Origin of the sequence: Flavobacterium soyae (assembly GCF_021245985.1) — a bacterium.
GTDB lineage: Bacteria > Bacteroidota > Bacteroidia > Flavobacteriales > Flavobacteriaceae > Flavobacterium > Flavobacterium soyae.
In genome coordinates, this window is sequence record NZ_JAJQXA010000008.1 from 1 (window position 1) to 57,671 (window position 57,671).

A 57,671-nucleotide genomic window follows, 5' to 3' on the forward strand; every position below is an offset into this window, starting at 1 on the left:
ATCTAAAATCTAAAATCTAAAATCTAAAATCTAAAATCTAAAATCTAAAATCTAAAATCTAAAATCTAAAATCTAAAATCTAAAATCTAAAATCTAAAATCTAAAATCTAAAATCTAAAATCTAAAACCCTCTTTGTCTTTTCGCTTCAAAAATTAAAATAGCGGCAGCGACCGAAACATTCATGCTGTCGATTTCGCCCTGCATTGGGATAATGATGTTTTGTGTTGCGGCTTCACGCCATTTTTGCGTTAGGCCTGTAGCTTCTGTACCCACAACCAAAGCGGTTGGAGTGGTGAAGTTTTGGGTATGATAGGAAGTTGAATTTTGTAAAGTAGCCGAATAAAAATTGATCTTTTTTTCTTTCAAAAATGCAATAATTTCTTCGGTTGTTCCAGTGGCGATTTGGTTGGTAAATAAACAGCCAACGCTGGAGCGCACAATATTCGGGTTGTATAAATCGCTTTTTGGGTCAGCAATTAAAACGGCATCAAGATTTGCGGCATCTGCGGTACGTAAAACGGCACCAACATTTCCGGGTTTTTCAAGAGATTCAGCCACTAAAATTAATGGATTATCAGATAATTTTAAATCAGATAATTTTAAGGATTTGGTTTTGGCTACAGCCAAAATACCTTCGGTTGTATCGCGATAAGCTAGTTTTTGGTAAACTTCTTTGTTGATTTCGATTAACTGAACTGATTGAGCAACTAGTTTGTTAATTTGACTTTCTGTAACTAAATCGGGTAAAAATAAAATGGTTTCAATTTCGTAACCGCCTTTTATGGCTAATGAAATTTCGCGTTGTCCTTCAATTAAAAATGTTCCGGTTTGTTTTCTGGCTTTTGCTTTTTCCTGTAATAAAGCAAGCGATTTTATAAACGGATTTTGAACTGAAGTTATTTGTTTCATTTTTTTGAGTCTCAAAGTTGCAAAGGCTCAAAGGTACAGAGTTTTTTTCTTCCTGCAAGGTTTTTAAAACCTTGTAGGTTTTGAATTGTTATGGTTTTTGCCACGAATTACACGAATTTTCACTAATTATAATTGAACATAATCAAAATAAATTCGTGAAAATTCGTGTAATTTGTGGCAAACAAGAACTCAGTTATTTCTCAAAGACTTCTTTAACTTCAGTTTCAATAGGATGATCTGTTGTGAAATTGTATCCCATGATTTTTGCAAAAGTCTGGGCGAATTGTTTTTGGTAGAATTGCGAATCTGTTTTGATTTCGCCTTTTGGGGCAATTTCTGGTCCCATTGCGGCGAACCAAATTTGCGATGCGCCAACAATATCAGCTCCGTGATCTGTCCATTGTGATTTTATTTTGTCACCGCGGCCGTGATCTACGGTAATAAAAATAGTCGTTTTGTTTTTGTACTGTGGATCATTTTGTACAAAATCCCAGATTTCTTTAATCCATTTATCAACCTGATTAACGGCGTCAAGATACGATCTGTAATGACCATGATGCGCCCATTCGTCGGTTTCGCCGTAAGAGATATACAGCACTTTTGGTTTCTTGGTCTTAAGTTCGTCCATTGCCTCATAATGTGTAAAAACATCAAGGCATTCATCTTCGTGAAAAGGCTTAAACGAATTATTTCGCATTTCGTTTAATAATTTTTGAGAGGCTGTAGGCTTGTTTCCGCCCACATTATCAAAAGCAGAAATTACAGGGAAACCACTTCTTTCTTCATTTAAAATTCGGTCAAAAGCGTCCCACGCACCAAAAGCAGCAACTTTTCCTTTTAGTTTAGATTGTTTATTCAGAAATTCCAGAACATTTACGTTTGGATTGGGTTTGTAACCATTAGAATTTATCTGAACGTCAACATTTCCAGTCATAATCTCGCTATAACCAGGATAACTAAACCAATACGGATTTGAAACATCGACTTTACTTCCAAGATCACGATTTCCGTAAATTTGCCCTTTCGTAGCAATTTCTGTCCAGAAAAAAGGCATGATTTTTTGACGTGATGCTGCAAAATCTGAAGCAGCGTATTTTTTATAAATATAAGTACTGTCTCCCTGATTGAATTTTTTATCATTGGCAATCGCCGGATCTAATCCTTTAAAAACTTCCTGCCATCTAAAACCGTCAGTAGTTATGATGATAATGTTTTCTGTTTTTTGTGCAGAAGATAAAAAGCTGATTAAAATGAATAGAATTTGGACTACTTTTTTCATGTTGGATTGAGTTGCAAGATTTAGAATAAATAAGTTCAAATTTAATTCGTTTTATGAAGAAGATAACTGATTGACATTTTCTTAACTGATTCTTAAAACTGAATGGGTAAGAGTTGTCTTTTATTGCTCAAATAGATGTTTGAATGAATTTTTTAATATTTCTAATAATTTAGAAGGTCTAAATTCTGTTAATTTTATTGTAGATAATACTCTGTCAAATGCGACAAATGTTACAAAGGACTGTAAAACAGCTTTGTCAATGTTTGGATTTTCATAAAAACTTGTGTTTTGAAGAGTCATCACATTTACAATTATTAAATAAATTAGATATAGAAAGAATATGATGAATTTAATATTACTTAAAGATATTATATAATCATTTAACTCTATAAGTTTGAAATGTTGAATTCTTTTTGATCCATTATGGAAGTATACTACCGTTTTGTCAACTACAAATTTTATTTGATTATGTAATAAAAAAGCAAAGATTACTCCAACTGTTAAAACTAGATAGATCCACGTTTCTAAATTAATAACAGTAATTTGATAATATTGGTCTAATCGATAAGCAATCATTGGAATTAAAAATGATAGTGCCAAATAAAGATACAAACTAATTTGTATACTTAGGACAGGAATTGCAATAGCCGTAAATAATGCTAAAATTGTAATAGGTAAATAAATTATTTGGGCAATTATATTAAGAATCCGAGATTGGAACCTTTTATTTATTTGAAAAATAATTATGCAAATTATTATGTACAGAGCTATTTTTAAAAATAAATTATCAATTTTAGAAGAATAATTGATAAGAAGAAGAAATAAGTATCCGAACCCAACAATTAAGACGTTTATTAAGATAATTATTAATGTTGAAAAAAAATCTTTTCCACTACCTTTCATAATATGATTGTCATTAGTTTAGAAATTTATTTTATTTCTACAAAATCCCTCTCGCTTTAATCTCCAAATACTTATTAATAGCATCTAAAGTTAAATTCTCAGGCTGCGTTAAAACCGAGTGGATTCCGTATTTCTTTAATTCGTTTGCGATAAGACGTTTTTCAAACATGAATTTTTCGGCAATTACTTTATCGTAAACTTCCTGAATGGTATCTGTTTTTTTATTGATGATAGCGTTTAGTTCCGTATTCTGAAAAAAGACAACAACCAATAAATGACTTTTTGCAATTCCTTTTAAATAGGGAAGCTGACGGTGTAAACCGTCCATTGTTTCAAAGTTTGTGTACAGAATAATCAAACTTCTTTGGTTGATGTTTTTCTTGATATCAACATATAATCGGCTGTAATCGCTTTCGAAAAAGTCGGTTTTGATGTTGTATAAAGTTTCAAGGATTTTTTGCATTTGCGAACCTCTTCTTTCTGCAAAAACTCTGTTCTCTACTTTTTTCGAAAAAGCAAAAATTCCTGCTTTATCCTGTTTTTTCAAAATTACATTTGATAAAACTAGCGTTGAATTTATCGCATAATCCAATAAACTTAAACCATCAAAAGGCATTTGCATAACGCGCCCTTTGTCAATTGCCAAATAAACAGACTGCGATTTTTCGTCCTGAAACTGATTCACCATCAGTGCATTTTTCTTTGCTGTGGCTTTCCAGTTTATAGTTCTAAGATCATCACCCTGAACATATTCTTTAATTTGTTCAAATTCCATGGTATGACCAATTCGGCGGATTTTTTTAATTCCGTATTGATATAAATTATTTGAAAATGCTATTAAATCGTATTTTCTTAATTGAATATAAGACGGATAAGTTGGCACCATTTGATCTTTTGCAAAAGAAAATCTTCTTGAAATTAATCGTAAAGGCGAAGAAACATAAATATTTAAATAACCAAAATGATATTCGCCGCGTTCGGTTGGACGAAGATCGTATCCGATTTCTTTTTCTTCTGATGCTTTTACTTTTTTTGCAATTTTAAAATTACGAACCTGAAATTGAAACGGAATTTCATCAATTACCCTAACCAAAATTGGAAACGTATAATGATTTTTGATTTGAATGTTTATTGGATTTAAATCTCCGTTTGAAAGCTTTTCGGGTGTAATTCTCTCGGCTTCAATTCCTGTTTTGGCCAGATATAATATTAAAATATCCAAGCCTAAAAAAGTGATCAAAACCAAAACAATAAACCAAACCGCGTTGTATAAATTCGGAAAAATAAAAGCGCAGACAAATAATGCTATAATGCCCAAAAGCACATAGAAGAAGAAATTATTGAGATATAGACTTTTTATGAATTTCACTTTTTTTATAGTTTCAGGTTTCAAGTTTCAAGTTTTCCTGCAAGGTTTTTAAAACCTTGTAGGTATTTTTGACTTAGAATAAATTATACAATTAATACCTACGAGGTTTTGAAAACCTCGTAGGAACAGAGAATTATCTGGGAATCTCTACGGTTTCAATAATTTGTTTGATAATTTCAGAACTTGTAATTCCTTCCATTTCACGTTCCGGAGCAACGATAACACGGTGCTGTAATACAGGAATTGCAGCTTCTTTAATATCTTCAGGAGTAACAAAATCGCGTCCGCGAATTGCAGCGAAACCTTTTGATGCGTTCAAAATTGCAATCGATGCACGAGGCGAAGCTCCTAAATATAAAAAGGCATTTTCGCGTGTGTTTACTACGATTCTTGCGATATATTCTAATAGATTTTGCTCTACTCTAATTTGTTTAACTAAAGCTTGATATTGATTTATTTCTGCAGAAGAAAGAAGCGTTTGAATAGCTTCTAATTTTCCGTGATCCTGCAATAAATGCTCTCTCTGAATAATCAGGATTTCTTCATTTAATTTTGGATAATCGATTGTGATTTTGAATAAGAAACGGTCTAATTGCGCTTCTGGTAAACGGTAAGTTCCTTCCTGCTCAATTGGGTTTTGCGTTGCAATTACCAAAAACGGAGTTTCTAATTTATATCCAGAACCGTCAATTGTAATCTGGCGTTCTTCCATAACTTCAAAAAGAGCGGCTTGTGTTTTTGCCGGCGCACGGTTGATCTCATCAATTAAAATTAAATTAGAGAAGATTGGCCCTTTTTTGAATTCAAATTCTGAACTTTTTAAATTGAAAATAGAAGTTCCTAAAATGTCTGATGGCATTAAATCTGGCGTAAACTGAATTCGGCTAAAACCAATATTTAATGTTTTTGCCAATAATTTTGCTGTAATTGTTTTTGCAACTCCGGGAACACCTTCCAGTAAAACGTGTCCGTTTGATAAAATAGCAACCAAAAGCTGGTCAACCATTTTATGCTGTCCCACAATTACGGTTTCGATTTCTTTTTTAATGGCGTTTACATGCTCTAAAAGCGGTGCTAAATTTATTCGGGTTTCAAAATTCACATTTTCATTTGTAATTTCTGTTTCTGGTGTATTAATATCGTCCATGTTTGGTGTGTTTTTTAATTCGTTTTATTTTATTTTTTTGCCACAGATTATTAGGATTAAAAAAGATTTTTTCTAACTCTTTAAATTTTAAATCTTGACAAATATTTTTAATGTATAATTTTTTCGATTGCATTATTAATTCGGATTAAATCCTGTTCAATGCTGTCATGATAACTATTTCGGTGTTCGTTAATTAAAAATACGAGTTCCTGAATATCTTTTTCATCTTTACCTGTTTTATGATGCAGTTTTTTAACAAACTCGTCATCCAGTTTTGTGGTATCGATTAAATATTCGGTTCTGATTCTTTCTAAGAAATAAATGATTTTTTTATCGATGATATTTTTGTGATCGCCTTCCTGATAATACAAATTACCAATTGTTTTGGTAAAATCAATTGTCAAATTAGACAGGGGCTGCAAAATAGGAACAATTCGCTGTTTTCTTTTGGCATTAAATATCATAAAAATCAACATGCCAATCAGGAATAAATACCACGCCCATGCTAAGGCGGGCTGACTTAAAATATATCGAAGCGGTGACCCGGAAATATTTTCATCTGTCTGCAATTTTGTGTACCAAAAAACATCTCCTTTTGGGATATACGAAAGCACATTTTCAGCATATTGATAGCGATCCTTTTTGAGCATATTATAATTTGTAAAAGCAACAGGATGCATGTGCAGAAAGAAATTTCCGTTTTTATAAGGGATTTTTATAAAATTGATATTTTTCTTCTTTTTCGGATTTCCCTGATAACCTAAAACAATTGTGTTTAGCGTATCAATCTTAGAGAAATAATCAGCAATATCACCAGTTGATTTGTATGCTTTTCGACTCAGTTTTTTATTAGCCATCCAAACAAAAGCACTATCTGTTGGACGGAAATTTGAAGTATACTCAAACTTTAAACTGTCTAATAAAGGTTTGGGAAAATTTGCCATACTTAAAAAGGCATTATTTCCGTGTGAAACGAAATACATAATCTCCTTCATTGACTGATCGTCAATATTGTTTTGTACAGAAATATTAACAAAAGTCCCTTTTACAGAATAAGTTTCTACTAGTGAATCTTCATCGTATTTTGAATCTAAAAATTCATAAGGTGTTACAGCCGAAATTCTTTGGATTTTTTGTTTCTTAAAAATCCCGCCAATTTCTTTATCAAAAACATATAGCCCAAAAGGGATTTTGTCATTGACAGAATAAGTTGGACGCCAGTCAATAGGCTTTGGTTTGTCGTAATCTGAAACTAGAATTAAGATAAAAATAAAAACCAGAACAGAAATGTATATTTTGATACTTTTATTCATTAACTAAAGGTTTTTATTGCATTCTTAAATCTACTTTGTGCTTTGTTGAAAGTGTTTTCATCAATTTCAAATTCGCCATACCAAATATAATTGTAGAGGTATGACAAGTATGTAAACTCTTCTCTATGAGCAGGTCTTTGAAGCTCGTATAAATAATCTGAATTTGTTTTTTCGATATCCCATTCGATATAATTATTCTGGGCCATTATTTTTAAAAGCCAAAGATAATAGTATCGAATTGCAGCACGTTTTTCACCAGACTCGAGACTTTCTTTAATCAATTTTTCGAAATCTAAAAGATGAATATTTTTCTCGATATCAGAATAATAAACGGTTCTTTTATTAGAATTTTTGCCAAAAATCCATTGACCTTCTTTATTAATAATTGCTTTAACGATTAAGTAAATCATCAAAATAACTCCTAACGTCAAAATAATTCTAATCAATATACCCACAAAGCTCAAAGAAGCTTCGGTTGTACTAAACGAAAACAGACTTCTAAAAATACTGGCAAGCCAGTCTTTAAAACGATCCCAAAGACTTTTTTCGGGAGTTTTATATTCGTAAACAAAATCTGGATTGGTATATTTTTTCTGGTAATTTTTTGAAAAAGTCTTGGCTTCAATTGAGTCTGAATCAATTTGAATATCTTTTTCAGTGTATTTTATCGAAGCAATTTTTGGAGGATCTTCCGTCATCAAAGAATCCTGCGCATTCGAAATACTGCAGAAAAGGAAAAAAGATAAAATAAATAAAATTTTATTCATTACTGGTTTAATTAATTCGGTTTGGCTGATAATTTATGTACTTTTTTGTAAACAATAGCAGGATAAACCAAGTAATAAAATGAAATTATTCCTAAAGTAAATAATATAATAAAACAGCTTAACCAATTAGGCATATCGATAGAATATCTCGTAATAAATCCTTCAAGAAAACCTGCACCAATGGTAAAAGGAAAAGTACTTAAAAATATTTTAAAACTGTTTTTAAAACCAATTTTAAAAGAATTAATTCTTGAATAGGTTTTAGGAAACAGGATGGAAGCACCTAAAATAAACCCGGCGGCAGATTCAATTACAATGGCAAAAATTTCCATAGAACCATGAATCCAGATTCCGCGGACACTTTTCCAGAATACATTTTGCTCGTAAAAGAAATATTGAAAAGAACCCAGCATTAATGAATTTTGAAGAAAAACATAAAACGTTCCAATTCCTGCAAAAATTCCATACATATAGCATCTTGCGCCAACATAAAGATTGTTCATCGTAATGCCAATGAAACTTCCCCAGTTCGACCCAGATTCGTAAACAGCTACAGGATTTCCTTTCTTGATATTTTCTAAAGTCATATTGACATAATCGTCGCCTAATATCAATCGAACAAAATTTGGATCGTAGCGTGCAGAAACTACCCCCATTGCAACGGTGGCAAAAAAGAGGATAAAAGCGTATAAAAGATATCTTTTGTATTCAAAAAGCAAAAGCGGCACTTCTATTTTAAAAAATTCTACAATCCTGTTTTTTTCCGTTCGCTTCGTTTTATAAATCTTTTGATAAATCTGTGAAGCTAAATGATTTAAATAGATAACTGTCTTACTTTTAGGGTAATAAGTTTGCGCATAGGAAAGATCATTCATTAATTGAATGTACAAATTAGCTAATTCGTCAGGATTTTTCTTAGCTTTACCGAAAATAGCTAGCTCAAATTCCAGCCATTTTTCTTTATTTTGTTTTATAAAGGCAACTTCTCTCATTGAGGGCTAAAATATAAAATATGTCAGAATTATCTATTAACACAACACAAAATGTTAAAATAAATTTTGTCGCCGCCTCTGTAGGTGAGCGATTAGGTGCTTATTTCATTGATGCAGGCATTAAACTTTCGTATATATTTTTGATTATTTGGGTGTTTTTTTACTGGATGGACATCGATAGCTTAATGACAAATTTAGATACCTGGTCAAGAGGGGCCATATTTCTGGTGTTATTTTTCCCGCTGATTATTTACTCTATAACTTTAGAAAGTATTTTTGAAGGACAGTCCTTTGGGAAAAAACTAGTTAAAATTAAAGTTGTAAAAATAGACGGTTATCAAGCAAGTTTTGGCGATTACCTTATTCGCTGGTTTTTTAGAATTATTGATTTTAGTTTATTCAACGGAATCATTGGTTTAATTGCAGTGGCTTCGAGTAAAAAATCACAGCGATTAGGGGATATGGCAGCCGGAACAGCTGTAATTACTTTAAAAAACAAAATTAATATCAGCCATACAATCCTTGAAGATATTGGCGAAGCTTATGTGCCGACTTATCCTTTGGTAATTAAATTATCTGATAATGATATGAGAATTATTAAGGAAACGTACCAAAGTGCGCTGGCTAAAAATGATCACGAAATTATCTACAAACTGGTTACAAAAATCGAAAGTGTTACCGGAATCAAAAATCAATCAGGAAATAACAGTGATTTTATTAGGGTAATTTTAAAAGATTACAATTTTTATACACAGCATATGTAATGAATTGCTTAGAGTTAATTCATTGTATTTCTTAGTATTAATTATCCATAAATTTTATAAATTTATCAGACTTGTAAAATCAGGATTATAAATTAAATTCTAAATGATATGATGATTAAAAAATTAACTGCAGTATTATTACTGTTTTTTGTATCTTTTTTTGGTTTTGCTCAAGGCGGAAAAAAATTAGATAAAATTATTAAAAGAGATTATCAGATTATTGAAGGTACAATTAGTAAAATATCTGATAAAACGATTGAATATTCTTTACCCGGAGAAACGCTGGTCATTTCTCTCGATGTTTCGCAAATAGCCAGAATCGATTTTGCAAGCGGGCGTTCGCAGACTTTTGATGTAAGTCAGGGAAATAATGCATCTTCAAATCCTCCGGTTATTGCAGCTGCAGAAACAAAACCTAATACTATTGCTGTACTTCCGGTTCCGTATTTAAATTCAGATACACAGGAAAGCTCAGAAGATATGGCAAAATTTGCCCAGAATGATCTTTATAATAAATTGATCGATAAATCGTCGAATATTTTTCCGCTTACAGTTCAGGATTTAAGAACAACGAATAGTTTACTGCACAAAGCAGGAATTGATCACAACAATATTGATGAAACACCAATTGAAGATCTTGAAAAAATTCTTGGTGTCGATAATGTTGTAGCGGCAAAAGTTTCTTATACCATGAATTCAGGAACAACTGCCACAACTTACAGCAGCGGAGGCGCAAAAGTAAGCGACAATAATAAGAAGGTAAAAACTAATGATGTTTCGACAACAACTGCAAACACACAGGTTTATTACTATTACACGGTTTATTTTGACATGTATAAAAACAACACAAAAATATATTCGCAGACTCGTAAACCGTTTTTGGCGGTAAAAGACAGCTGGGTCGATTCAATTACTTATTTATTGAAAAGAAGCCCTATTTACACAAAAAAATAACAAATTGAGGAGCTGCAATTAATTTAATCTTTGTATCTCTGCACCTTTAATTTTTTGCACCTTAAAAAATGTTTCATTTATTAGATATTATTGGCACGATGGCATTTGCAATGTCCGGAGCATTAACAGCAATGCATAAAAGACTCGATCCGTTTGGGGTTTTTATCATTGCTTTTGTTACGGCTGTTGGCGGCGGAACGCTTCGTGATGTTTTAATTGGAAGAACTCCAGTGGGCTGGATGATGAATCTTCAGTACGTTTATGTTATTATTTTAGGTTTTTTTCTGGCTATTATTTTCAGAAAAAAGTTTGATAAACTAAGAACTTCCCTGTTTTTGTTTGATACCATTGGTTTAGGGGTTTTTACCTTAATTGGCCTTGAAAGAGGAATTGTAACGGGTCTTCATCCTGTAATTTGTGTGGCTTTAGGAACCATGACAGCTTGTTTTGGCGGAGTAATTCGGGATATTTTATGTACCGAAATCCCAACGATTTTTAGAAGAGAAATCTACGCAACAATCTGTATTTTTGGAGGAATCGTATTCTTTGGCCTTAAGAAATTAAATTTAGAAGATGATGTTTTGTACCTTGTAACCTCTGTTGTAATAATTTCAGTTCGTTTACTGGCGGTAAAATACAAATGGTATCTTCCGGCTTTTGAACATAAATAAAGATTTTTAAATTTAGCCACAGATTAAATTGATTAAAAAGATTTTCTTTGCTAATTAAAAATCATTCTAATCTTTTTTCCCGATAGCTATCGGGAGTAGCATAAAAATGAAATACACCGTAAAAAAATACGATCAAAACGATTACAAATTATGGAATGACTTTATTGTTCAGGCCAAAAATGCAACGTTTTTATTTCATCGTGATTTTATGGAATATCATCAGGATCGGTTTGAAGATTTTTCACTTTTAATTTTTGAAGAAGAAAAACTAAAAGCTATTCTGCCAGCCAATAAAAAAGAAAACTCCATTTATTCGCATCAGGGTCTTACTTATGGAGGATTGGTTTTTTCGTCTAAATTAAATGCCGAAAAAACAGAGTCAATTCTAAACTCGGTTTTATTGTTTTTGAAAGAAAACGCAATTAAAACTTTTTATTACAAGCCTATTCCGATTTTTTACTTTCCGGAAGGAAATCAGGAACTTGACTTTTTTTTATTTAAAAGAGGAGCGGTTTTAGAACGGAAAGAAATGAATTTGGCAGCCAATTTAAATTCTCCACTAAAAATCTCAAAAAGTAAATTAAAACATTTTAGAAGAATTGAAAATCTTGATTTGGATATTATTGAAGAAGAAGATTTTAAACCGTTTTGGAATGAAGTTTTAGAACCGAGATTATTAGAGAAATTTAATGAAAAACCCGTTCATTCAAAAGAAGAAATAGCACTTTTAAAAGAGCGATTCCCCAAAAACATCAAACAATTTTCAGTTTATCAAAATGATGAAATTATTGCGGGAATAACCATTTTTGAAACCCAAAATGTTGTAAAATCACAATATGGGGCCACTTCTAAAAAAGGAGAAGAAACGCGGGCATTAGATTTTTTATTCATTAATTTGATCCACCGATACAAACGAAAAGGAAAACATTTTTTTGATATGGGAATTGTAAATGAACAAAACGAATCCGGCTATCATTCTGGTCTTCTAAAACAAAAAGAAGAATTAGGCTGTAAAGTTTACAATCAGGATTTTTATAAATTGGATATAAAATGATACTGTTTCTAGATCTAAAAAAAATTAATGAACCGTATGAAGCTGCTTTTCAGAAGAAACTGAAACTGGTTTTAGAGAATGGCTGGTATATTTTAGGAAAAGAAACAGAAACCTTCGAAAAAGCTTTTGCCAAATATTGCCAAAACAAATACTGCATTGGAGTAGGGAATGGCTTTGATGCTTTGGTTTTGATTTTTAAAGGTTATATCGAACTCGGAAAACTCAAAAAAGGCGATGAAGTTATTGTTCCTGCAAATACTTATATTGCCAGTGTTTTAGCCATTTTACAAGCAGATTTAGTTCCCGTTTTGGTTGAACCGAAATTAGAAACCTACAACATCAATCCGGATTTAATTCCCGAAAAAATCACATCAAAAACAAAAGCCATTTTAGCCGTCCATCTTTACGGACAATTAGCCGAAATGGATAAAATAAATGAAATTGCATTGCAAAATGATTTGATAATTGTTGAAGATGCAGCACAATCGCATGGAGCAGAAAGAAATCTAAAATCTAAAATCTACAATCTAAAATCTGCAATCGCTTATAGTTTTTATCCCGGAAAAAACCTGGGCTGTCTTGGCGATGGCGGAGCAATTACAACCAACGATCCAGAATTAGTAAAAGTGTTGTTTTCGCTTCGAAATTATGGTTCAGAGCAAAAATATTATAACGAATATATTGGCGTAAATTCAAGATTAGATGAATTACAAGCCGCATTTTTAAACGTAAAACTGTCCAATTTAGATGCCGATAATGAGAAACGAAGAGCAATTGCAAAACGTTATTTAGCTGCAATTAAAAATGATAAAATAGAATTGCCGTTTTGGGATTTTTCAAACAATCATGTTTTTCATTTATTTGTTATAAGAACTAAAAACAGAGATCATTTACAGCAGTATTTGACCAAAAATAATATCCAAACCGTAATTCATTATCCGGTTCCACCGCATAAACAAAACGCATTTCCAGACTGGAATAATTTATCATTTCCTATTACGGAAAAGATTCACAATGAAGTTTTAAGTTTACCAATGAGTCCTGTTTTGACAGAAACGGAAGTAGATTACATTATCGAAATTCTAAATCAGTATTAATTCGTGACTGATAGCAAAAAATCATATCAGCAGATTTTAAAAACAACTTCACTTTTTGGAGGCGTTCAGTTTTTTTCTATTTTAATTTCAATAATCCGCACCAAATTAATTGCCGTTTTTATAGGTCCGGCCGGAATGGGAATTATAGCTTTATTAAATTCTACTTTAAGTGTTTTAAGCAGTGTTTCGGGTCTTGGAATTGAAACCAGCGCAGTCAAAAGTATTTCAGAAAATTTCAATAAAGACGATATTCGAATGGTTTCGATAACGATTCGAATTGTAAAAAGAATTGTTTTTTTTACTGGAATATTAGGAATGCTATTGACTATAATTTTCTCAAAAGCTTTAAGTATTCTCACTTTTGGAGATTCGAGCCAAACGTATTCGTTTATATTTCTTTCCCTTACTATTTTATTCAAACAATTATCTTCTGGACAATTGGCTGTTTTGCAAGGTTTAAGACATTTGAGGTTTTTGGCTAAAGCCAATTTTTATGGAAATTTATTCGGATTATTGTTTTCAATTCCACTCTATATCTATTTTAAGATTGAAGCCATAATTCCAACCATTTTGCTTGCATCCGTAACTTCATTGATTTTTTCGTTTTATTATTCAAATAAAGTTAGAGTAGAAAGCAAGAAAGGAGAAATTACAAACGATGTCTTTGTAACCGAAGGAAAATCGATTATAAAATTAGGCTTTATGCTTACCATAAGCAGTGTTTTAACGCTTTTGACAGCTTATCTAATTCAAATTTATATTGGCAAAACCGGAGGCTTGGAACAAGTAGGATTTTATAACGCCGGATTTACATTGCTAAACTCCTATGTGGGAATTATTTTTACGGTTATGAGCACCGATTATTTCCCGAAATTGGCTTCTATAAACTCTGATAATGATAAAGTTAGAGTTAGCGTACAGCAGCAGGCTTTTATTTCGGTTTTAATTATAACGCCCATTATTGTTTTGTTTCTTGCTTTCAGCCAAGTTATTGTTAAGATGCTTTATACCTTAAAATTTGAGGCTATTTTACCCATGATTTGCATTGGAATTTTAGGAATGCTTTTTCGCGCTGTTTCCTGGGCAATGGGATTTATTTTAATTGCAAAAGGTGATTCTAAAATGTTTATAAAAACTGCCGTTGGTTTTAATGTTTTATCTTTAGTAATGAATATTTTAGGCTATTATTTTTACGGATTAGAAGGTTTGGGTTTTAGTTTCTGTCTTTATTTTTTATGTCATTTTATCGGCTTAAAAATCATCACTAAAAAAAGATATAATTTTTATTTTGAAACAGAGTTTTTCCAAATCTATTTGGTTTGTTTGGTAATTTGTATTGCTTCATTTTTACTCCGATTTATCGAAACTTCGGTTTTAAAATATGGGTTATTATCGGTTATGATTTTGATATCTTTCGGTTTTAGTTTGTATCATATTGATAAAAAGATGAATTTAAGCGAAATATTTACGTCATTTGTTCAGCGAAAAAAAGAGAATAATGATTCAGAATAGTTATAGAAAATGCAGGTCATTTTATCATAAATTAAAGTTTTACTGGAAAGTAAACTGGATCAAAACGCTGTATTTTAACTTTAAGAAATTTCCTTTTGCAATCGCTAAAAAAATGCCTGTTTTCTTTTATGGGAAAGTAAAATTCACCTCAATTAATGGTGAAATTCAACTGGATGGAAAAATCCAAAAAGGAATGATTGGTTTTGGTCAGCCTTATGAATTAAACACGGTTCACAAAGGAATCGCTGAAATTAATATTTTAGGGAAATTAATTTTTAAAGGAAAATTCCAGTTTGGCAAAGATTATTTTGTTTTCGTTGGAGAAAATGCGGTTTGCGAACTCGGAAATATGGCTTCTCTCGCTTCAAGCGGAAAAATAATCTGCACTGAAAAAATTGTTTTGGGTGAATATGCCCGTTTTGGTTCTGAATCGCAGATTATTGATACCAATTTTCATGATTTAATTGATACTCAAACTGGAGAAAAACTAAAAAAATCGACTCCAATCACTATTGGGAATTATAATTTTATGAGCAACAGGGTTTCTGTTTTAAAAGGAACTCAAACACCAAATTTCTGCACCGTTGCATCAAATAGTTTATGTACCAAAGATTATACTTCGCTTGGCGAAAATATCTTAATAGGAGGTGTTCCGGCTAAATTAATCCGAAGTAATATTTCACGCGATTGGAGCGGAGAAAAACAGCAGCTTGATGATTTTTTGACAATTTAAAAATGCGTTTATGGTACGCGGATTTTACGGATTTACTTCGTAAAGACGCGGATTGACACGGATTTTATTTTTTAAATAGATAATAAAAAAATCCGTTTTAATCCGCGTTTTATTAATCATTTAAATAATATACGAAACCGATGCTTTATTTCAAGAAGAATATATTTTGACAGCAGCTTATAATTAGAGGTTTTAAAGTTTAAAAACATTTCAAAATGGATTCGTTTTAAAATAGCTTTATCCTCTTGTTTTGTTCTGTTTAATTGAATAGCTTTCTTGATAATCAAATAAGTAGAATAATTGATTTTTCTGGATCTTGAATCATTTTTGATATGAAAATGAGTCCCTAAAGATGTTGTTGTAATTCGTTTTTTGATTAAAATTTCATCGATATAATCAAAATCATATTTACGTGAAGCACGAATCCATAAATCTAAATCCTCATAAGCCAGATTTTCATCATAACCCTGTAAATCATCAAAAACCGATTTTTTAACCATTGATGAAACAGAGCAAATACTATTTCCACCCGAAAGTACACTCAAATAAATGTCTCCGGTTTCTCTTTTTTCGATTGTTTTTTTGGATTCATCAACCGGAAAAAAATAAAAATAAGAATCGCCTTTTTCATTAATTAGTTCAGCATTTCCGTAAACAATCCCAAGATTTTCAAACCTGTTTTTTTCGAAAGCTTTTAATTGTAATGAAACACAATCGGGTAATAAAATATCATCACAAGCCAAATCAATAATATATTCGCCGTTGGCAAGTTTTAGTGCTTTATTAAAAGATTTTGTACTTCCTAAATTAGTTTCATTTTCAATAAATTGAATTTCCGGATAAGCTGCAATCCAGTTTTTTATAACTTCTCGCGAATTATCAGTACTAAAATCATCTACAATTATCAATTCAATAAAAGGATAATCCTGATTTAGAGCAGATAATAAACTCTGCAAAACAAATTTTTCATGGTTATAGCACAGGCATATAATGCTCACTATTGATTTATCCTGCATATTGTTTATAAAGATTTGTTTAATTTAAAATGGATAAAAATCTATTAAACACATAGAAACATAGATCATTAGCTGTTGTTTTTTAGATCATTAAAAAAGCAAGCTTTCACACATAGACACGCTATGTCACTTGATGCGAAAGTGAAACGCTTTTTTAGAAGGTTTAAACTATGTTTCTATGTGTTAAAAAGATATATTTGATACGAAAATAAGAAATCAAGAATGATATCATCTCACAAAAAAAAGAAAATTGCTCTTATTGGTTATCGCTTAAGCGGAGGCGGAAGCGATAAAGTAATGGCAAATTTGTCTGTTTTTTTTGAAAAACATGGTTTTGATGTTGATATAATTATTGTTCTGGATGAAGTTAATTTTCCCTATTCAGGAAAATTGGTAAACTTAGGATTGCTGAAAAACAAAAGCAACGGATTGTATAATAAAGTCAAAAGATTAAAGGTTTTAAGAGCATATTTAAACCAGAATCAGTTTGATTTTATTATTGATTTTCGTTTTCGTACAAAAATCCTGCAGGAACTTATTTTAGCCCGATTTATATATAATACCAAAACTATTTTTACCGTTCACAGTTTTTTAATCGATCATTATATGCCCAAAAAACCGTGGCTGACACGATTGATGTACAATCATTGTTATGCCAATGTGGCGATTACAGATGAAATGAAAATGTTGATTGAAAGTACACATAAACTGCAAAATGTAATTACAATTCATAATCCGGTAAATCTTGAAGAAATTAAGGAAAAACAAGATGAAAAAATAGAATTGGAATTTGATTTCATAATCGCAATTGGTCAATATGAAAACGAAATTAAACAATTTGACAAACTGATTTTAAGTTACAGCAAATCTAATCTGCCTCAAAAACAGATTCATTTGATAATTATAGGAAATGGTGATGAAACAAAGCTCAAAAAAGTAATTTTAGAAAATAATGTTTCCCAGTTTGTTCATCTTTTAGGCTATCAAAATAATCCGTTTAAATATGTACAGAAAGCCAAATTTTTGGTTTTATGCAGTAAAAACGAAGGTTTTCCAAATGTGATTTTAGAAGCTTTAGCCTGCGAAACTCCAGTTGTATCTTTTGATTGTGATTTTGGGCCAAGAGATATGATTACTTCTTTTGAAAATGGTATTTTAGTCGAGAATCAAAATTGGGACAAACTAACAGAAGCAATGAATTTATTTACGGTTAATGAAAGTTTATATCAGCATTGTAAAAAAAATGCATTAAAAAGTATTGAGTACTTTTTATTAGAAAAAATTGGACAGCAATGGTTAAATTTGCTTGAGGAACATTCATAATATGACAACAATTCAAGATATTTCATTACTTAAAATTCCGGTGGTAGAAGACTTGAGCGGGAATTTGGCTTTTATTCAAAACGGAGTCCTGCCTTTTGAATTTAAGCGTGTTTATTATCTTTTTGATGTTCCAAGCAGTGCTTTTCGCGGAGGGCATTCGCATATAGTACAGCATGAAGTTTTGATCGCTTTAAGCGGAAGTTTTGAAGTAACGGTAAATGACGGAAAAGAGAAAAAAAGCTATTTACTCAACAAACCCAATGTTGGATTGTATCTCCCGAAAGGAATTTGGAGAGAGTTAGAAAACTTTTCTTCGGGCGCGGTTTGTCTGGTTTTGGCTTCAGATGTTTTTGAAGAGACTGATTATATTCGGGATTATGAAACTTTCTTGAATTCTAAAAAATGAAACTGCTTTACATTGTTCCCAACATAAAAAATGCGGGAGGAGTTGCCAGAGTTTTGTCCATTAAAGCTAATTATTTTATTGAACACTTTGGTTACGAAGTTCATATTCTGTCACAAAATGAAAAAGATAATTTACCTTTTTACGATTTCAGTTCTAACATTATCTTTCATAATATGATTTTGGAGGGAAATGTTTTTCATTTTCTAAACTCCTATAAAAAGCAGTTAAATCAAAAAATTGCAGCAATAAAACCAGATGTAATTCTTGTTGCTGATAATGGTTTGAAAGCTTTTATTTTACCAATGATTGTTAAAGCGAAAATTCCAATTGTTTTGGAGATTCATTCTTCTAAATTTATTGAAGGACAATCATTAAAACCAAATATCTTTTCAAAATTAAAATATCGATTCAAAGATTTTGGTGCCATAAAATATACTAAAGTAGTCGCTTTATCTCCCGAAAATCTAAAAAATTGGCATATTAATAACGCCGTAATAATTCCGAATCCGACCTGGATTAAAATCGAAAATGCTGCAGCTTTAAAAAACAAACGGGTTATTGCTGTTGCAAGAAATTCGTATGAAAAAGGTTTAGACAGAATGCTGTTAATCTGGGAAAAAGTAACCCAAAAACATCCAGAATGGACTTTAGATATTTATACAGATGAAATTGATTCTTTAAACAATATTGTCATTGATTTAGGATTAACTTCCACAATAAATATTTTTAGTTTTGTAAAAAATATAGAAGAGAAATACCTTGAATCTTCTATTTTAGTTATGACTTCGCGATTTGAAGCATTTCCAATGGTTTTGATAGAAGCAATGTATTTAGGTTTACCAAGTGTTTCTTATGATTGTCCTTCGGGGCCGAGATCTATCATTACAGATAATGAAAATGGCTTTTTAATCCCGGATGGAGATTTAGAATTGTTTGCTGAAAAACTTTCTTTTTTAATTGAAAACGAAGAATTGAGAATAAAATTTGGCACGGCATCAAAAGAAAAAATGAAAGAATATCAGCTTGAACCTGTTATGAAACAATGGAAAGTTTTATTAGAGAATTTCTAATTTGTTTTTATACTGCACAAATAGGTTAATTTGTAAATATTAAGCAGCAGTAAAGAAGGATTTTTGGAGTTTAGCTGTTTTAAAATTAGGGCATTAAATGTCTTGAAGAATAACCCTGCCGGATAACGTAGTTTAAAACGTTTCAGTAAATGGTATACCTTCAGTATTTTTAAAAAATCAGAATCAATTTGTTTTTTGCGATCAAGAATAAGCAGGTTTTCTAAGCTGTTTTTTACTTTAGATATATAAATAAGGTTTTCGTCAATATCGCCATGCTGAATCGCATTTTCAATATGTTTTACCTTAAAATCAGACTGACTTACCTGATAAGCAAAAAGTGTATCTTCATGTCCGTATTTAATTAAACTAGAATCAAATTTTATCTTTATAAAACAATTTTTTTTAATTAATGTATTATTGAACATCAAGGTTTTATACAAAGCAGTATTTCTTTGAGAAACCGTTTTGTCTTCAACCAAACGTCCGTATTTCCAACGTAATTTTTGTTTATCAGAAGAAACATTTTCAGGATGAATTCGGCCGCCATAAACAATATCAAAATCCTGTAAATTATCTAAATAGTTTTGTATATAATTGGGATTGATTACGATAGAATCGCCATCAATAAAAAGAAGATCTTGGTATTGTGCTTTTGATGCTAAAAGATTTCTGTTAGAACTTAACCCAATGTTTTTTTCTAAAGAAACAAAAGAACAGTTCTGTAGAGTATTTATTTTTTCATTTTCTTTATTCAGTGCAGAATTTGAAGCATCATCCTGACACAGAATTTCAAAGTTAATTCCAATAAAACGGCATTGTTCAGCAAGTTCTTCTACAAGCGAAAATACATTGTAATTATAAACCGGAATTAAAATAGAAAGCATTTATTCTCTTTTTTAAAATATATTTGTAAAGGAAATGTTTTTTATTAAAATAATAAATCAAAAATGAATTTAAGGTCTCTTTATTATGCTATTTCTCCAAAGTCAAGATTTCTGGTTCGTAAGATTTATTATTTTCCTGCTGATTTTTGGAATTCTTTAAATAGAAACAAAAACAAATATGAACCTAAAAAAGGAGATATCTTTATAGGTTCCGGCGATTTCTTGTCGCAAGGAAAACATCATTTAGAACTCTTAAAAGAATATACTTCGCTACAGCCTGATTATTCTGTATTAGATGTTGGCTGCGGAATTGGCCGCGCTGCAGTGCCCTTAACGCAGTATTTATCAACAAAAGGAAAATACGAAGGTTTTGATGTGGTGAAAAAAGGAATTGATTGGTGCAGAAAAAACATCAGCAAAGATTTCTCTAATTTTAATTTTCAGCACATTTCGCTCAATAATGATTTATACAATCTAACCAATCAAAAGGCAGAGAACTTTAAATTTCCTTATGAAGATAATTCTTTTGATACCGTTTTTCTGTTCTCGGTTTTTACCCATATGCAGCCAAAGGAAGTTCAGAATTATTTAAATGAAATTTACAGAGTTTTAAAACCTGATGGAAAATGTCTTTCGACTTTCTTTCTTTATGACGATCAAAATGAAGAATACATTTCAAAAGAAAATAAAGGATTCTGTTTTCCTTACCAAAAGGAAAACTACAGATTAATGAATGAAAAAGTTCCTTCGGCAAATATAGCTTTTAAAGAAGAATTACTTTTTGAAATGATTCAAACAAGCCAATTAAAATTAGAAAATAAGATATACGGAACCTGGTCAAACAGAGCGGTTAATGACTTGTTTGATTATCAGGATATTTTAATTCTAAAAAAAGTTTAAGATTTATACGCTTCTTTGAACCACTTCGAAGATTCTTTCGTCTTCACATTTTAATGTTTTAGAAGGGAATTTCATCAACAAAGCATAATCATGAGTTGCCATGATAACAGTTTTACCAAGTGCGTTGATGTTTTTTAATACTTCTAAAACCTCAGAACTTGTCTGCGGATCAAGGTTTCCTGTAGGTTCATCTGCAAGGATAAATTCAGGATCGTTAAGTAAAGCTCTTGCAATTGCAACACGCTGCTGTTCACCGCCAGAAAGCTGGTGAGGCATTTTGTTAAGGAAATCTTTCATTCCAACTTTATCTAAAACTTCGTCGATTTTGTATTCCATCGCCTCTTTTTCAGTCCATCCGGTTGCTTTAAGAACAAAAAGCATATTGTCCTGAACAGAACGGTCTGGAAGTAGTTTAAAGTCTTGGAAAACAATCCCGATTTTACGTCTTAAATACGGAATATCTTTCTCTTTTAAAGTTGCCAAATCAAAGTCAACAATATGAGCTTCACCTTCTGTTAAAGGTAAATCTGCGTACAAAGTTTTTAAAAAGCTGCTTTTTCCTGAACCTGTTTTCCCAATGATATAGATGAACTCTCCATGCTGAACATCTAAGTTAATATGAGATAAAATTTTTCTTCCTTCTTGGTATATAGTGACTTCTTTAAGAGATAGTACGGTTTCTGACATAATAAAATTGATTTGAATGGTAAAAGTAATAAGATAACGTTTGTATTCAAAATAAATTTCAATCATTTCTGTGAGAAATTTCAAAAAATAGCCACAGATTAAAGGATTATAATGATTTTATTCCTTTTGCGAAAGCTAATTTTTAATCTGTAAGAATCTGTGAAATCTGTGGCGAACATAACAGGATTATTATTGTAATTGTAAAACAGAAAAATATTTGTAGAAAGTTTGAGAACCAATCTTTTGGCATTTAAGATGCTGTTTAATAATTGCGATTAAAACATTTATTCATAATAAATTCAAGAAACGTTTCGTTATAAACGGTATAAAATGATAAATTTGAATACTAAATATAACTAAAATGCGTAGACTTTCCTGGTTCTTTTTATTCCAAATTATCCTTACTTCGACCATAGTTTCGGCACAAAAATCAGCTATTTATACTTACGATTTAAAGGATTTTGACAAAGCACAGGCTTTATATAACGATAAACAATACGCTTCGGCACAACATATTTTTGAGTATGTAAAAAATAATACAGCGCAAACAGAAGAAGTAAAGTCAGACTGTGCTTATTACATAGCCAATTGTGCTATTAGAACCAATCAGCCAAATGCCGATGCTTTGATGGAAAAATTTGTTGATGATTATCCAACAAGCACCAAACAAAATCAGGCTTATATTGAAGTGGCACAGTATTTCTTCGAGCAGGGAAATTATCCAAAAGCTTTGCAATGGTTTGACAAAGTTGACGAAGGTTACATGAGTAAAAAAGATTCGGATAAATTTAATTTCCAAAAAGGCTATAGTTATTTTAATGCTAAAAATAAAAAAGAAGCCACAACGTATTTTAATAAAGTAGTAAACTCTCCTGAATTTGGTTCACAAGCTAAATATTACTTAGGATTTATGGCATATGAGGGCGACGATTATAAAGAAGCAACGAAATATTTTGATGAAGTTTCAGGCGAAGAAAAATACAAAGAAAAGCTTTCGTATTATCAGGCTGATATGAATTTCAAACTTGGAAATTTTCAAAAAGCAATCGATTTGGGCCAAAAAGCAATGGCGAAATCAAATGAAATGGAAAAATCTGAACTGAATAAAATTATTGGTGAAAGTTATTTCAACTTAAAACAATATGATAAAGCCATTCCGTATTTAGAGCAATACGCAGGAAAAAAAGGAAAATGGAATAATACTGATTTCTACCAATTAGGTTATGCGTATTATGAGCAGAAAAATTACGAAAAAGCCATTTCTCAGTTCAATAAAATTATTGAAGGAAAAGATTTTGTAGCTCAAAACGCCTATTATCATTTAGGATTAAGTTATTTAAATACAGGTAAAAAGCAAGAAGCTTTGAATGCGTTTAAAAATGCTTCAGAAATGGATTTCAATGCACAGATTCAGGAAGATGCAGCGCTGAATTATGCCAAAGTAAGTTATGATATCGGTAACGCTTACCAAACTGTTCCGGGAATTTTACTTGATTTCTTAAAAAAATATCCAAACAATTCAAACAGGGCAGAAGTAGAAAAACTTTTAGTTGACTCTTATATTTCGACTAAAAACTACAAAGAAGCTTTGGTTTTATTAGAAAAAAACAGAAGTGCCGAAAATAAAGCGGCGTATCAAAAAGTACTTTTTTACAGAGGAGTTGAATTGTTTAATGAATCGAATTATACGGAAGCCGGAAAAATGTTTAAAAGCGCGATAAGCGAGCAAAAAACGCCTGAATTTACAGCTCGTGCCACTTTCTGGAAAGCAGAAACAGAATATGTTTCAGATGATTTCCAAAATGCATTATTGACGTACAAACAATTTGCCGGACTTGCTGCAGCAAAATCTACAGACGAATATAAAAACATCAATTATAACATTGGTTATACGTATTTTAAATTGAAAGAATACGATCAGGCGGCGAACTCGTTTCAGGCGCAGATTGATAATTCTCCTTCAGATAAAGCACGTTTAAACGATTCGTATTTACGTTTAGGAGATTCACGTTTTGTGAATTCTAAATATGCTCAGGCAAATGAAGCTTACGGAAAAGCAATGGACGCAAAAAGTGTAGATGCCGATTATGCTCAGTTTCAAAAAGCACTTTCGTATGGTTTTATGTCTAAAAATGATCAAAAAATCAACGAGTTGAATAACTTCCTAAAAATGTATAAAAAATCAGAATATCGTGATGATGCTTTATTCGAATTAGGAAATACATATGTGGCGGATAAAAAGAATGATTTAGCGATTAAAACATACGATCAGTTAATTTCTGAATACAAAAACGGATCTTTTACTTCAAAATCTATTTTGAAACAAGGTTTGATTTATTACAATTCAGATCGTGATGAACAAGCGCTGGCAAAATTCAAGAAAGTGGCGGCCGAGTTCCCAAAAACTCCGGAAGCTCTTGAAGCCGTTTCGACAGCAAGATTAATTTATGTTGATTCAGGAAAAGTAGATGAATATGCAGCCTGGGTTAGAACTTTAGATTTCGTTTCGGTTACAGATGCTGAATTGGATAATGATACTTACGATGCGGCTAACAAACAATACAGTCAAAATAACAGCAAAGCAGCGATTACAGGGTTTGCAGGTTATGTGAGCAAATTTCCTGCCGGATTACATGCTTTAGAAGCTAATTTCAATTTAGCACAATTATATTATGCGGAAGGTTCTGAAACCAAATCAACTCAGAATTATCAGTATGTAATTGACCAGCCAAGAAATGAATTTACAGAACAAGCCTTAAACAGACTGGCTCAGATTTACTTAAAAGCTAAAGATTGTGATAAAGCGATTCTGGTTTTAGTTCGTTTAGAAAACGAAGCCGATTATCCGCAAAATAAAAACTTTGCTCAGGCCAACCTGATGAAATGTTATTATGACAAAAATGATTATGATAATTCGGTTATTGCTGCTGATAAAGTTTTAGCGAATCCAAAAGCCGATGCAAACGTAAAAGCCGATGCACAGATTATTGTTGCACGCGCTGCCATACAAACAGGAAATGAAGATAAGGCAAAAGCGGCGTATGCAAAATTGTCTACAACTTCAAAAGGAGAATTAGCAGCAGAAGCATTGTATTATGATGCTTACTTTAAAACCAAAGAAGGAAAATTTGAAGCTTCAAATACTGCAGTTCAAAAACTGGCAAAAAGCTATTCTGCCTACAAATATTACGGAGCAAAAGGATTGGTTTTAATGGCAAAAAACTTCTACGGATTAAAAGACAGCTATCAGGCAACTTATATTTTAGATAACGTAATCAACAATTTTACAGATTATCAGGATGTTGTTGAAGAAGCGAAAAAAGAATTAAGTGCGATTAAGTTAGAAGAGTCTAAAACGAATTCGTCGATCAATAAATAAGAAAAGAGAGTAGAAAAGAAGAAAGATGCAAGAAACAAGATTGAAAAGTCTTTTCTCTTTATTCTTTCCTCTATTTTCTCAACAAAAAATAAGAACAATGAGTTTACCTTTTTATATAGTTGATGTTTTTGCTGATAAAAAATATGCCGGAAATCAATTGGCGGTTTTTTTAGAAGCTGAGAATTTAAGTTCAGAAGAAATGCAGCAAATGGCACGTGAGATTAATTTTGCAGAAAGCACATTTATAACCAAACTGGACAGAGAAAATAATAAAGCAGAAATAAGAATATTTACACCAGCTCATGAAATGCAGTTTGCAGGACATCCGATAATTGGAACTTCGTGGGTTTTGATCAATAAAATATTTGATAATTCGCCTGAAAATATAACGTTGAATGTTCCTATTGGACCCATTCAAATTCAGCAATCAGAAGATTTGATTTGGTTGAAAGCAGCGCAGCCAAAATTTTGGGATATTTTCTCCAAAGAAGATTTTACATTATTCAGTAACCTGAAAAAAGAAGATTTTGAAAATCAATTCCCAATTCAGGAAGTTACAACCGGAAGCGCCTTTGTAATGGTTGGATTAAGCAGTAAAAGAGCATTGGAAAACCTGACTTTAGATAAAGATAAAGCAGATCAATGGATGAAAAATCATTGTAAAACCGATCATAGAGGTTTGTATTTTTATTATTTAGAAGGTTCAAAATTGTTTAGCAGACTTTTATACATTGAACACAATCAGTTATTAGAAGATGCAGCGACAGGAAGTGCGAGTACATGTTTACAGGCTTTTCTGTTAAAATACCATATACCTAAATTTGAATTAATCAATTATCAGGGAGATTATATAGGGCGTCCGTCTCAAATTTATTTTAAAGGGAAATTAATTGAGAACCAGTTTGATATTAATATTGGAGGAAAAGCTCAGTTTGTTGCTAAAGGAGAGTGGGAAGCGTAGAAATTAGAAAATTGAGAGAATTAGAAAATTGAGAGAATTAGAAAATTAGAAAATTAGATAATTGTAAAATGTAAAATTGTGAAAAGTGAAATGTAAAAAATAAGGTGTAAAAACATTTAACATTTTACAACTCACATCTTACACTATACATTTTTACAAAATAAAAGAAATATGAAAATTAAGTGCCGAAATAAAATTATCGTTTTACTAGTGTTATTGGTCTGCCAGCTTTCGTTTTCGCAGGTTAAGAAGAATGAAAGCATTGGAACTGAAACGGTAAACGTAGTAAAACCTTATTCGCCAACAATATCTGACGCTTTTAAAGTGAAAGAAACACCTTCGCTGGACGATGCGGGAAATCAGCCAAAAGAAACTATTAAATATAGTATTTTGTCTGTTCCGGTGGCTTCGACTTTTACGCCGTCAAAAGGAAATGCACAAGCTGTGGATAAGTCTAAAAAGGAAAGATTATTCAATAATTATGCGACTCTTGGAGTTGGAAATTACGGAACGCTTAATGCAGAATTATTTGTAACTCAGGATTTAGGAAATAATGATTATTTAGCCGGAATGCTGCGTCATCATTCTTCTCAGGGGGGAATTAAAGATGTGAATTTAAACGATGAATTTTACGATACAGGTTTAAATATAGGTTACGGTGTAAACAATCGCGATATGTCTTGGGGTGTTGATGTAGGCTATCAAAATCAAATATACAACTGGTACGGTTTACCTGCAGATTTTGGAATGACGCTGCCGCCGGGAACACAGGAAGATTTAATTAGAGGCATTAATCCGAATCATTCTTATAACACAATTTCTTTAGGCGGAAATGCTGAATTTACGGAAGGTATTTTCAGCAAAATCTCAACTAGATTTACGCATTTTTCAGATAGTTTTTCTTCCTCAGAAAATCGTTTTTATCTAAAACCAACTTTTAAAGTTGATGTTATGGATCAGGCAATCAATACTAATATTATTGTAGATCACGTTAGCGGTTCTTTTGAACATAATTATGCATGGGATAATGTTGAACCTTTAAAATATAGTTTGACAAACTTTGGGATTGAACCAAGTTTTGTGGTTCATGAAAACGACTGGACTTTAGAATTAGGTGCTGGTTTATTTTATGCTTTAGATTCTGAAAACAGCGGAAACAAATTTTATATTTATCCAAAAGTAAACGCTTCATACAAATTAGTTGGCGATTTAATGATTTTCTATACAGGAGTTAACGGAAGTTTAAATCAAAACTCATATGCTGATTTTGTAACTGAAAATCCTTTTTTGTCTCCAACTTTAAATATGAGACCAACCAGTAATCAATATACAGTTTTTGCAGGTTTAAAAGGAAAACTGGCTAATAATGTGAGTTATAATTTGACAGGTTCTTATTTGAATGAAAAAGACAAAGCATTATTTAAAAGCAACGATTATACAGAAGATTTTTCGAACCAAAATTATGCCTTCGGAAATTCACTTAGTGTAGTTTATGATGATGTTAGAACTTTCCGTTTTTACGGAGAATTAAAAGCAGATTTTTCTCAGAGTGTTTCTTTTGGAATAAACGGAACTTTTAACAGTTACAAAACGGATGGATTAGAAGCGTGGAATTTACCTTCAATGAAATTGAGTTCCAATCTTGATGTAAATATTACAGAACAATGGTATGCCGGTTTAAATGTATTTTATGTTGGAGAACGTAAAGACATGCAGTCAAATCTGACTCTGGTAACAGATCCTGTAATTACCACTTTAAAAAGTTATTTTGATGCCAATGCACATTTAGGATATAAATATAATGAGCGTTTAACTTTCTTCTTAAAATTAAATAATATAGGAAACCAAGCTTATGAAAGATGGCTGAATTATCCTGTTCAGGGCTTTCAGGTTTTAGTGGGAGGAAATTATAAATTCGATTTTTAAGCAGGTTTAGCCATAAAATACTAAGGCACAAAAATTATATAAAATATAAAAAGCGCCTTTTTTTTAGCCATGAGTTCGTGAATTTTTTGGAGTAAATTCGTGAATTCGTGGCTATTTTTTTTAAAATGATATAATATGGAAATTAAATTAAGACAAGAAAGAAAAGAGGATTATAAAAACGTTTTTCAATTAATTGAAAAGGCTTTTGAAAATATAGAATACAGTGACCATAAAGAACAATTTCTGGTAGAAAGATTAAGAAAGTCTGAAGCTTTTATCCCGGAATTATCTATAGTTGCTGAAGCTGAAGGTAAAATTGTTGGACATATTTTATTTACAAAATTGGAAATTAAAAATGAATCTCAATCTTTTCAGTCCCTGGCATTGGCTCCGGTTTCCGTTTTACCGGAATTTCAAGGAAAAGGAGTTGGTTCAAAATTGATTTTGAATGGACATGAAACAGCAAAAAGCTTAGGATATAAATCGGTTATTTTATTGGGTCATCAGGATTATTATCCAAGATTTGGATATGAACTTTGTGAAAAATACAATATCAAAATGCCATTTGATGTGCCTGCTGAAAACTGTATGGTTATTGCACTGACAGAAAACGGATTAAGGGGTATTAGCGGAGAAGTGGTTTATCCAAGTGTTTTTTTCGAATAAAAATTTAGACAAAGAAAAAAACCTTTGCACCTTTGCAACTCAGAACCCCAGTATCTTTAAAAATGACTTTCAAACAAAAAATACATTCTCATTATTTACAAATGGTTCAAGACCGAATTGATGTTTTTAAAGACATGATTTCGGGATTGACAGAAGATTCTAAAAACGATGCCAAAGGTTCTGCGGGCGATAAACACGAAACGGCTTTGTCGATGATGCATATCGAACAGGAAAAGCTAACTAATAAACTTAAAGAATCTATTGCGCAAAAAGCAGTTTTAGATAAAATTGATTCGGCTAAAACAACCGAAAATATCATTTCAGGAAGTTTGGTAAAAGCAAACGGAATTTATTTATACGTAAGTGTGGCGCTCCCAAAAATCGCAATTGATGGAATTAATGTTATTGCGCTTTCTCCACAGTCGCCTTTAGGAAATCATTTAATGGGGAATAAAGCCGGATTTAAATTTGAGATTAATAAGACGCATTATATTATTGAAAGTGTTTTGTGATTAATTGTTTTAGGTGTAGTCCCTACGGGCAATGTCATTAAGTTAAGCTTTTAGAAAATAAAATTATTGCAAATCAAATCCGTGTTTATCCGCGTTTTTACGAAGTAAATCTGTTTTATCCGCGTCACAATTAGACGCTGATTTTACTGATTCGCTAAAGCGAAAACGCTGATAAAAACTGATTTTTCTAATGACTTTCTTAATTAAACTGTTAAGTAATTTTATAAATTTCCTCTTAACTTAATGACATTGCCCTACGGGACAATTTTATTTTTTGTGTATTTTTTTCTACCGATATTTAATCTCTACGAGATAAACTTACGTGTTATGCTCCTTTAGGAGCTAAATATCGGTAGAAAGCAGAATAATTAAATGATAAAATTGTCCCGTAGGGACTGCACTTAAATATTAAATATCTCGTAGAGATTAAATATCGGTAGTTCCGCAAAGTATGTCATTCCGAGGAACGAGGAATCCCACTAGAAACTCGACAAAGTTTGGAGATTTTATTTTCAAACATTTCCTGCGGTTCAACCGCAGGAAATAATAGGGACGTGCTAATATTGCGTTCCAATGGTTGAAACCATTGGCTATGTTTTTTTTCGATTCCGAGTAACTCTATAAAGTAATTACCAATCTTTGTAGAATTTCTAGTGCGATTCCTCGTTCCTCGGAATGACAAACAGTATGTTAATATCTAATGCAAGATTGAACATAGAATAACTTTTGAACAGCTTTTTCTATTCTGTTTGTGAATCTTTCATGGATATTTAAATATCTCAAAATTTAATTCAAAAATTTCTTCAAAATCGTATATTTTACTTGCGTTTTACCTTCAAAATTGAAAATTATAAGTTTCGGGCTTTTTTTTATGCTAAAATTTTACATTTTATATGTAAATTCTTTTTTATGGTTTTAAATTGTAACTTAAATTGATATTTGTGTTTTTCAATTATAACCAATACCGCATCTTTGCCTTATCAAAATAAAATTTAAAAGTTAAAAATATAAAATTATGTGTGGAATTGTATGTGCCTTTGATCTAAAGCAAAAAGCCGAAGTGTTAAGACCTCAAGTATTAGAAATGTCTAAAATCATTCGTCACCGCGGACCAGACTGGAGCGGAATTTACAGCAATGATAAAGCAATTCTTTCTCATGAGCGTTTGGCAATTGTAGATCCAGCTTCAGGAAAACAACCTTTATTTACAGAAGATAAAAAATTGGTTTTGGCTGCAAATGGTGAAATTTACAATCACAGAGACCTGCGTAAACAATTTGATGGAAAATATAACTTTCAAACAGAAAGTGACTGCGAAGTTATCCTGGCATTATACAGAGAAAAAGGAGTAAGTTTTGTTGATGAATTAAACGGAATCTTTGGTTTTGCGATTTATGATGTTGATAAAGATGAGTATTTTGTTGCTCGTGACCATATGGGAATTATTCCATTATACATTGGTTGGGATCAACACGGAACTTTCTATGTAGCATCTGAGTTAAAAGCTTTAGAAGGATATTGTACAAAAATCGAATTATTTCCTCCGGGACATTATTTATCAAGCAAAGACGGTGAATTTGTACAATGGTACAAAAGAGACTGGGTTGATTATGATGCAGTTAAAGACAACGAAACAAGTATTCCAGAAATCAAAAAAGCGCTTGAAGCAGCGGTTCACAGACAATTAATGAGTGATGTTCCTTACGGAGTTTTACTTTCTGGAGGTTTAGATTCGTCTATTACTTCGGCTGTAGCCAAAAAATTTGCACAAAAACGTATTGAATCAGATGATACAACTGATGCCTGGTATCCGCAATTGCATTCTTTTTCAGTTGGTTTAGAAGGTTCGCCTGATTTAGCAGCAGCAAGAAAAGTAGCAGATCATATTGGAACTATTCACCATGAAATAAAATTTACAATCCAAGAAGGTTTAGATGCTGTTCGTGATGTAATTTACAACCTTGAAACTTATGATGTAACTACAGTAAGAGCTTCAACTCCAATGTGGTTAATGGCGAGAGTTATCAAATCAATGGGAATTAAAATGGTTCTTTCTGGAGAAGGTGCAGATGAGTTATTCGGAGGATATTTATATTTCCACAAAGCACCAAACGCAAGAGAATTTCACGAAGAAAACGTTCGTAAATTAAGTAAACTTCATATGTATGACTGTTTACGTGCAAACAAAAGTTTAGCGGCTTGGGGAATTGAAGGACGTGTTCCTTTCTTAGATAAAGAATTTATGGATGTTGCAATGCGCATCAACCCACAAGATAAAATGATCAACAAAGAACACCCAATGGAAAAATGGGTTGTTCGTAAAGCTTTTGAAGATATGCTTCCTGAAAGTGTGGCGTGGAGACAAAAAGAACAATTTTCTGATGGAGTAGGATACAGCTGGATTGATACTTTGAAAGAAGTAGTAGCAAGAGAAGTTTCAGACGAACAATTGGCAAACGCGAGATTTAAATTCCCGTTACAAACGCCAACTTCAAAAGAAGAATATTACTATCGTTCTATTTTTACAGAACATTTCCCAAGCGATGCAGCGGCATTATGCGTTCCTCAGGAAGCAAGTGTAGCTTGTAGTACAAAAATCGCTTTAGAGTGGGATGAAGCATTCAAAAACATGAACGATCCTTCTGGTAGAGCTGTGGCAAGCGTTCACGATGATGCCTATGTAAAAGCATAAACACGTTTAATTATTAGAATTAGTATATATATTGCAGAAAGACGTTCTTACTTTAAGAACGTCTTTCTTGTCTAAAATTGTTAAATTCTATATTTCAGTTCTTTATAAAAATATTTCGGCAATTATTTAACTTACTTTTTTTATATTTGGCATTCCCCAAAAAAGTTAAATACCTAAGATTTTAATACTGAAAATGTAGGAAAGCAAAAAATAATATTTAGTTTTGCTTTCAGCAGAAAATTTTAATGATTTTTTAATGTTCGGCTTATTTTAAGTCTGAAACAGTAGAATAAAAATAAAAAAAATAGAATAGTATGTCTGGATTATTGGCCGTTATTGGTAAAGGAAAAGACCCGCAGCTTGTAAAAGCACTTTCTGAAAGAATGTCGCATCGCGGTCCTGATGAAAGCGATTTGCACATTATGGAAAATGGCAGTATTCTTTGTCATGAAAGTCTTTCTATTATCGATTTAAAATCGGGGAAACAGCCTATTCAGGGAACAGATAAAGCCTGGATGGTTCACGACGGGGAAATTTATAATTATCAGGAATTAAAAAATAGCGTTTTAAAAGATCATACTTTTAGAACAAATTCTGACTCAGAAGTAATTGTGCATTTGTACGAAGAATTTGGATATGATTTTTGTAATAAACTAGACGGAGATTTTGCTTTCGTAATAATCGATGGAGATAAATATATTGCAGGAAGAGATCCAATTGGGGTAAAACCTTTGTATTATGGTTTAGATGAAAGAGGAAGAATTTATTTTTCTTCAGAAATGAAATCAATTGCAGATCAATGTAAATCATTTTCGACTTTTCCTCCGGGACATTATTATACAGCAAAAAGCGGTTTTGTAAAATATTATCATCCAGAATACGAAGATCATAAAAATGCCACTCAGTCACTTGATTTAGATTTAATTCGTGAATCATTAATCGAAGCAACCCGCAAACGATTAATGAGCGAAGTTCCTGTTGGAGTTGTATTATCAGGAGGTTTAGATACCTCTTTAATTTCATCAATCGCATCTAGATTATTAAAAGAAAATGGTAAAAAACTTCCGTCTTTTTCTATCGGATTAGATGCTGATGCTCCGGATAATGTTTCGGCAAGAAAAGCAGCTGAATTTTTAGGAACAGATCACCATGAAATACATTTTACAGTTGAAGAAGGTGTAGCGATTTTAGAAAAAGTGATTTCGCATATTGAAACTTACGATATTATTTCGGTTCGTTCAGGAGTTCCAATGTATTTATTATCAAAAGCAATAATTGATAAAGGAGTAAAAGTGATTCTTTCAGGTGAAGGTGCCGATGAAATTTTCGGCGGTCATTTGTATTTTAGAAATGCGCCTTCGGCAGAAGAATTTCAGGATGAGACTATAGAAAGAGTTCAGAAGTTATTTACGGCCGATTTACTTCGTGTTGATAAAACTACAATGGCAAACGGAATCGAAGCCAGAATTCCGTTTTTAGATACAGGTTTTTTAGATGTTACCATTCGAATTAAAACCGAAGAAAAACAGCCTAAAACGTATGAAGGAATTGAAAAATACATTTTAAGAAAAGCTTTTGATACTCCAAATGATCCTTATTTGCCAAAAGAAGTTTTATGGAGACAAAAAGAACAATTTTCTGATGGAGTTGGATATAACTGGGTTGATGAATTAATCGAATATTGTGCTACGCAGGTTACAGACGAGCAATTGGCCGGTGCAAGTGCAGAGTTTCCGTATAATACGCCAACAACAAAAGAAGCGTATTATTACAGATCTATTTTTCACAAATACTATCCACAGGTTAGTGCAGCGCAAACCGTTCGTAAATGGATTCCGAAATGGCAGGAAAATCTTGATCCAAGCGGAAGAGCAAATGCAGCCCACTTACAAGGAAATTTTGAAAATGTAAAATCTGGAGTTGCTGTTTAATATAGAAAATTTCAATAAAAAAATTCCAAATTCCAAATTCCGAATTTCAATTTGGAACTAAAATATAAAAAGCCGAAATGCATTCACAATGTAGTTTCGGCTTTTTTTGTGGTTTCCCGTAAATTGCTAAAAGTAAGTTAATAAGAATAAAACGTATTTCAGAAAAATACTATATTTGATTACCACGAACAATTAAATAACTCTTAAAAACAATTTATGAAAAAACTATTTCTTAGTGGAGTTTTATGCTGCTCATTAGTTTCATTGGGCTCAGTTTATGCGCAAAAAGCGGAAACACCCAAGTACATCACAAATGTCGAAGGTGTCAAAGAATATTCTTTAAATAATGGATTAAAAGTTCTTTTAATTCCAGATGCTTCTCAAAGTAATATGGTAGTTAATATTGTTTACAATGTTGGTTCCAGAAATGAAGGTTATGGAGAAAAAGGAATGGCGCATTTATTAGAACATATGCTTTTTAAAAGCACTAAGAATTTGGGGGATATTAAAAAAATGCTTTCAGACAAAGGAGGAAATGCCAATGGAACCACCTGGTTTGACAGAACAAACTATTATGAAGTTTTTCCGTCAAGCGATGAAAACCTAAAATGGAGCATCGAAATGGAAGCTGACAGAATGATTAACTCTACTATTTTGCAAACTGATTTAGATAAAGAGTTTTCTGTAGTTAGAAATGAGTTTGAAATAGGAGAAAATAATCCTGACGGCGTTTTGCAGGACAGAATTCTTTCTTCGGCTTATTTATGGCACAATTACGGAAACAGCACCATTGGCAGTAAAGAAGATATTGAAAGAGTAAAAGCAAATACACTTCGCGTTTTTTATGAAAAATACTATCAGCCAGATAATTCAACCTTGATAATTGCAGGTAAATTTGATGAACAAAAAGCATTGCAATATGTTGGGCAGTATTTTGGGGCAATTCCGAGACCAAAAAGAGTTTTAGATAAAACCTATACCATAGAACCTGCTCAGGACGGCGAAAAATATGTAGAGCTTAAAAGAGCGGGTGACAGCAAAAATGTTGGCGCTTTATATCATACGGTATCTTATGCAGATAAAGATTATGCAGCGATTGATGCTTTAGGAGAAATCTTAACTGCAGATCCATCTGGTTATTTATATAAAACATTAGTTGAGACACAAAAAGTATCCAATATTTATTTTTGGCAGCCTTCGGTAAGAGACGCAAGTTTTATCTATTTTGGAGTCGCAGTTCCTAATGATAAAGATGTATATGCAACAAAAGATATTGTAAGAAGTGAGCTGGATAAAATAACCACCACAAAATATACGGATCAGGATGTAAGCAGAGCAAAAGCAAAAATTATCAAGCAAATAGAAGCTGTAAAAAATAATACTATTTCGTACGCTATTAATCTAACCGAAATTATTGGAGCGGGCGATTACAGACTTGGTTATTTATACAGAGATGCTGTTGAGAAATTAACAAAAGAAGATATTCAAAGAGTTGCCGAGAAATATTTTAGACCAAATAATAGAACTGTTGGTGTATTTATTCCATCTAAAGATGAAGTACGAGTAAAAGCAAATGAATATACTGATGAACAATTATTGGCACTTACTAAAGATTATAAAGGAAAAGCTCTAGAGAAAGAAGCTGCACCATTTGAAGCATCCATTAAAAATTTAAAACAAAATCTTGTTGAAGGAAAATTAACAAATGGTATCAAATACGGTTTAATCAAAAAAGAGATTAAAGGCGGAAAAGTTCAGGCAAGTTTTAAATTTCCGGTTAGCAATGAAAAAGATTTAACAGGTAAAAATGATATTGCCGGAATTCTGGCTCAATTATTAAAAACAGGAACAAAAACACAGACTAAAGAACAAATTCAGGATAAATTAGATCAATTGAAATCGTCAATTAATTTTAATTTTTCAAGACAAACATTATCGGTTAGTGTTAATACTTATAAAGAGCACTTTAAAGAAGTAATGGGAATTTTAGCAGATTTATTAGCGAATTCGACTTTTCCTGAAAATGAACTAACTAAAACAATCAGCGAATATAACACCTATTTAGAGTCTAGTTTAAACGATCCGCAGGCCGTTGCATTTACAGAAATTTCGAGAATAACTACAAAATACCCAAAAGGAAGTATTTTTTATACACCAACTATTCAGGAGCAGATTGATGCCTTTAAAAAGATAAAACAAGCTGAAATTGTTGATTTCTATGCCAATGTTTTAGGCGGAAATAATGGAATAGGAAGTGTAGTAGGAGATTTAGATGCAAAAACTACAGGAGAAATTTTAGAAAGTACATTTGGAAAATGGAATTCTAAATCAAAATACGAACTTGCTCAGCCGGCTTATTTTGAAACACAAAAATTAGATAAAGATATTATTACCCCAGATAAAGAAAATGCTGTGGCGCTAGGAAGAATCAGTTTTAAAATGGATAGACAAAATCCAGATTATCCGGCATTTGTTATGGCAAATGAAATTTTAGGAAGCGGTGGTTTTTTAAGTGCCAGAATTCCGATGAGATTAAGAGAAAAAGAAGGTATTAGTTACGGTGCGGGCTCTTTTATTGATGTGCCAATTACCAATGATGCGGCAGCCTGGACTTATTATGCTTTCTTAAACCCTACGAAAAAGAATGCTGTTGAAACAGCTGCAAAAGAGGAAATCGCAAAAGCTTTAAAAGACGGATTTACAGCCGAAGAATTAAAATCAAATTTAGTGAGCTGGCAAAATGAAAGAAAAACAAGATTAGGGGTTGATTATACTTTAATGGAGCTGGTAAATACTTATTTGCAATACGGAATAACTCTTGATGATTATGATCAACTTGAGACTAAAGTAAAAGCTTTAAAAGTAGATGAAGTAAATAAAGTATTGAAAAAATACCTGACTTTGGATAAAATGACCTCAGTTTATGCCGGGGATTTTAATAAAAAACAATAAAAAAAAAGAAATTCCAAAATTGATAAAATCCAAATTCCAATTTAAAGGAGTTTAAAATATAAAACCGAAATGCATTTTATAATGTTATTTCGGTTTTTTATTGTCCAGTTTCAACGTTGGAATTTGGAATTTTTAAAACTTGAAATTTGATATTTTTTATGTTATTCCTATTTTTAGAATTTGGAATTTATCAAAATTGGAATTTAAACTTGCCTTTTAGATTTATTTTTTGGTTTTTAAGACAATTGTGTTAATAACTTAAGTGCTTTAAGTCGGAATTTTATGGGTATATACCTTGCGTTTTTATATATTTGCGTGTTAGACAGTAAATACATTTTTTAGAATAAATTATATGAGCGAAGAGATCAAGAAGAACAATTATTCAGCAGATAGTATTCAGGCATTAGAAGGAATGGAGCACGTAAGAATGCGTCCATCCATGTATATTGGAGATGTGGGAGTTCGAGGACTGCATCATTTGGTTTATGAAGTTGTTGATAACTCTATTGATGAGGCGATGGGCGGACATTGTGATACTATTGGTGTTGCAATTAATGAAGATGGTTCTATCACAGTTGAAGATAACGGACGTGGTATTCCAGTTGATTTACATAAAAAAGAAGGAGTTTCTGCACTTGAGGTTGTAATGACTAAAATTGGTGCCGGAGGTAAATTTGATAAAGATTCTTATAAAGTTTCCGGAGGACTTCACGGTGTTGGGGTTTCTGTAGTAAACGCACTTTCGGTTCATATGAAATCGACTGTTTTTAGAGATGGAAAAATCTATGAGCAGGAATATGAAAGAGGAAAATCATTATATCCGGTAAAACAAATCGGGGAAACAGAAAAAAGAGGTACACGTCAGACTTTTTATCCTGATAATACAATCTTTACACAAACTACAGAATTCTCATACGATACCTTATCTGCTCGTATGCGTGAGCTTTCTTTCTTAAATAAAGGAATCACAATTACGTTTACAGATAAAAGAGAAGTTGATGAAAAAGGCGAATTCAAAAGCGAAGTTTTTCATTCAGACGAAGGCCTTAAAGAATACATTCGTTATTTAGATGGAAACCGTGAGCCAATTATCTCTCACGTAATCAGCATGGATCACGAAAAAGGTGAAATTCCGGTTGAGGTTGCCTTAATCTATAATACAAGTTACACAGAGAATATTTTCTCTTATGTAAACAATATTAATACACACGAAGGAGGAACGCATTTACAAGGATTTAGAAGTGGTTTAACAAGAACACTTAAAAAATATGCAGATTCTTCTGGTTTATTAGATAAATTGAAATTCGAAATTTCCGGAGATGATTTCCGTGAAGGATTAACAGCTATTATTTCGGTAAAAGTTGCAGAGCCTCAATTCGAAGGACAAACAAAAACAAAACTTGGAAACAGAGAAGTAGTTTCTCCGGTTTCTCAGGCAGTTGGAGAAATGTTAGAGAATTATTTGGAAGAAAATCCAAATGATGCCCGAATCATTATTCAAAAAGTAATTTTAGCGGCTCAGGCACGTCACGCAGCGAAAAAAGCTCGTGAAATGGTACAGCGTAAAACCGTTATGGGCGGCGGTGGATTACCAGGAAAACTTTCAGATTGTTCTGAACAGGATCCTGCAAGATGTGAAGTTTACCTTGTCGAGGGAGATTCGGCTGGTGGAACAGCAAAACAAGGTCGTGACCGAAACTTTCAGGCAATTTTACCATTACGTGGTAAGATTTTGAACGTGGAGAAAGCGATGCATCATAAAGTATTTGAAAACGAAGAGATTCGAAACATATTTACTGCTTTAGGAGTTACAGTTGGTACAGCAGAAGACAGCAAAGCACTTAATATTGAAAAACTAAGATATCATAAAGTAATCATCATGTGTGATGCCGATGTCGATGGTAGTCACATTTCTACCTTAATATTAACGTTCTTTTTCCGTTTCATGAAAGAACTTATCGAAGAAGGCCACGTTTATATCGCAGCACCACCTTTATACTTAGTTAAAAAAGGAAACAAAAAAGAATATGCATGGAACGATGTTCAGCGTGATCAGGCGAATGAAAGAATGGGAGGAAGTGCAGCTATCCAGCGTTATAAAGGTCTTGGAGAGATGAACGCGGAGCAATTATGGGAAACTACAATGGATCCAAACTTCAGAACATTACGTCAGGTTACAATTGATAGTCTTGCAGAGGCAGATAGAGTATTCTCTATGTTAATGGGAGACGAAGTTCCGCCACGTAGAGAATTTATCGAGAAAAATGCAGTTTACGCAAATATCGATGCCTAATAAAAATTAACTTTCAATTCGTTTAATTGTTTAAATTTACTTAAACAATTAAGCGAATTGTCATTTATAAAACAAACGAACAAATTAATAACCGATAAAGTAAAAAATATGAAAGTTACCATTGTAGGAGCAGGAAATGTTGGAGCTACTTGTGCAGATGTTATTTCTTATAGAGGAATTGCCAGTGAAGTAGTGTTGTTGGATATTAAAGAAGGTTTTGCCGAAGGGAAAGCGTTGGATATCACACAATGCGCCACAAATACTGGGTTCAATACTAAAGTATCTGGTGTAACCAACGATTATTCTAAAACTGCCGGAAGTGATGTAGTGGTTATTACATCAGGAATTCCGAGAAAACCAGGAATGACAAGGGAAGAATTAATTGGTATAAATGCCGGAATTGTAAAAACAGTTGCCGAAAATGTACTGAAATATTCTCCTGATACTATAATAGTTGTAGTTTCAAACCCAATGGATACTATGACTTATTTAGCTTTGAAAGCTACAGGATTGCCAAAAAACAGAATTATAGGTATGGGAGGAGCTTTAGATAGTTCTCGTTTTAGAGCGTATCTTTCTCTTGCTTTAGATAAACCGGCAAATGATATCTCTGCGATGGTAATTGGAGGTCACGGTGATACCACTATGATTCCGTTAACACGTTTAGCATCTTATAACGGAATTCCGGTTTCGCAATTCCTTTCAGAAGAAGTACTTCAAAAAGTTGCTGCAGATACAATGGTTGGCGGTGCAACACTTACGGGCCTTTTAGGAACGTCTGCATGGTATGCTCCGGGAGCATCTGTTGCTTATTTAGTAGACAGTATACTAAACGATCAAAAGAAAATGATTGCATGTTCTGTTTTTGTAGAAGGAGAGTATGGGCAAAATGATATCTGTATAGGAGTACCATGTATAATTGGTAAAAACGGTATCGAAGAAATTGTAGATATTCATTTAAACGATCAGGAAAAGGCTTTATTTGCCAAAAGTGCAGATGCGGTTCGCAGTATGAATGATGCTCTAAAATCGATTTTAGTATAATAAAAACAAGAAAAAAAGGAAAAGGCTGCACTTTTGCAGTCTTTTTTTTGAGATTAATTAATAAATAAATTGGTTAATCTTTTCGTTAATTATATATTTGCTCGATTTAAAAAAAATGTTGTAATTCGTGATCTCGATTTTTTAGTTTTAAAAACTCATGTCAGGGCTTATTTTTAGGGGATTTAAAACCAAAAACAAACATAAAACATAATTAATTTTTAGTAATAATGCAGAATAAAGGACTTATTAAATTTTTCGCAATTCTATTTGCATTGGTAAGTATTTACCAACTTTCTTTCACTTTTGTGGCAAATAATGTCAAAGGTGAGGCTAAAGCTTTTGCAGGAGATAATCCTGATAAAGAGCTAAAATATTTAGATTCTATTGGTAAAGAAAAAGTGTTTAATCTTGGTTTTACAGACTTCACTTATAATGAAGTAAAAAACAAACAATTAAATAAAGGTCTTGACTTAGAAGGAGGAATCAACGTAATTCTTCAAATCTCTGTTAAAGATGTTTTAAAAGGATTAGCAAACAATTCTAAAAACCCGGTTTTTAATAAATCATTAGCTGATGCAACTGCAAATTTAGAAGGAAATAAGACCTATTTAAATAAATTTTTTCAAGCTTTTGAAGCAAACTCAAACGGAACTGTAAAATTGGCTTCGCCAGATATCTTTGCAAACAGAAGTTTACAAGGTGAAGGCGGTATCGATTTTCAAATGACAGATGCGCAAGCTCAAAAAGTAATTAAAAGAAAAGTTGATGAGTCTATCGAAAGTGCTTACAAAGTATTAAGAGAGCGTATCGACAAATTTGGTGTAACACAGCCAAACATCCAAAAATTAGGAGAAACAGGAAGAATCTTAGTAGAACTTCCAGGTGCTAAAGATGTTGACAGGATTAAAAAATTATTAGGTGGAAAAGCTCAATTAGAGTTTTGGGAAACTTATAAAATTGAAGAAGTTGGTAACTTCTTAGTTGCTGCTAACGAAGCTTTAAAGAAAACTGAAGTTAAAAAAGCAGAAACTAAAACAGTTGCTAAAGATTCATTAAATGCTTTATTAACTGATGCTAAAGATTCAGTTGATACTAAAAAAGGAAACAATCCTTTATTTGACAAAATGATCACTCAAGGCGGCGGTCCGGTTTTAGGATACTTCGCTACAAAAGATACTGCAGCAATCAATGCTTATTTCAAACGACCAGAAATCAGAATTTTATTAGCTGCTGATCAACACTATGCAAAATTTGTTTGGAGTAAACCAACTACTGTAAAAGATCCTAAAGCAAAAGATTTAGCAAGTGCAAAAGATATTGAAGCAGTTGAATTATATGCTTTAAAAGGTAACAGAGATAATATACCTGCTATGAGCGGTGGTGTTGTAACTGATGCAAAAGATACTTTTGACCAAATGGGTAAACCAGCTGTTTCTATGCAAATGAACAGTCAGGGAGCCAAAGTTTGGGAAGAATTAACAGGAAGAGCTTTCTCTCAAAAAGGTTATATCGCTATTGTTTTAGATAACATCGTATATTCTGCGCCAGGTGTTACAAGCGGACCAATTGCCGGAGGAAGATCTGAAATTACAGGTTCTTTTGATGTTGCTGAAACTAAAGATTTAGCTAACGTATTAAATGCAGGTAAATTACCAGCTTCTGCAGATATTATTCAATCTACTGTTGTTGGACCATCTTTAGGTCAGGCGGCAATTGATGCAGGAACAATTTCATCTGTATTAGGATTCTTATTAGTTTGTGTTTGGATGGTATTCTATTATGGTAAAGCTGGATGGTATGCAAACCTTGCTTTATTATTGAACTTACTTTTCTTGTTCGGAATTATGGCAAGTTTTGGTTTTGTATTAACATTACCAGGTATTGCAGGTATCGTATTAACATTAGGTACTGCAGTAGATGCCAACATTATTATATATGAAAGAGCAAAAGAGGAATTGCGTGAAGGTAAATCATTATCTGAAGCTGTAGCAGCATCTTACGGATGGCATGGTGCAATGCGTTCTATTATTGATGCAAACGTAACTCACGTTTTAACCGGAGCGATCTTATTTATCTTTGGAACAGGACCAATCAAGGGATTTGCTTTAACATTGCTTATTGGTATTGTAACTTCATTGTTTACTTCTATCTTTATTGCCAGAATTTTCATTGACAGAAACATTGCTGGAAAAGGTGATTTAACTTTCTCTACAAACATTACTAAAAACTGGTTTACTAATTTCCACTTTGACTTTATTAAAATCAAAAAATTCACTTATATCTTCTCTTCAATTGTTGTAGTTGTGAGTTTGATTTCGATCTTCTTCGTTAACGGATTAGATGAAGGTGTTGATTTTGTCGGGGGAAGAACTTTCCAGGTTAAATTCGAAAAACCAGTTGATGCAACTGTAGTTTCTGATGAATTATCTGCTGCATTTGGAACTCCGGTTGAAGCTAAAATTTTAGGTGATGACGATCAGTTGAAAATCACAACTAAATACAAAATTAAAGAAGATGGTGTTACTATAGATGAGGAAGTAAACCAAAAGTTATATCAAGCATTAACTAAATATTTCCCAAATAGTACTTACGATAAATTTATCAACTCATATGATGGTAAAAAAGTAGGTGTTTTGCAAGCTTCTAAAGTTGGAGCTTCTATTTCTGAAGATATCAAAACAAACTCTTACTGGGCAGTTCTTGGTGCGATGGCAGTTATTTTCTTATACTTAATGATCTCTTTCCGTAAATGGCAGTATTCATTAGGTGCGATTGCAGCTGTTGCGCATGACGTAATCTTTGTATTAGGAATTTACTCTTTATGTTATAAATTTATGCCATTCCACATGGAAATGGACCAGCACTTTATTGCAGCAATTCTTACTGTAATTGGTTACTCTATGAACGATACAGTAATTGTATTTGATAGAATTAGAGAGTTTATTATAGGAAACCGTAAAGGAACTTTCGAAGATATCGTAAACGCTTCTATTAATACTACATTATCAAGAACATTGAATACTTCATTAATGATGATTATTGTATTATTAACAATGTTTATCTTTGGTGGAGAATCAATCAGAGGATTTATCTTTGCCATGTTAATTGGTATTATCGTAGGAACTTATTCATCATTATTTATCGCGACACCAGTATTGGTAGATACGATTTCAAGCGATGATAAACACACAATCGAAGACAAGCATAACAAAGCATAATTAATTGCTTAAACTATATTAAAAAAGATCCGGTGAAAGCTGGATCTTTTTTTTGTATTACAATTTCATAAAAATAGTTTTAAATATGTTAAATCTTACAATATTAACATTTTAAAATTATTAAATTAATATTTTGTAATAAAAAAGCTATACATTAGTAAAGGATAAATGTTTGGCCAATATTTTGATCTTTTTTAATGAATGGGATAAGTAAATCCTTTTCTACCCTGCATAAAGCTAAATGAAAAGGTAATTAAATTGTTATGAATTATAAATTACAAAAATTAAAAAAGCTAAAAAGTATTATACTTTTCGGACTGACATTAATCTTTATTAATTGTCAAGATATTAATGAATCTAATGATGATTTAAGTAGGAGCAGTATACAAACAGTTAGCAGCACTGAAGCAAAAAAATTTTTAAGCAACAAGGTAAATAATACTTTTTCAAAATCGCTTAAAAATTCAGTGGATAAGCTGGAACTTGATAAGATGGCCTATGAAGAGCTTAAGGGCAGTGATAAGTTTCTTGCTGTTATTCCTTTCTCAACAAACAACGAGATTCAAAATGACCGAATTTTATTAACGAAGATAAACAATGAAATAAAAGGTGTTATTTTTAGTATGTATTTGGAAAAAAGCACTATTGAGGGAAAGTTTTCGGGAAAAATTATTATCAATTCTCTGGATGGTGAATTTTTGAATGGTTATAGGGCTGAAAATGATATAATAGTAAGCCGACTTGTCAAATCTAATTTGTCTGAAAAAAATAATAGGACTGCAAAAGCAATTGGACTTGATAGTTTTAATGCCCAATCTATTGAATTAGATGAAGTCATAATTATGAACAGAACACACGGAATACCAATGGTAGATGAATTTAGCTGGAATTCTATATACGGCGGTGGAGGCAGCAGCGAAGGAGTATCATGGAATTCGACAGGAGGCGGTAGTTCTCCAGTACCATCGCCCGCTCCCTTAAATGCTACTAACCCTTGCGACAAGATAAAAGAACAAATGGCTAATGTTTTATTTAACAGTAAAAAAGATGAGTTAAGTAAAAAAACTAGTCAGAAAGCAGAAACAGGATTTTCACAGAATAAAAATGGGCCTTTTACTTCTCTGGGTGTAGTAGATGCAAATACTTTAAATCTTCCTACTGATCCTAATATAATAGGTTATATGCATACGCATATTGACGAGTTTGAGAACGGTAAATTTGATAATGATGGAAATCCTTATTTAAATAAAGCTATAAAAATGTTTTCCCCAGCAGATGTAGGGGCTTTTTTAACATTGGTAAAAAATGCCAAAACAAACAACATTCCTATAAGTACTGTATATGGTGCTATGGTATCGAGTTCAGGAACTTATGAACTGCGATTTACAGGAAATCCTGATAACATACTTCCAATTAAATGGACAGACTTAAATAATGTTTACAAAACTTATTTTGAAAAGGGTAGTGTAGAGGAAGGATTTTTGAAATTTTTGCAGGATAAGGCTAATATAAGCGGAATTGAGTTGTATAAAATAAATAAAAATGGTACAACGACAAAAAAGACTCTGGATACAAACAACAAAATAGTAGATATAAATTGCTAAATAAAACAAGATGAAAAATATAACAACGTTAATGATAGTGCTTGCGGTAACATTGTCTTGCAAAGCACAGCAGGTAATAATACCCGTTGAAAAGGCAATAGAATATAGAGATGCAGACCAATCAATTCCTGATGGAACATATCTTAAGGATGTCAATGGTTTATTTAATAAATATTTAGGGATATGGAAAGGAACAATAGATAATAAAAATTACACTTTTGTTATATCTAAATACAAGCATGATTTTTTAGGAATCTCTAAAGATAAATTACTAATTCGTTATTTAATAACAACAAGTAGTGGAACGGTTATAGAAGATACCAGAAGTTTACCCGATAATAGTTCTTATGTTATAAAAGGCGACTATTTTAATAAAACGGCTAGTTATTATGTGTCCTCTTATATGGGTAAAAATGCTGATTGCGGGCAAAGCGGGAATGTTTTTATTGCTAATACCAAGTTACCTACCCAGATAAAGCTTTTTTTAATACCTGATAAGGTTATGATCAATATACAAAATTGTCCTGGGCAAAAAGTCGCAGATAAGCTTTTGCCAGTAGAGAATGAGGTTTTATTAACCAAACAGTAAATTATTTTATCCTTAATTATAAAAATGATTGAGGATAATTTTTAATTTTTTATAAATGAAAAATGTAATAGTGTTAATAATACTGCTTTTAGTAACATTGTCTTGCAAAGCACAGCAAATAGTACCCGTAGAAAAAGCAATAGAATATAGAGATGCTGATAGTGGTGTTCCGGACGGCGTGTATCTTAAAGATATAAATGGTTTGCTTAATAAATACTTAGGGACATGGAAGGGTACAGTTGATAATAAAAATTACACTTTTGTGATAATAAAATATAAAAATAATCTCTCCAGAGGTGTATCTCAAGATGAATTAATGATTCGTTATTTAATAACAACAAGTAATGGAACAGTTATAGAAGACACCAGAAGTTTGTCTGATGATAGTTCTTATGTAATTAAAGGTGATTATTTTAATAAAACGGCTAGTTATTATGTGTCCTCTTATATGGGTAAAAATGCTGATTGCGGGCAAAGTGGTAATCTTTTTATTACTGGTACCAAGTTACCTAACCAGATAAAGCTTTTTTTAATACCTGATAAGGTTATGATCAATATACAAAATTGCCCTGGGCAAAAAGCCGCAGATAAGCTTTTGCCTGTAGATAATGAAGTTTTATTGACCAAACAGTAAATTATTTTATTTTTGATTGTTAAACATGTTTAGATTTTATTTAAATAATTATTGAAAAACATACAATCGAAGACAAGCATAGCAAAGCATAATTAATTGCTTAAACTATATTAAAAAAGATCCAGTGAAAGCTGGATCTTTTTTTTGTATTATATTTAATCAACTTTAAAATAATATATGGGTAGAAAATTACTTTTATGCTTATTACTTCTTTTTTACATATTAAGAATTACAGCACAAGAAGAAAACTCACGATTTTCAATTGGCTTTAATTATGGTTTTGGAAGTGAATTCAATAATAAAGATTACACTTTTGAAAATCAATTTTATAAAGCGCAGTTATATTATAAATTAAAAGAAACGAAACATTTTCAATATGAAATTCTGGCTCAGCCCGAAATTAATTTTGCCAAACATCAATTGTTGAATTTCTATTTTGTTAAACCAGAAACCCCAGATTATCAGGAAAAAAGAGATGAATATACGCAGTTAAAAGATGTGCGGGAATATGTACTGAATCTTGGGTTTTTAATTCGGAAACCGATTAATAAAAACTGTTCTTTTTATGTTTTGGGAAGTGTCGGTCCAATGATAACAGATACGGAAACCGAAAGAATGTCTAAAGGTTTTGCTTTTGCAGACGTTTTAGCGCTTGGTTTTTCTTTTAGGGTACAGAAGATTCAATTTGATATTCGTCCTGAAATACGGCATGTTTCTAATGCAGGATTAAGTAGTACAAATGCAGGTTACAATACTAAAAATATAGAATTTGGGATTTCATATCCGCTATAAAAAAAGCCCAGTATTTCGAAATACTGGACTTTTATGTTTAAGATTCTTATTTTATTAAGAAGTAGCTAAAGGATTTCTTTGTGCTCTAATAATAAAGAAAAGACCGATTATGATAAAAGGTATACTAAGCCATTGTCCGGTTGAAAATAAACCTAATTCTTCTTCAATACCTCCCTGGCTTTCTTTTACAAATTCAACGATAAATCGAACTACAAATAAAAGAACTAAAAATAATCCGAATAAGTATCCTGATTTAAGTCTTGCATTAGTTTTCCAATACAAGAAATATAAAATTGCAAATACAAAAATGTAACAAAAAGCTTCATATAATTGCGTTGGATGTTTTGCAGGAACCTGTGCTAATAAATCAGCAAATTTAGGATCTGTTGCTATTGCATTATAAGCCTCTTTTGGATTTGCAATTTGCGTTGCATTTACCGCTTCTGCCTTGCTGAATTTATCATGTAAAAAACGGATTCCAAAAGCCGATGTAGTTTCATGTCCAATAATCTCAGAATTGAAAAAATTCCCTAAACGAACAAAAATAGCACCGCTGGCAACAGGAATTACAACTCGATCTAAAATCCATAATAACGGACGTTTTAAAATCATTTTGCTGTAATAATACATTGCAAAAATGATTGCAATAGCTGCACCATGACTGGCTAAACCTTGAAAACCAGTAAATTCAAATTTTGGTTCGAATTTGAATGGTAAAAAGATTTCCAGTAAATGATTTCTAAAATATTCCCAGTCATAAAAGAAAACATGACCTAAACGAGCTCCTATTAACGTTGCTAAAACAGTCCAGACAAATAATGAGTCTAATTTGTCTAAAGATTCATGTTCGCGTTCGAAAATCTTTTTCATTAGGAACCATCCTAAACCAAAAGCGATTACGAACATTAAACTGTAATAACGAATCATAAAAAATCCTAAATCTATTCCTTCTGAAGGATTCCAAACGATGTTTAAAGGCTGTGTCATATAGTGTAATGTTTTTATATATGTTGTAAAAATAAATATTAAATGTGGAGCAAGTCTTTATAAAAAGTTAATGTTTGTGTGAACATTTCTTCTCAGGAACCGGATCATAACCAGTTCTTCCCCAAGGATGACAGCTTAAAATTCGTTTCATTCCTAAATACCCTCCGTAAAATAATCCGTGCATTTGCAATGCCTGAATCATATAAGTTGAACACGTTGGCTCAAACCTGCATGAGGCTGGTGTAAAAGGTGAAATCGCAGTTTGATAAAAGCGCACCAGTATTACAAACGGATATATTAAAATTTTTGAAAACATATTTTTAGTAATCAATGATAATTAGTGATCAGTATTTAGTGTTTAGTGTTCAGATTTGTACTTTGCGTTAAACTGATCACTAAATACTGAACACTGAATACTTTTTTATTAAATACTAAAAGAAGTTCCTTCTTTACCGTCTTTTAGCTGAATTCCTAAAGCAATTAACTGATCTCGAATTTGATCTGAAAGAGCAAAATTTTTATCTGCTCTTGCCTGATTTCTCATTCCGATAAGCATATTTACCACACCTTCTAATTTATCGTTATTACTGTCGGCTGCTTTTTCATCGCTTAAACCTAAAACATCAAAAACAAAAGCGTTTATAGCTGTCGAAAATAATTTTAAATCTTCGGCAGAAATGGTTTCTTTTCCTTCTTTTAATAAATTGATATAACGAACACCTTCAAATAACTGCGCAATTAAAATTGGTGTGTTAAAATCGTCGTTCATTGCATCATAACAAACTTGTTTCCATGCAGCAAAATCAATCGAACTTGAAGAGCTGGCTGTTATTGCTGGTAATGCTTCAAGAGCTTCTATTAATCTTTTATATCCTTTTTCAGCAGCAGTAATAGCATCATCAGAGAAATCTAAAATGCTTCTGTAATGCGCTTGCAGCATAAAAAATCTAGTTACTGAAGCAGAAAAGGCTTTGCTTAAAATAGTATTGTCACCGCTTAAAATCTCTCCTGGTAAAATGTTATTTCCGGTAGATTTTGCCATTTTCTTTCCGTTAAGCGTAAGCATATTGGCATGCATCCAGTAATTTACCGGCGATTGTCCTGTGCAGGCTTCGTTTTGAGCGATTTCACATTCGTGATGCGGGAATTTTAAATCCATTCCGCCTCCGTGAATGTCGAAATGATTTCCTAAATATTTAGTACTCATTGCGGTACATTCTAAGTGCCAGCCCGGGAAACCATCGCTCCAGGGAGAAGGCCATCTCATAATGTGTTCTGGCTCGGCTTTTTTCCAAAGTGCAAAATCCTGTGGATTTCTTTTGTCTGATTGTCCATCAAGATCACGAGTATTGGCAAGCATATCTTCGATATTTCGACCGCTTAAAACTCCGTAATTATTGGTTTCGTTATATTTTACAACATCAAAATAAACAGATCCGTTGGCAACGTAACCAATTCCGGTATCAATGATTTTTTTGATGATTTCGATTTGCTCAATAATATGCCCGGTTGCAGTTGGCTCAATACTTGGCGGTAAGAAGTTGAAAGCTTTTAGAATATCGTGAAAATCAACAGTGTAACGCTGAACAACTTCCATTGGTTCTAACTGCTCTAAACGTGCTTTTTTAGCAATTTTATCTTCACCTTCATCAACATCATCAACAATATGACCAACATCGGTAATATTACGAACATAACGAACTTTATAATCAAGGTGCAAAAAATACCTGAAAATCACGTCAAAAGACATAAAAGTCCTCACGTTTCCTAAATGCACATTGCTATAAACCGTTGGTCCGCAAACATACATTCCAACATTTCCTTCATGGATTGGTTTGAAATTTTCTTTTTCACCCGAAAGTGAATTGTATATTTTTAGGGGTTGACTGCTATATAGTGGCATATTTATTTTTTTCTGTTTAACCGTTTAATCGTTGATTTGTTTAATCGTGTAAACGTTTTATTGTTTTTTAATTAGCTTCGTTTTATTCTTTTGAAAGATAATATTTTTTTAAACTATTTATCTGATTACAGATTTTTTCAATTTTTTCACGAGATTCTACATATTCTATTTCAGACATATAATTTAAATCTTTTGAAATAATCAAGTGATTTAAAGTTTCCATCGCTGATGAATAGGAAATCGTTAAAAAATGAGCTTTGTCTTTATTCGTATTTCTGGAAGTTCCTTCTGCAATATTAGTAGCGATTGATGACGAACTTCTTTTTATTTTAGAAGTAAATTCCGAACAATTCATTTGATGGAAATTTACTAGTTAATTTATAAATATCCAAAATAAAGATTCTTGCATTTTGCCACACTTCTAGCTTTTCAAATGAAAAAAGATACATGGATTTCTGTTTAATTGTTGATTTGTTTAATCATTTAATCAAAAATTAAGGTTTAGTGACGAAGCGATTAAACAAATTAACGATTTACCGATTAAACTAAAACTGAGTATCTAATTTAATATAGTCTAAAAACTCTCTTTTCGTTTGGGGATTTTTGAATTTTCCACCGAATTCAGAAGTTACTGTACTGCTTTCGATATCTTTAATTCCTCTTGAGTTCACACAAAGGTGTTTTGCATCAATAACGCAGGCAACATCTTCGGTTCCTAAAGCTTTTTGAAGTTCCTGAACAATCTGCATAGTTAAACGCTCCTGAACCTGAGGTCTTTTTGCATAATATTCAACAATACGGTTCATTTTTGATAAGCCGATAACTCTTCCGCTTGAAATATAAGCAACGTGAGCACGTCCTATAATTGGCAGTAAGTGGTGTTCGCAGGTAGAATAAACGGTAATGTTTTTTTCTACTAACATTTCACCATATTTGTAATTGTTGTCAAAAGTTGACGCTTTTGGCTGTTTCGCAGGATTTAAACCACCAAAAAGCTCCTTTACAAACATTTTAGCTACTCGGTTTGGAGTACCTTTTATGCTGTCATCTGTCAAATCCATTCCTAATGTCTGCAGAATATTTTCAACATCTTTTTTAATTTTTTCTATTTTTTCCTCATCAGTTATGTCAAATGCGTCCGCTCTAAGAGGGTTTTTTGCATTACTGCTGAAATGACTGTCACCTATTTCGTCTAAAAAATCTTCGTTATTTATCATTAAAAACTACTATTATAATGGGTATATCTTTTTAAGGCGGTAAAGATAATTAATAAATAGGAAACCTTTTCTATGGTTTTTACTATTTAATCGATCCTTTTTGGATATAATTTAAAATTGGTCTAATTGCGACTTCTTTAAAATACAAAAGACAATAACACAAATGGTTACTGTCTTTTGAAAGTTTAAGTTTAGTCTGTTTGTTATTTGCTGTTGTATACTAAAAGTGCTTCTTTTAAGATATTTACAGCAGTAATTAAATCTTTTTTATTCAAAACATACGCAATTCTAACTTGATTCAATCCCATTCCCGGAGTTGAATAAAACCCTTTTGCAGGGGCAATCATAACCGTTTCGCCATTTAAGCTGTAACTTTCTAAAAGCCATTGAGCAAAATCATCAGAATCTGCTATCGGTAATTGTGCAATACAGTAAAAGGCACCTTTGGGTTTGGTTACAATTACACCTTCAATTTTGTTTAGTTCTGAAATTAAAGTATTACGTCGTTCCTTATATTCTGCAATTACTTCATCAAAATAACTTTGTGGCGTATCAATTGCAGCTTCGCAGGCAATCTGCTCAATTGTTGGCGGACTTAAACGCGCCTGAGCAAATTTCATAACTGTTGCCAGTACTTGTTTATTTTTAGTAATCAAACACCCAATTCTTGCGCCGCACATACTGTAGCGTTTTGAGACTGAATCGACCATGATTACATTTTGTTGTACATCTTCTAAATTCATAACTGAAAAATGTACATCATCTCCATCATATAAAAACTCACGATATACTTCGTCAGCAATTAAATATAGATCGTATTTTTTAATTAAACCGGCTAATTGTTTAATCTCTGTTTCTGAATATAAATACCCCGTTGGATTCCCCGGATTACAAATTAAGATTGCTTTTGTTTTTGGAGTAATCAATTTTTCGACTTCTTCAATACTTGGCAAAGCAAATGCTGTTTCAATAGTTGAAACAAGAGGAACTACTGTTGCACTTGTTGAAGAGGCAAACGCATGATAATTAGCATAAAACGGCTCTGGAATAATAATTTCATCTCCAGGGTCAGTAATTGTGGCCAGTGCAAACAAAAGGGCTTCAGAGCCACCCGTTGTAACGATGATGTCTTCTGAGTTAACATTTACATTTTGACGCTGGTAAAATTGAGCTAATTTTTTTCTGTAACTTTCGTATCCGGCTGACGGACTGTATTCGATAATACTTAAATCAATATTTTTTACCGCCTCGATGGCCACTTCGGGAGTCTTGATATCCGGTTGACCAATGTTTAAGTGATACACTTTGTGTCCTTTTTGCTTTGCGATATCTGCATAAGGAGCAAGCTTGCGTATCGGTGATTCGGGCATGTTTCTGCCTTTGTTTGAAATTGTTGGCATGAGATTTTTTATTGAAGTGCAAATTTGCATTTTTTTTTCGAATTTAACGTAAACAATGCATGGACTTATAAAAATCTAACAATAATAAATATATTTACTAATTTTATAATAAAATATTGTCAATGAAAAAATATATTGTGTTGTTTTTTGGGTTATTGATACCTTTTTGTGCAAAATCTCAGGATAGTTTCATTATCCAAAATAACAAACAAAAGGTGGCAATCCCTTTTAAATTGATAAATAACCTCATTTTTATTCCGATTAAAGTAAATGGAATCGAGCTGAATTTCTTATTAGATTCCGGTGTCGAAGAAACTATTTTGTTTAGCATGGATGAAATGCAGGAGGTTAAATTTAATAATGTCGAAAAAATCAGACTTAGAGGATTAGGATCTGAAAGTGAAATTGAAGGGCTTAAATCGACAAAAAACACTTTTGAAACACACGGATTAAGATCTGATAATCATATGTTGTTTGTAATTTTAGATCAAAGTTTTAATCTTTCGTCACATATTGGTATTCCGGTAAATGGAATTATTGGCCATAAATTCTTTAAAAACAATATTGTAGAAGTAAATTATGATAAGCGAAAAGTTATTGTACATTCAAATAACGAATCGATTAGAAAAAAACTCGATAAAAAATTTAAAGCAATTCCTATTACAATTGAAAAATCTAAGCCTTATATTTACACAACAGCGGTGGTAGACGAAGAAGAAATTCCAGCAAAATTATTAATTGATATTGGTAATAGTGACGCTTTTTGGATTTTTGAAAATAATAAAATAAAACTTCCAAAGAGAAATTTCCCTGATTTTCTGGGGAAAGGTTTTAGTGGTGATATTGAAGGGCATCGTGCCAGAATTCAAAAATTTATAATTGATGAATTTGAATTTAAGAAACCGATTGTAGCTTTTCCAGATTCGACATCAATCAAAAATGTAAAGATGGTTCCGGACCGTATTGGTTCTGTTGGTGGAGAAATCTTAAAGCGTTTTACAGTAGTTTTAGATTATGCAGATAAAAAATTGTACCTTAAAAAAAATCACAAATTCAAAGATCCTTTTACTTATAATAAAAGTGGAATTACAATACAGCACAATGGACTGCAATGGGTTCAGGAAACAGTTCATTTAGAAACAGTAAAGGTTGCAGCATCATTAAGTGAAGGAGAACCAAACCAAAATAACGGTGGGAATTTTAGGTATAAATTTTCTTTGAAACCCGTTTATGAGATTGTCAATATTAGAAAACAATCTGCTGCAGAAAAATGCGGATTGCTGAAAGGTGATCTTATTACATCTATAAATGGTGAGAGACCTTATAAATATTCATTACAGCAGATTAATCAGCTTTTAAAATCAGAAGAAGATAAATGGATTACGCTCGAAGTAGAACGTAATAGTTTGATTTTGAGATTTAGATTTAGACTCGAAGATGAGTTATGAATTATTGATTAATTAATTTTTTGGATTAAAAAAAAATGGGTTAGCTAAGTTTTTTTAACCGCTTTAATTTTGTAAAAAAATAATTATTAAAATTATTTTTTTGTTTAAGCAACATTAATAATTTATTAAGTTTGTCAAAAAATAATAGCTTATGGTCAAAAAATGCAATGATTTCTTACGTGTAGTTTTATTTTTTGTTTTTTTATCATTTTTATCTCAAACAGTAAATGCTCAATGTGCAGGTAATGATGCAAGTTTAACAGTTTGTGATATTCCAGACCCTGCTAATCAATCTATAGATTTATTTTCCTTACTAGGATCGGCAACTGCTGGTGGTGTTTGGAACGATGATAATAGCTCAGGCGGTTTAAATACTGCTACCGGTATTTTAAATGCACATGTAATTCGCCAAAGTGGAATTTATCAATATACATATACAGTTAGCGGTGTTAATGGCTGTCTTGATAATTCAGCTACAGTTACAGTAACTATTGGAGGATATGCAGGAAAACCTTCTCCAACAGCAACAGTTTGCAACGAAGATAGTCCATTTAATCTTTTTCAGGCTTTTGATAGTGCTTATTTGGGGCCGCATTCTAATGGGCAATGGCATAATGATACTACAAATCAAAATATAACGGGATCATCTGTTGATATTAAAGATTTAGCAGGTACTTACCAGTTTACTTATACGATGCCGGCTATAGGTACTTGTCCTTCGCCTGCAGCATCAACAGTATTTATAACTGTTTTCCAGGCACCAAAATCGGGTGATTCTCAAAGATTAACATTATGCGCCAATAATGGTTTGTCAGCATACCGAAATTATGATTTGTTTAATTTAATTTCAGGACAAGATCCAGGAGGGACATGGGTAGATAATAGTAATACTGGCGAACTTAACTTTAAAGGCGATCATGTTATTGATATAGAAAAAATATATAATACTATGGGATCTAACGAATATAGCTTTTCTTATAGAGTCAATTCATCAAATCCTATTTGCCCCAATAAACAGACAACAGTTGTAATTAGACTAGAAGAAAAACTTGATTTTAGCGGAGCAGTTTTAGAGGTTAACTCTGATATATGTGAAAGTGAAATTACAACAGCAAATTATACTGTTACTATTACAAGAGGTCCGGCAAATATTCCAAATGGCAGTTATTATGTTAAATATAGTGTTTCAGGGCCAAGGGCAGCGACAGAAACAGCTTTGGCAAATTTTAGCAATGGAGTTCTTATTTTTCCAATCAGACCGGATTTTTTCCAACAAGCCGGAAAATTTACTGTAACCATATTAGATATTTATGCCTTTAATAGTCAAAGATCCTGTATTAATACAATAAATAATTTATCAGACGATTTAATAATTTATCCTATTCCGGATTTAGATGGAGCACTAATTAGTCCTGTTGTAACTTGCCAGGATCAAGATGCTGTAATCCAGATTTCAAATGCTGTAAAACTGGCAGATGGAGATTATGATATAGTGTACAGATTATCAGGAGCGACAAATGTTTCTTCGCAAGTAGCAAGAATCACAGTATTGGGAGGAAATGCAACTTTTGTTGTACCAGAAATATTTAACTCAAGAAGCGGAACTTCTATTGTAACTATTACAGCAATTACACATGTAATTTCACAATGCGTTAATGCAGCCAATTTATCAGGAGAGATTCTTATTAATCCTCTGCCAAATGGGTCACTTTTAAGATTGCAGATTCAAAATGTATGTTTTGGCGAAGAAGTAACTGTCAATGTCTCGGGTTTTCAGACTTTGACCGATGTTACGTTGTCTTATAAACTTTCTGGCAGTAATATTTCTAATGTAGAAACTGTTGCTTTAAATGCTGTTGATGGAAGCGCTGGTTTTATCATTCCATCAAACTTATTGGTAAACTCTGGTTCAACAACAATTTCTATTATTAAATTAAAGAACAATATTACTACTTGCGAGAGTGATGTAACAGGAATATCTGCTGCTTTTATGCTAAATCCTATACCAGCTTTACCAATAGCTGCTGATCAGGCATTTTGTAAAACAGATCAATCGACAATTGCACATTTGCAGCCTCAGGGAAACCAATATAAATGGTATATCTCTGCTGCCGAAGTTACACCTCTTCCAAATACTTATGTTTTAAAATCTGAGGATTATTTTGTTAAGGAAACTTCTGCAGCTGGCTGTGTATCTCCTGCAACCAAAATTACAGTAACAATTAACGATACGCCGGCTCCAGCTTTAAATCAGGATGGACAAAATTTTTGTGGTTTAGACAATCCTACAATTCTTAATCTTTCAAATAATACTGGATCGCCTTCAACAGTTGTTTGGTATGACGCACCAAATAATGGAAACTTACTTTCGCCTTCAACTCCTTTAGTTGATAAAGCAACTTATTATGGGTTTGATTTTTCGCCGGCAGTAAATTGTCTTTCACAAGAAAACATTGCAGTTACGGTTTCATTAATTGTTTGTGATTCTCCGGAATATACATTTTTTGTTCCCGATGGATTTTCTCCTAATGGAGACGGAATTAACGACACTTTTACTATTCCTGACATTGATTTTTTATACCCAAATTATTCGCTGGAAATTTTTAACAGATATGGAAACGGAATGTATAAAGGCTTTAAAAATAAGCCGGCATGGGATGGAATAAATTACGAGCAAAGTGGAATTGGAGGCGGAATAGCACCAAACGGAGTATATTTTTACATTCTCTATTTTAATAAAGACAATAGACCCCCTCAACAAGGACGTCTTTATCTAAATCGATAATTTTTAATATAAATTTCAAATGAAAAAAATAATACTCTATATAAGTTTCTTCTTCTATATGACATCAGTTTCTGCGCAGCAGGATCCTGAATATACGCATTATATGTATAATATGAGCGTGGTGAATCCGGCGTATGCGACAGGAGTTCCTGCTATGATGAATTTTGGAGGATTGTACAGAACACAATGGGTTGGTGCTGTTGGAGCTCCAAAAACTTTTACTTTTTTTGGACACACGGCGATTTCGGATAAGGTCGAAGCCGGACTTTCATTTATATCAGATGATATTGGAGATGGTGCTAAAAAAGAAAACAATATTTATGCTGATTTTGCATACGTTTTAAATTTAGGAGGAAAGAATAAACTTTCACTAGGATTAAAAGCAGGCTTATCATCAATGCAGACTAATTTTAATGGGTTTAAGTTTAATGATCCGGCAACTGACATGGCTTTCGCCGAAAACATAAATGCAACAAAACCTAACATTGGAGTAGGAGCTTATTATTTTAGAGATAATTTATATGTAGGTCTTTCGGTACCTAACTTATTGAAAACAAAATATATTGAAGAAAAGTCTGGAGTAAATGCTTTTGGAGCCGAAAATATTCATACTTTCCTAACTGCTGGATATGTTTTCCAGGTAAATGATATGTGGAAACTAAAACCCGCATTTATGACAAAATTTGTAAAAGGAGCACCTATTTCAATAGATCTAACAGCCAATGTTTTGTACAATGAAAAATTTGAATTTGGTGCGGCTTATAGAATAGACGATTCTGTAAGTGCTTTGTTTAATTTTAATGTAACACCTACTTTAAGAGTTGGTTATGCCTACGATTATACACTTACAAATTTAGGTCAGTTTAATTCGGGGACGCATGAAATTATGCTGCTTTTTGATTTAGATTTATTAGGTAAAGGATTTGATAAATCACCAAGATTCTTCTAAAATGAAAAATATGAAAAAACTACTCGTTATTATATTCG

General features: G+C 32.2%; 47 protein-coding genes (1 of these 47 running past the window's edge). 30 read left to right on the forward strand and 17 right to left on the reverse strand.

Annotated elements, in window-relative coordinates; genetic code table 11:
* Window positions 1–121 precede the first annotated feature (121 nt).
* The 8 genes from LUU93_RS11555 to LUU93_RS11590 form a co-directional block, all read right to left on the reverse strand.
* Entirely contained in the window at window positions 122–910 is a 789-nt protein-coding gene (locus LUU93_RS11555) for a TrmH family RNA methyltransferase (protein WP_232681262.1), read from the reverse strand.
* Between the two features lie 193 nt (window positions 911–1,103).
* Window positions 1,104–2,189: a phosphoglyceromutase gene (locus LUU93_RS11560; RefSeq protein ID WP_232681263.1), complete on the reverse strand. Its 1,086-nt coding sequence runs from the start codon at window positions 2,187–2,189 to the stop codon at window positions 1,104–1,106.
* 120 nt (window positions 2,190–2,309) lie between these two features.
* Window positions 2,310–3,092: a hypothetical protein gene (locus tag LUU93_RS11565; protein WP_232681264.1), complete on the reverse strand. Its 783-nt coding sequence runs from the start codon at window positions 3,090–3,092 to the stop codon at window positions 2,310–2,312.
* 37 nt (window positions 3,093–3,129) lie between these two features.
* Window positions 3,130–4,461, reverse strand: coding sequence for a DUF58 domain-containing protein (locus LUU93_RS11570; RefSeq protein WP_232681265.1), 1,332 nt, complete (start codon window positions 4,459–4,461; stop codon window positions 3,130–3,132).
* A gap of 133 nt (window positions 4,462–4,594) precedes the next feature.
* Complete coding sequence (locus tag LUU93_RS11575) at window positions 4,595–5,608, reverse strand: AAA family ATPase (RefSeq protein WP_232681266.1); 1,014 nt, start codon at window positions 5,606–5,608, stop codon at window positions 4,595–4,597.
* A gap of 107 nt (window positions 5,609–5,715) precedes the next feature.
* Entirely contained in the window at window positions 5,716–6,921 is a 1,206-nt protein-coding gene (locus LUU93_RS11580; RefSeq protein WP_232681267.1) for a DUF4350 family protein, read from the reverse strand.
* Window positions 6,921–7,688 carry a DUF4129 domain-containing protein gene (locus LUU93_RS11585; RefSeq protein WP_232681268.1) on the reverse strand — a complete coding sequence of 256 codons (768 nt, stop codon included), beginning with the start codon at window positions 7,686–7,688 and terminating at the stop codon, window positions 6,921–6,923. The genes LUU93_RS11580 and LUU93_RS11585 overlap by 1 nt, the downstream gene beginning before the upstream one ends.
* Window positions 7,689–7,699: 11 nt before the next feature.
* A complete protein-coding gene (locus LUU93_RS11590; RefSeq protein WP_232681270.1) occupies window positions 7,700–8,680 on the reverse strand; it encodes a stage II sporulation protein M in 981 nt (326 codons plus the stop codon).
* A 20-nt stretch (window positions 8,681–8,700) separates the two neighbouring features.
* Between LUU93_RS11590 and LUU93_RS11595 the strand changes: the two genes are divergently transcribed.
* The 7 genes from LUU93_RS11595 to LUU93_RS11625 all read left to right on the forward strand — a co-directional run bounded on the left by LUU93_RS11595 (window position 8,701) and on the right by LUU93_RS11625 (window position 15,465).
* A complete protein-coding gene (locus LUU93_RS11595) occupies window positions 8,701–9,444 on the forward strand; it encodes an RDD family protein (RefSeq protein ID WP_232681271.1) in 744 nt (247 codons plus the stop codon).
* Between the two features lie 108 nt (window positions 9,445–9,552).
* The gene (locus LUU93_RS11600; RefSeq protein ID WP_232681272.1) at window positions 9,553–10,398 is read left to right on the forward strand and encodes a hypothetical protein; all 846 of its coding nucleotides are present in this window, start codon (window positions 9,553–9,555) and stop codon (window positions 10,396–10,398) included.
* Window positions 10,399–10,466: 68 nt separating this feature from the next.
* Window positions 10,467–11,069 carry a trimeric intracellular cation channel family protein gene (locus LUU93_RS11605; protein ID WP_232681273.1) on the forward strand — a complete coding sequence of 201 codons (603 nt, stop codon included), beginning with the start codon at window positions 10,467–10,469 and terminating at the stop codon, window positions 11,067–11,069.
* Between the two features lie 106 nt (window positions 11,070–11,175).
* Entirely contained in the window at window positions 11,176–12,123 is a 948-nt protein-coding gene (locus LUU93_RS11610; RefSeq protein WP_232681274.1) for a GNAT family N-acetyltransferase, read from the forward strand.
* Entirely contained in the window at window positions 12,120–13,220 is a 1,101-nt protein-coding gene (locus LUU93_RS11615) for a DegT/DnrJ/EryC1/StrS family aminotransferase (protein ID WP_232681275.1), read from the forward strand. Before LUU93_RS11610 ends, LUU93_RS11615 begins: the two co-directional genes overlap by 4 nt.
* Window positions 13,221–13,223: 3 nt before the next feature.
* Entirely contained in the window at window positions 13,224–14,732 is a 1,509-nt protein-coding gene (locus LUU93_RS11620) for an oligosaccharide flippase family protein (RefSeq protein WP_232681276.1), read from the forward strand.
* Entirely contained in the window at window positions 14,719–15,465 is a 747-nt protein-coding gene (locus LUU93_RS11625; RefSeq protein WP_232681277.1) for an acyltransferase, read from the forward strand. The genes LUU93_RS11620 and LUU93_RS11625 overlap by 14 nt, the downstream gene beginning before the upstream one ends.
* A 116-nt stretch (window positions 15,466–15,581) precedes the next feature.
* Here the strand turns inward: LUU93_RS11625 and LUU93_RS11630 are convergent, their stop codons facing one another.
* On the reverse strand, window positions 15,582–16,481 hold the full coding sequence (locus LUU93_RS11630) for a glycosyltransferase family 2 protein (RefSeq protein ID WP_255669466.1): 900 nt from the start codon (window positions 16,479–16,481) through the stop codon (window positions 15,582–15,584).
* A 222-nt stretch (window positions 16,482–16,703) separates the two neighbouring features.
* Here LUU93_RS11630 and LUU93_RS11635 point away from each other — a divergent pair, with 222 nt between their 5' ends.
* Genes LUU93_RS11635 through LUU93_RS11645 form a run of 3 tightly spaced genes read left to right on the forward strand, consistent with a single transcriptional unit; the run spans window position 16,704 to window position 19,280 of the window.
* Window positions 16,704–17,804 (forward strand): glycosyltransferase, encoded by a 1,101-nt coding sequence (locus tag LUU93_RS11635; protein WP_232681279.1) that lies wholly within the window; start codon window positions 16,704–16,706, stop codon window positions 17,802–17,804.
* Window position 17,805: 1 nt separating this feature from the next.
* Complete coding sequence (locus LUU93_RS11640; RefSeq protein ID WP_232681280.1) at window positions 17,806–18,210, forward strand: sugar 3,4-ketoisomerase; 405 nt, start codon at window positions 17,806–17,808, stop codon at window positions 18,208–18,210.
* Window positions 18,207–19,280 (forward strand): glycosyltransferase family 4 protein, encoded by a 1,074-nt coding sequence (locus LUU93_RS11645; protein WP_232681281.1) that lies wholly within the window; start codon window positions 18,207–18,209, stop codon window positions 19,278–19,280. Before LUU93_RS11640 ends, LUU93_RS11645 begins: the two co-directional genes overlap by 4 nt.
* Here LUU93_RS11645 and LUU93_RS11650 read toward each other — a convergent pair.
* Entirely contained in the window at window positions 19,277–20,164 is an 888-nt protein-coding gene (locus tag LUU93_RS11650; RefSeq protein WP_232681283.1) for a glycosyltransferase family 2 protein, read from the reverse strand. The two genes, LUU93_RS11645 and LUU93_RS11650, sit on opposite strands and share 4 nt — an antisense overlap.
* Window positions 20,165–20,227: 63 nt before the next feature.
* On the opposite strand from LUU93_RS11650, the gene LUU93_RS11655 reads away from it, so the two are divergent.
* Window positions 20,228–21,064: a class I SAM-dependent methyltransferase gene (locus LUU93_RS11655; RefSeq protein ID WP_232681284.1), complete on the forward strand. Its 837-nt coding sequence runs from the start codon at window positions 20,228–20,230 to the stop codon at window positions 21,062–21,064.
* A 3-nt stretch (window positions 21,065–21,067) separates the two neighbouring features.
* Here LUU93_RS11655 and LUU93_RS11660 read toward each other — a convergent pair whose 3' ends face one another.
* A complete protein-coding gene (locus LUU93_RS11660; RefSeq protein WP_053471180.1) occupies window positions 21,068–21,751 on the reverse strand; it encodes a cell division ATP-binding protein FtsE in 684 nt (227 codons plus the stop codon).
* Window positions 21,752–22,112: 361 nt separating this feature from the next.
* On the opposite strand from LUU93_RS11660, the gene LUU93_RS11665 reads away from it, so the two are divergent.
* From LUU93_RS11665 to LUU93_RS11735, 15 genes are all read left to right on the forward strand, one after another.
* Window positions 22,113–25,130 (forward strand): tetratricopeptide repeat protein, encoded by a 3,018-nt coding sequence (locus tag LUU93_RS11665; RefSeq protein ID WP_232681285.1) that lies wholly within the window; start codon window positions 22,113–22,115, stop codon window positions 25,128–25,130.
* A 97-nt stretch (window positions 25,131–25,227) separates the two neighbouring features.
* Entirely contained in the window at window positions 25,228–26,091 is an 864-nt protein-coding gene (locus LUU93_RS11670) for a PhzF family phenazine biosynthesis protein (protein WP_232681286.1), read from the forward strand.
* Window positions 26,092–26,262: 171 nt separating this feature from the next.
* Complete coding sequence (locus LUU93_RS11675; protein WP_232681287.1) at window positions 26,263–28,017, forward strand: TonB-dependent receptor; 1,755 nt, start codon at window positions 26,263–26,265, stop codon at window positions 28,015–28,017.
* Window positions 28,018–28,152: 135 nt separating this feature from the next.
* A complete protein-coding gene (locus LUU93_RS11680) occupies window positions 28,153–28,683 on the forward strand; it encodes a GNAT family N-acetyltransferase (RefSeq protein WP_232681288.1) in 531 nt (176 codons plus the stop codon).
* Window positions 28,684–28,745: 62 nt separating this feature from the next.
* Entirely contained in the window at window positions 28,746–29,195 is a 450-nt protein-coding gene (locus tag LUU93_RS11685) for a hypothetical protein (protein ID WP_232681289.1), read from the forward strand.
* A gap of 1,015 nt (window positions 29,196–30,210) precedes the next feature.
* On the forward strand, window positions 30,211–31,887 hold the full coding sequence (gene asnB / locus LUU93_RS11690; protein ID WP_232681290.1) for an asparagine synthase B: 1,677 nt from the start codon (window positions 30,211–30,213) through the stop codon (window positions 31,885–31,887).
* A gap of 314 nt (window positions 31,888–32,201) precedes the next feature.
* Window positions 32,202–33,818 (forward strand): asparagine synthase B, encoded by a 1,617-nt coding sequence (gene asnB / locus LUU93_RS11695; protein WP_232681291.1) that lies wholly within the window; start codon window positions 32,202–32,204, stop codon window positions 33,816–33,818.
* 216 nt (window positions 33,819–34,034) lie between these two features.
* On the forward strand, window positions 34,035–36,770 hold the full coding sequence (locus LUU93_RS11700) for a M16 family metallopeptidase (RefSeq protein ID WP_232681292.1): 2,736 nt from the start codon (window positions 34,035–34,037) through the stop codon (window positions 36,768–36,770).
* A gap of 352 nt (window positions 36,771–37,122) precedes the next feature.
* The gene (gene gyrB, locus LUU93_RS11705; protein ID WP_232681293.1) at window positions 37,123–39,063 is read left to right on the forward strand and encodes a DNA topoisomerase (ATP-hydrolyzing) subunit B; all 1,941 of its coding nucleotides are present in this window, start codon (window positions 37,123–37,125) and stop codon (window positions 39,061–39,063) included.
* A 108-nt stretch (window positions 39,064–39,171) separates the two neighbouring features.
* A complete protein-coding gene (gene mdh / locus LUU93_RS11710; RefSeq protein ID WP_232681294.1) occupies window positions 39,172–40,107 on the forward strand; it encodes a malate dehydrogenase in 936 nt (311 codons plus the stop codon).
* Between the two features lie 227 nt (window positions 40,108–40,334).
* A complete protein-coding gene (secDF, locus tag LUU93_RS11715) occupies window positions 40,335–43,325 on the forward strand; it encodes a protein translocase subunit SecDF (RefSeq protein WP_232681295.1) in 2,991 nt (996 codons plus the stop codon).
* Between the two features lie 263 nt (window positions 43,326–43,588).
* Window positions 43,589–44,929 carry a hypothetical protein gene (locus LUU93_RS11720; RefSeq protein WP_232681296.1) on the forward strand — a complete coding sequence of 447 codons (1,341 nt, stop codon included), beginning with the start codon at window positions 43,589–43,591 and terminating at the stop codon, window positions 44,927–44,929.
* Window positions 44,930–44,939: 10 nt separating this feature from the next.
* On the forward strand, window positions 44,940–45,518 hold the full coding sequence (locus LUU93_RS11725; RefSeq protein ID WP_232681297.1) for a DUF6705 family protein: 579 nt from the start codon (window positions 44,940–44,942) through the stop codon (window positions 45,516–45,518).
* A gap of 55 nt (window positions 45,519–45,573) precedes the next feature.
* Window positions 45,574–46,152 (forward strand): DUF6705 family protein, encoded by a 579-nt coding sequence (locus tag LUU93_RS11730; protein ID WP_232681298.1) that lies wholly within the window; start codon window positions 45,574–45,576, stop codon window positions 46,150–46,152.
* A 177-nt stretch (window positions 46,153–46,329) separates the two neighbouring features.
* Window positions 46,330–46,944, forward strand: coding sequence for an acyloxyacyl hydrolase (locus LUU93_RS11735; protein ID WP_232681299.1), 615 nt, complete (start codon window positions 46,330–46,332; stop codon window positions 46,942–46,944).
* Between the two features lie 54 nt (window positions 46,945–46,998).
* Here LUU93_RS11735 and lgt read toward each other — a convergent pair whose 3' ends face one another.
* From lgt to LUU93_RS11765, 6 genes are all read right to left on the reverse strand, one after another.
* The gene (gene lgt, locus LUU93_RS11740) at window positions 46,999–47,931 is read right to left on the reverse strand and encodes a prolipoprotein diacylglyceryl transferase (protein ID WP_232681300.1); all 933 of its coding nucleotides are present in this window, start codon (window positions 47,929–47,931) and stop codon (window positions 46,999–47,001) included.
* A 67-nt stretch (window positions 47,932–47,998) separates the two neighbouring features.
* Window positions 47,999–48,247: a membrane protein insertion efficiency factor YidD gene (gene yidD, locus LUU93_RS11745; protein ID WP_053470979.1), complete on the reverse strand. Its 249-nt coding sequence runs from the start codon at window positions 48,245–48,247 to the stop codon at window positions 47,999–48,001.
* A gap of 108 nt (window positions 48,248–48,355) precedes the next feature.
* The gene (gene cysS / locus LUU93_RS11750) at window positions 48,356–49,834 is read right to left on the reverse strand and encodes a cysteine--tRNA ligase (RefSeq protein WP_232681301.1); all 1,479 of its coding nucleotides are present in this window, start codon (window positions 49,832–49,834) and stop codon (window positions 48,356–48,358) included.
* 82 nt (window positions 49,835–49,916) lie between these two features.
* Complete coding sequence (locus LUU93_RS11755) at window positions 49,917–50,189, reverse strand: four helix bundle protein (RefSeq protein ID WP_311202626.1); 273 nt, start codon at window positions 50,187–50,189, stop codon at window positions 49,917–49,919.
* A gap of 190 nt (window positions 50,190–50,379) precedes the next feature.
* Window positions 50,380–51,051 carry a GTP cyclohydrolase I FolE gene (gene folE, locus LUU93_RS11760; protein WP_232681302.1) on the reverse strand — a complete coding sequence of 224 codons (672 nt, stop codon included), beginning with the start codon at window positions 51,049–51,051 and terminating at the stop codon, window positions 50,380–50,382.
* A gap of 203 nt (window positions 51,052–51,254) precedes the next feature.
* A complete protein-coding gene (locus tag LUU93_RS11765; protein WP_232681303.1) occupies window positions 51,255–52,451 on the reverse strand; it encodes a pyridoxal phosphate-dependent aminotransferase in 1,197 nt (398 codons plus the stop codon).
* Between the two features lie 122 nt (window positions 52,452–52,573).
* Between LUU93_RS11765 and LUU93_RS11770 the strand changes: the two genes are divergently transcribed.
* The 4 genes from LUU93_RS11770 to LUU93_RS11785 all read left to right on the forward strand — a co-directional run.
* Window positions 52,574–53,899, forward strand: coding sequence for a PDZ domain-containing protein (locus LUU93_RS11770; protein WP_232681304.1), 1,326 nt, complete (start codon window positions 52,574–52,576; stop codon window positions 53,897–53,899).
* 151 nt (window positions 53,900–54,050) lie between these two features.
* Entirely contained in the window at window positions 54,051–56,684 is a 2,634-nt protein-coding gene (locus LUU93_RS11775; RefSeq protein ID WP_232681305.1) for a gliding motility-associated C-terminal domain-containing protein, read from the forward strand.
* Between the two features lie 19 nt (window positions 56,685–56,703).
* Complete coding sequence (locus tag LUU93_RS11780) at window positions 56,704–57,633, forward strand: PorP/SprF family type IX secretion system membrane protein (protein WP_232681306.1); 930 nt, start codon at window positions 56,704–56,706, stop codon at window positions 57,631–57,633.
* A gap of 10 nt (window positions 57,634–57,643) precedes the next feature.
* Window positions 57,644–57,671, forward strand: the 5' end (the start) of a protein-coding gene (locus LUU93_RS11785) for an OmpA family protein (protein WP_232681307.1). 2,102 nt of this gene lie beyond the right edge of the window; only the first 28 of its 2,130 coding nucleotides appear in the window; its start codon is at window positions 57,644–57,646; the stop codon falls past the right edge of the window.

Excerpts from the sequence above, each read along its gene's own strand:
- LUU93_RS11555 (WP_232681262.1), bottom strand. The coding sequence starts at position 910 with ATGAAACAAATAACTTCAGTTCAAAATCCGTTTATAAAATCGCTTGCT.
- LUU93_RS11560 (WP_232681263.1), bottom strand. The coding sequence starts at position 2,189 with ATGAAAAAAGTAGTCCAAATTCTATTCATTTTAATCAGCTTTTTATCT.
- LUU93_RS11565 (WP_232681264.1), bottom strand. The coding sequence starts at position 3,092 with ATGAAAGGTAGTGGAAAAGATTTTTTTTCAACATTAATAATTATCTTA.
- LUU93_RS11575 (WP_232681266.1), bottom strand. The coding sequence starts at position 5,608 with ATGGACGATATTAATACACCAGAAACAGAAATTACAAATGAAAATGTG.
- LUU93_RS11580 (WP_232681267.1), bottom strand. The coding sequence starts at position 6,921 with ATGAATAAAAGTATCAAAATATACATTTCTGTTCTGGTTTTTATTTTT.
- LUU93_RS11585 (WP_232681268.1), bottom strand. The coding sequence starts at position 7,688 with ATGAATAAAATTTTATTTATTTTATCTTTTTTCCTTTTCTGCAGTATT.
- LUU93_RS11590 (WP_232681270.1), bottom strand. The coding sequence starts at position 8,680 with ATGAGAGAAGTTGCCTTTATAAAACAAAATAAAGAAAAATGGCTGGAA.
- LUU93_RS11595 (WP_232681271.1), top strand. The coding sequence starts at position 8,701 with ATGTCAGAATTATCTATTAACACAACACAAAATGTTAAAATAAATTTT.
- LUU93_RS11600 (WP_232681272.1), top strand. The coding sequence starts at position 9,553 with ATGATGATTAAAAAATTAACTGCAGTATTATTACTGTTTTTTGTATCT.
- LUU93_RS11605 (WP_232681273.1), top strand. The coding sequence starts at position 10,467 with ATGTTTCATTTATTAGATATTATTGGCACGATGGCATTTGCAATGTCC.
- LUU93_RS11610 (WP_232681274.1), top strand. The coding sequence starts at position 11,176 with ATGAAATACACCGTAAAAAAATACGATCAAAACGATTACAAATTATGG.
- LUU93_RS11615 (WP_232681275.1), top strand. The coding sequence starts at position 12,120 with ATGATACTGTTTCTAGATCTAAAAAAAATTAATGAACCGTATGAAGCT.
- LUU93_RS11625 (WP_232681277.1), top strand. The coding sequence starts at position 14,719 with ATGATTCAGAATAGTTATAGAAAATGCAGGTCATTTTATCATAAATTA.
- LUU93_RS11630 (WP_255669466.1), bottom strand. The coding sequence starts at position 16,481 with ATGCAGGATAAATCAATAGTGAGCATTATATGCCTGTGCTATAACCAT.
- LUU93_RS11635 (WP_232681279.1), top strand. The coding sequence starts at position 16,704 with ATGATATCATCTCACAAAAAAAAGAAAATTGCTCTTATTGGTTATCGC.
- LUU93_RS11640 (WP_232681280.1), top strand. The coding sequence starts at position 17,806 with ATGACAACAATTCAAGATATTTCATTACTTAAAATTCCGGTGGTAGAA.
- LUU93_RS11645 (WP_232681281.1), top strand. The coding sequence starts at position 18,207 with ATGAAACTGCTTTACATTGTTCCCAACATAAAAAATGCGGGAGGAGTT.
- LUU93_RS11650 (WP_232681283.1), bottom strand. The coding sequence starts at position 20,164 with ATGCTTTCTATTTTAATTCCGGTTTATAATTACAATGTATTTTCGCTT.
- LUU93_RS11655 (WP_232681284.1), top strand. The coding sequence starts at position 20,228 with ATGAATTTAAGGTCTCTTTATTATGCTATTTCTCCAAAGTCAAGATTT.
- LUU93_RS11660 (WP_053471180.1), bottom strand. The coding sequence starts at position 21,751 with ATGTCAGAAACCGTACTATCTCTTAAAGAAGTCACTATATACCAAGAA.
- LUU93_RS11665 (WP_232681285.1), top strand. The coding sequence starts at position 22,113 with ATGCGTAGACTTTCCTGGTTCTTTTTATTCCAAATTATCCTTACTTCG.
- LUU93_RS11670 (WP_232681286.1), top strand. The coding sequence starts at position 25,228 with ATGAGTTTACCTTTTTATATAGTTGATGTTTTTGCTGATAAAAAATAT.
- LUU93_RS11675 (WP_232681287.1), top strand. The coding sequence starts at position 26,263 with ATGAAAATTAAGTGCCGAAATAAAATTATCGTTTTACTAGTGTTATTG.
- LUU93_RS11680 (WP_232681288.1), top strand. The coding sequence starts at position 28,153 with ATGGAAATTAAATTAAGACAAGAAAGAAAAGAGGATTATAAAAACGTT.
- LUU93_RS11685 (WP_232681289.1), top strand. The coding sequence starts at position 28,746 with ATGACTTTCAAACAAAAAATACATTCTCATTATTTACAAATGGTTCAA.
- asnB (WP_232681290.1), top strand. The coding sequence starts at position 30,211 with ATGTGTGGAATTGTATGTGCCTTTGATCTAAAGCAAAAAGCCGAAGTG.
- asnB (WP_232681291.1), top strand. The coding sequence starts at position 32,202 with ATGTCTGGATTATTGGCCGTTATTGGTAAAGGAAAAGACCCGCAGCTT.
- LUU93_RS11700 (WP_232681292.1), top strand. The coding sequence starts at position 34,035 with ATGAAAAAACTATTTCTTAGTGGAGTTTTATGCTGCTCATTAGTTTCA.
- gyrB (WP_232681293.1), top strand. The coding sequence starts at position 37,123 with ATGAGCGAAGAGATCAAGAAGAACAATTATTCAGCAGATAGTATTCAG.
- mdh (WP_232681294.1), top strand. The coding sequence starts at position 39,172 with ATGAAAGTTACCATTGTAGGAGCAGGAAATGTTGGAGCTACTTGTGCA.
- secDF (WP_232681295.1), top strand. The coding sequence starts at position 40,335 with ATGCAGAATAAAGGACTTATTAAATTTTTCGCAATTCTATTTGCATTG.
- LUU93_RS11720 (WP_232681296.1), top strand. The coding sequence starts at position 43,589 with ATGAATTATAAATTACAAAAATTAAAAAAGCTAAAAAGTATTATACTT.
- LUU93_RS11725 (WP_232681297.1), top strand. The coding sequence starts at position 44,940 with ATGAAAAATATAACAACGTTAATGATAGTGCTTGCGGTAACATTGTCT.
- LUU93_RS11730 (WP_232681298.1), top strand. The coding sequence starts at position 45,574 with ATGAAAAATGTAATAGTGTTAATAATACTGCTTTTAGTAACATTGTCT.
- LUU93_RS11735 (WP_232681299.1), top strand. The coding sequence starts at position 46,330 with ATGGGTAGAAAATTACTTTTATGCTTATTACTTCTTTTTTACATATTA.
- lgt (WP_232681300.1), bottom strand. The coding sequence starts at position 47,931 with ATGACACAGCCTTTAAACATCGTTTGGAATCCTTCAGAAGGAATAGAT.
- yidD (WP_053470979.1), bottom strand. The coding sequence starts at position 48,247 with ATGTTTTCAAAAATTTTAATATATCCGTTTGTAATACTGGTGCGCTTT.
- cysS (WP_232681301.1), bottom strand. The coding sequence starts at position 49,834 with ATGCCACTATATAGCAGTCAACCCCTAAAAATATACAATTCACTTTCG.
- LUU93_RS11755 (WP_311202626.1), bottom strand. The coding sequence starts at position 50,189 with ATGAATTGTTCGGAATTTACTTCTAAAATAAAAAGAAGTTCGTCATCA.
- folE (WP_232681302.1), bottom strand. The coding sequence starts at position 51,051 with ATGATAAATAACGAAGATTTTTTAGACGAAATAGGTGACAGTCATTTC.
- LUU93_RS11765 (WP_232681303.1), bottom strand. The coding sequence starts at position 52,451 with ATGCCAACAATTTCAAACAAAGGCAGAAACATGCCCGAATCACCGATA.
- LUU93_RS11770 (WP_232681304.1), top strand. The coding sequence starts at position 52,574 with ATGAAAAAATATATTGTGTTGTTTTTTGGGTTATTGATACCTTTTTGT.
- LUU93_RS11775 (WP_232681305.1), top strand. The coding sequence starts at position 54,051 with ATGGTCAAAAAATGCAATGATTTCTTACGTGTAGTTTTATTTTTTGTT.
- LUU93_RS11780 (WP_232681306.1), top strand. The coding sequence starts at position 56,704 with ATGAAAAAAATAATACTCTATATAAGTTTCTTCTTCTATATGACATCA.